Genomic DNA, 54,320 nt, shown 5'->3' on the forward strand with positions numbered 1-54,320 from the left:
GCTGGACAAATGCACCGACATCGGCGCCATCGTGCATCCGGTGCAGTTGGCGCGCATCCGCGATCTGGTCGCGCGCGGCGAGGCGGCGGGCGCGCGGCTGGTGCAGGCCGAAGCGCAACTGCCCGCCAAGGGGTGCTTTTTCGCGCCCGGCTTCCTGACCGGCGCCCAGCCCGCCAACCCCGCGATGGTCGAGGAAATCTTTGGCCCTGTCGCCACGCTGACCACCTTCCGCACACCCGATGAGGCGGTGGAACTGGCCAACAATACGCGCTACGGCCTGTCGGCTTCGATCTGGTCGGAAAACATCACGCTGGCCACCGACATCGCGGCGAAAGTGAAAGCCGGTGTCGTCTGGATCAACTGCACCAACGTCTTCGACGCGGGCGCGGGCTTTGGCGGCATGCGCGAATCAGGCTTTGGCCGCGAAGGCGGGCGCGAAGGGATCGCGGCCTATCTGCGGGCGCCCAGCCCAAAGCCGCTGGCCGAAGCCGCGCCCGCGCCGCTTGATGCTGCGCCGATGCCGGGCACGCCCGCAGGGGAAGGCATCGACCGCACCGCAAAGCTATATATCGGCGGCGCGCAAAAGCGCCCCGATGGCGGCTATTCCTACGCTGTCGCGCATCGCGGCCGTGAACTGGGCCTCGCCCCCCTTGGCAACCGCAAGGACATCCGCAACGCGGTCGAGGCTGCGCACAAAGCCGCCGCCTGGGGCAAGGCCACCGGCCACAACCGTGCGCAGGTGCTGTATTACATCGCGGAAAACCTGTCGGCCCGGCAGGCGGAATTCGAAGCCCGGCTGAAAGAGGCCGGCCACGACAAGGCCGAGGTCGCCGCCACGATCCGCCGCGCCTTCTGGTATGCCGCGCAGGCCGACAAATTCGACGGCGCGGTCCATGCCACCAAATCGCGCCATGTCACGCTGGCCATGCATGAACCATGGGGCGTGATGGGGATCGCCTGCCCGAATGCAGCGCCGCTTCTGGGCTTTGCCAGTTTGGTGCTGCCCGCCATCGCCACGGGCAACCGGGTGGTGGCGATCCCGGCACCGTCCATGCCGCTGGCCGCGACCGACCTTTATCAGGTGTTTGACACATCCGACCTGCCGGGCGGCGTGGTCAACATCGTCACCGGCGACCGGGACGATCTGGCCCGCACGCTGGCCCAGCACGACGATGTGGCGGCCCTGTGGTCCTGCGGCCCCGACCCCGCGATGATCGAGGCGGAAAGCGCGGGCAACCTGAAGGCCACCTGGGTCTTGCCGAACCGCGACTGGCACGGCCCGCAGGGGCAGGGCCGCGATTTTCTGGCCCATGCCGTTCAGGTCAAGAACATCTGGATTCCCTACGGGGAATGACCGCTAGCGCCGGAACCGATCCCGCAGCCGCGCCCAGGCGCCCTTGGCGCGCGCGCCTGCGGCATCGGCGCGGTCCTCAACCCCGTCCCAGGCCTCGCCCACATCTTCCAGCATCGGGTCGATCGACCGTTCGCGGAATTGCCGCCACATCGCCCGCAGATACAAAAGCGCCGCACCGATCAGCGTCAGGATCAAGATATTCACCCAAGGGATGATCCGCGCATCCGGCCCGGACACCACCTTGACCCCCACCGCATTGGGGAAGATCGACAGCCATTCAACGCGCCAGCCGTAATGCGTGACCGACACCCACTTGGGCGCCTCGCCCGTGGATTCCAGCGCCTTCGCCTCGGTCTGCAGGTTGGAACTGTCGAACTTGAAATAGGGCGGCCAGCCCCAGCCGGTATCCTCATTGCGGTAGACCATCGGCTTGCCATCGGGCAGAACCGTCTGAATGAAAGACACGTCGCGGTTGGTCGCGGTCGCCGATCCCACGTCGGGTGAGCCGTAGAAGATCGAATTCACGCCCAGGTCCACCCGCCGGTTCTCGGTGCCCACGATCCGCACGATGTCATGCTGCGGCAGCGTGTAGTGGAAAAACCCGAAAATCGTCAGCGCGATCAGCGCCAGCAGGGTCCATTTTGCATATTTCATTGCCGCCTCATGCATAATTGACCAGATAGACCACCAGCGCGACCACCGCGATCGGAACGATGAACACCAGCCAGATCAGTTTCTTGCGCAGGCTTCGTTCATAGGCCCGCATCCCTTGCTCGATATAGGCATCGCGCTCAAAGGTTGCAGCCCCCGGATCGGTGCCCGCATCCCAGCGCTTTTCCAGTCGTTCGCGCGTCGTCGAACGGGAATAGGCCGATACCATCACATAAATCAGGATCAGAACCAGACATCCGAAAAACGCCAGCTGGATAAGTGCGATCATCGTTTCTCTCCGCTATTGCCCCGACCTTAGCGCCTTTGTGCGCCCCGGGCCACGCCGGACTTGCCCGGCGCCGATCGCCCCGCTAGCTTTCCGCCATGGAAAACCGGATCGCCCAGGAAATCGCCGCCCGCCGCACCGATCTGATCGCGCTTGCGCAGGATCTGATCCGCATCCCGACGCTGAACCCGCCGGGGCGGAACTATCGCGAAATCTGCGATTATCTGGCCGCGCGGCTGGAACCGCAGGGCTTTGCGATCCAGATGGTGCGCGCCATCGGCGCCCCCGGGGATAGCGACAAATATCCCCGCTGGAACATCGTCGCGCGGCGCGACGGCGCGGCGTCGGGGGAATGCGTGCATTTCAACTCGCACCACGATGTGGTCGAGGTCGGCCACGGCTGGACCCGCGATCCGTTCGGCGGTGAACTGGATGACGGCAAGATCTATGGCCGCGGCGCCTGCGACATGAAGGGGGGCCTGGCCGCCAGCATCATCGCCGCCGAGGCCTTCATCGCCGCCTGCCCCGATTTCACCGGCGCGATCGAGATTTCGGCCACCGCGGACGAAGAAACCGGCGGCTATGGCGGGGTGGCCTATCTGGCCGAACGCGGTTTCTTCGCGCCCGACCGGGTGCAACACGTCATCATCCCCGAACCCTTGCACAAGGACCAGATCTGCCTTGGCCATCGCGGCGTCTGGTGGGCGGAAATCGAAACGCAGGGCCGCATCGCGCATGGGTCGATGCCGTTTCTGGGCGACAGCGCGATCCGCCACATGGGCGCGGTTCTGGCGGAAATCGAGGACACACTTTACCCCCTGCTGGCGGGCAAGCACACGGCGATGCCCGTCATCCCCGAAGGCGCGCGGCAATCGACGCTGAACATCAATTCAATCCACGGCGGCGAACCGGAACCCGAACCCGGTTTCACCGGCCTGCCCGCGCCCTGCGTGGCCGACCGCTGCCGCATCATCATCGACCGCCGCTTCCTGATCGAGGAAGACCTGGCCGAGGTAAAACGCGAGGTCACCGCCCTGCTGGACCGCGTCAAGGCCCAGCGCCCCAGCTTCAGCTATGAAATCCGCGACCTGTTCGAGGTCCAGCCGACGATGACCGACCAGAACGCCCCCATCGTGCGGTCCACCGCCGCCGCGATCGAGGCAGTGCTGGGCCGTCAGGCGCGCTATGTCGTCTCACCCGGAACCTATGACCAGAAGCACATCGACCGGATCGGGCGACTGAAGAACTGCATCGCCTACGGGCCGGGCGTTCTGGCGCTGGCGCATCAGCCCGACGAATGGGTCGGCGTCGACGACATGGCCGACAGCGCCCGCGTCATGGCGCTGGTGCTGGCGGAATTGCTGGCGCCGCCGGAACGGGCGCCGCGCTGACCGCAATCAGACCGCGATATTGTCGATCAGCCGGACATCTCCCAGCCAGACCGCCGCCAAAAGCCGGGCCGGTTCGGACAGCGACGTCAGTGGGCGCAGCCCCTCAACCGACCGCAATTCCAGATATTCCTCCTGACCGAACCCTGCCCCCGCCAGCGCGACGCGTGCCGCCTCCAGCGCCTGTTCGATCTGCGTGCCCGCGCGGATCGCTTCGGCCGCGGCCTGCATCTGCGCGTGCAGCTGCGGGGCCAGCGCGCGTTCGGCCGCCGACAGGCGCACATTGCGCGACGACATCGCCAGACCATCCGCCTCGCGGATCGTCGGGCAACCGATGATGCGCACCGGAATGTTCAGATCGGCCACCAGCCGGCGGACCACCTGCAACTGCTGCCAGTCCTTTTCGCCAAAGAAGGCGCGCCCCGCCTGGGTCATGCCGAACAGCTTGGACACCACTGTCGCCACGCCGTCGAAATGCCCTGGGCGGAAGGCGCCCTCCAAGGGTTCCGACACGCCCGTCACGGATACCGTGGTGGCAAAACCATCAGGATACACCTCATCCACGCCTGGCGCGAACAGAACATCCACCCCTTCCGCCTGCAGCAGGGCCAGGTCATGCGCCTCATCCCGGGGGTATTTCTTCAGATCCTCGGGGTTGTTGAACTGCATCGGATTGACAAAGATCGTCACGATCACCCGATCCGATTGCGCGCGCGCCGCGCGGGCCAGGCTAAGATGCCCGTCGTGCAGCGCGCCCATCGTGGGCACCACGCCCACCAACATGCCGGACCGTTTCCATCCGGCGACCTTTTCCTGCAGCTCGGCGCTGGTGCGGATCACCTGGGTCATTTCATGCCCTCATCGGCAAAGACATGTTCGGGGCCGGGAAAGCGGCGCGCGCGGACCTCATCGGCATAGGCGGCCACGGCGGCCTCGGCTGCGGCACCCAGTTCGCCAAAACGTTTCACGAATTTCGGTTTGAAATCGGTGAACAGGCCCAGCATGTCATCGACCACCAGAACCTGCCCGTCACAGCCCGCCCCCGCGCCGATGCCGATGGTCGGGATCGGCAATTCCGCCGTCACCGCATCGGCCAGCCGCGCGGGCACCTTTTCCAGCACCACCGCAAAGGCGCCCGCGTCGGCCACGGCGCGGGCATCGGCGCGCAGGCGTTCGGCATCGGCGCCCCGGCCCTGCACCTTGTAGCCGCCCAGCGTGTTCACCGATTGCGGCGTCAAGCCGACATGGCCCATCACCGGAATGCCGCGCGCCACCAGAAAGGCGATGGTGTCGGCCATGTGCCGCCCACCTTCCAGCTTGACCGCGCCCGCCCCGGTTTCCGCCATGATCCGCGCGGCATTGCGAAAGGCCTGCTCGGGGCCTTCCTCATAGCTGCCAAAGGGCATGTCCACGACGATCAGCGCCCGCGATGCGCCACGCGCCACCGCGCGGGCGTGCAGGATCATCATCTCCATCGTCACGCCAAGGGTCGAGGGCAGGCCATGCAGCACCATCCCCACCGAATCCCCTACCAGGATCAGATCGCAATGCGCATCCACCAGCCGGGCCACCGGCGTGGTATAGGCCGTCAGGCAGACAATCGGCGCGCCGCCCTTCTGCGCGGCAATATCGGCGGGCATCCGTGCGCGGGCCTGTCCGGTGACACTCATGGCGACCTCCCTCGGGTTTCCTCGGCACGGGTCTTAAAACGTTAATGCGCGGGAAGAAAGAATATTTCTTCTGCAACGCAGAACGCGCAATCTTTTCCCGATTGGTCAAAGCGGGCGCGCCAAATTGCTTGATCGGCGCCCGTGATCGGGTCAATCATGCGCCAAAAGCAGGGGCACGCAGGCCCCTGCGGGCCGCGATTATGGCCCTGCAATCAAGGGGAAGCCTGATGATCCATCGCCTGACCATCTCTGCCGCCATTGTCGCGCTATGCACGGGAACCGCCCTTGCCGCGCCGGATGCCATCACGCTGGGCATGGTGCTGGAACCGCCAAACCTTGACCCGACCGCCGGCGCCGCCGCCGCGATCGACGAAGTGGTCTATGCCAATGTCTTCGAAGGGCTTACACGATTCGGCCCCGATGGCGCGATCAAACCGGGCCTGGCCGAACGCTGGGATGTGTCCGACGACGGCACCGTTTATACCTTCCACCTGCGCCAAGGCGTGCGCTTTCACGATGGCAGCGGCTTTGACGCCGAGGACGTCCGGTTCACCCTGGACCGTGCCCGCGCCGAAGACAGCGCCAATGCGCAAAAGGCGCTGTTTGCCGGCATCGCCTCGGTCGAGGTGGTGGACCCGGCCACGGTGCGCGTGACGCTGTCGGCGCCGGACGGGGCGTTCCCCTTCAAGATGGCCTGGGGCGATGCGGTGATCGTGGCCCCCGAAACCGCCGCCGACCTGGCGACCCGGCCGGTCGGTACCGGCCCCTTCAGCTTTGGCCAATGGGTGCAGGGCGACCGTGTCACGCTGCAGGCCTTTGCTGACTATTGGGGCGAAAAACCGGCGCTGCAAAACGCCACCTTCCGCTTCATCCCCGACCCGACCGCGGCCTTTGCGGCGATGATGGCGGGCGATGTGGATGCCTTCCCGAACTTTCCCGCCCCCGAAACCCTGCCCCAGCTTGAGGCCGACCCCCGCTTCAAGGTCATCGTCGGCTCGACCGAGGGCGAGACGATCCTGGCGATGAACAACCGCAAGGCCCCGCTGGATGATGTCCGCGTGCGCCAGGCCATTTCCCATGCGATCAACCGCCAAGAGGTGATCGACGGCGCGATGTTCGGCTATGGCACCCCGATCGGCACCCATTTCGCGCCGCACAACCCCGATTATCAGGATCTGACCGGCCTGTCCGCGCATGATCCCGACAAGGCCCGCGCCCTGCTGGCCGAGGCGGGCGTGGCCGATCTGACCCTGCGCCTGGCGCTGCCGCCGCCGACCTATGCCCGCCGCGGCGGCGAGATCATCGCGGCCCAGCTGGCGGCCGTGGGGATCAAGACCCAGATCACCAATCTGGAATGGGCGCAATGGCTGGAACAGGTGTTCAAGGGCAAGGATTTCGACCTGACCATCATCAGCCATACCGAACCCGCCGACATCGATATCTACGCGCGTGAAGATTACTATTTCGGCTATGCCCGGCCGGAATTCGTGACCCTGATGGGCGAACTGGGCCGCACCGCCGACCCGGCCGAACGCAGCGGCCTGCTGAAATCCGCGCAGGAAATGATCGCGCAGGATTACGTCAATGGCTATCTGTTCCAGCTGGCCAAGACCGGGGTTGCCGATGCCCGCATCGAAGGGCTTTGGGAAAACGCCCCCACCCAGGCCAATGACCTGACGCAGGTGCGCTGGACCGACTGACCGGGCGCGGGCGGCCCGGACCGGCGCCGCCCGCCCTGTTTTCCCAAAGCCAGGCCAAGGCACCCATTGTGAAAGACCCGATGAACCTGTTTCCCCTGACGCCCGCCGCCGCCGAACCCGAGGTTACCCGCCCCGATCCCGCCCGGGTGCTGGCGGGCGATCCGGTCCACACCACCTGGAATGCCGAAGACCGCGACGGGCTTTATTGCGGCATCTGGCAATCCACCCCCGGCACCTGGCGCATTGCCTATGACGAATGGGAATATTGCCGCATCCTGGCCGGGCGCTCGGTGATCACCGGCGATGACGGCACCCGGCTGCAGGTCGGGCCCGGCGACAGCTTTGTGATCCGCCCCGGGTTTACCGGAACTTGGCAGGTGCAGGAAACCACGCGCAAGGACTATGTGATCGTGCTGCGCTGACCCCCGGGGCAGGCACCCCTAGCCCGAGGTGCCGCGCAGTTCCGCATCGCGGATGGCACGCGCCCGCGCCTCGGCCTCGGCAACGTCGGCAGGGACCACCGTGCCCGCCGCCAGCGCCGCGCGATCCGCCTCGATCGCGGCAACATCGCTGGCCGGCACCAGATAGCCCGAGGACAGTTCTACCATCGGCCCTTCCAGCGCCAGGCTTTCGGCGCGCGTGCGCACCTTGATCCGCGTGCCAAGGTCCATTTCGTCATACAGGTCGATGATGTCCTGATTGAACAGCCGGATGCACCCCGCCGAGGTCGCCTTGCCGATCGAACTTGGGTCCATCGTGCCGTGAATGCGATACATCGTGTCGCGCCCGTTGCGATACAGATAAAGCGCCCGCGCGCCCAGCGGATTATCAAGCCCCCCCGGCAGCCCAGCCGCCAGCGGGCCGTAAAGTTCGGGGTCCTGCCGGATCATGTTCTTGGTCGGCGCCCAATAGGGATATTCTTCCTTGCGCTGCACCACCGCCGACCCGGTGAACCCGCGCCCTTCCTGGCCCACGGCGATACCAAAGCGCATCGCCAGCCCGGGTTCGGTGACGTGATACAAAAGCCGCGCATGGGGATCGACGACGATCGTGCCGGGCGCCTCGGGGCCCTGATATTTGACCCAGCGGCGCTTGTTCCGCTCGGTCAGATAGGCGGGGCTGACCGCGGGGATCACCCGTTCGCCATCCTGACGCGCCTGATATTCGACGGGCACCGCGGCGCCACGGCTGCTTTGCGTGGGCGCCCCGCCGCAGGCGGCAAGCGCCACCAGAAGAAGCATGCCCAGGCCCGGGCGGATGGAACGGATGAAAATGGCTTTCACGACAGTCGGTCCCTGCAAAAAACGATTCCCGCGCGCATCGGGTCCCGCTATCAGCGCCCGCCACGCATGGCCCGTCAACCCCGCCGGGGCGCAAAGGTTCCCCCGGCGCGCGAAAAAACCTTGCCGCCCGGCCAGTTGCACATCTTGACCACGCGCGCGCGCCGGGCCAGCCTTCGCCCGAAGGGGGACCCGATGACGCGCTATCTGATCAACCGCGCCCTGTCGCTTGCGACAAGCCTGATCGTGGCCAGCCTTGTCATCTTTGCCATGATTGAGGTGATCCCGGGCGATCCGGCGTCCTACATGCTGGGCCTGAACGCAAGCCCCGATACGGTGGCGGCCCTGCGTGACACGCTGGGCCTGAACCAGTCGCTGCCCGCGCGCTACCTGTCCTGGCTGGGCGGGATGCTGCGCGGCGATTTCGGGATTTCCTATACCTACAAGGTGCCGGTGGCGGATCTGGTCGCCGACCGGCTGGCCGTGTCCCTGCCGCTTGCCGCGCTGGCGCTGGCGCTGTCGACGGCGCTTGCGCTGCCGACGGGGCTTGTGGCGGCGGCACGGCGCGGGCGGGCGACGGATGCGGCGGTAATCGGGGCCACACAGCTGGGCATCGCGGTTCCGAACTTCTGGTTCGCGATGCTTCTGGTGCTGGTCTTCGCGGTGCAATGGCGGCTGTTCCCGGCAGGCGGCTTTCCGGGCTGGGCCGATCCGCTGGCCGGCTTGCGCGCGCTGACGCTGCCCGCGGTGGCGCTGGCCCTGCCCCAGGCGGCGATCCTGGCGCGCGTTCTGCGATCGGCGCTGATCGAGACGATGGGCCAGGATTACATCCGCACCGCCCGCGCCAAGGGGCTCAGCCAGGGTCGCGCGCTGACCCGGCATGCCTTCCGCAACGCCCTGATCCCGGTGCTGACCATCCTGGGCATGCAGTTTTCCTTCCTGCTGGCGGGGGCGATCATCATTGAAAATGTGTTCTACCTGCCCGGCCTTGGGCGGCTGATCTTTCAGGCGATCACCCAGCGCGACCTGATCGTGGTGGAATCGGTGGTGATGATCCTTGTGCTGGCGGTGATCCTTGTGACCTTCCTGACCGATCTGGCCTATGCCGCGATCGACCCAAGACTAAGGCACCGCGCATGAAGCCCGCCCTGATCCTTGGCGCCGCGCTGTGCCTTGCGGCCTTGACCGCGGCCCTGCTGTCGCTGGTCTGGACCCCGCATGACGTGACCCAGATGGCCATCGCGCAACGCCTGCAGCCGCCGTCGCTGGCGCATTGGGCGGGCACCGATCATTTCGGGCGCGACATCGCCTCGATGCTGATGGCGGGGGCGCGGACCTCGCTGGCGGTGGCGCTGGTGGCGGTGGGCATCGGGATGGGCCTTGGCGTACCGCTGGGCCTGACCGCCGCCGCCCGCCGCGGCGCCTGGGCGGATGAGCTGATCATGCGCGGCAACGACCTGATCTTTGCCTTCCCCAGCCTTGTGATCGCCATCCTGATCACCGCCGTCTTCGGCCCTTCGGCCACCAACGCAATCATCGCCATCGGCATCTTCAACATCCCTGTCTTCGCCCGCGTCGCGCGGGCCGGCGCGCTCAGCCTGTGGACGCTGGATTACATCCGCGCGGCACAGGTGGCGGGCAAGGGGCGGGCACGGATTTCGGCCGAACATATCCTGCCCAATATCGCCAACCTGCTGATCGTGCAGGGCACGATCCAGTTCTCGCTGGGTATCTTGGCCGAGGCGGGGCTAAGCTATGTGGGCCTGGGTGCGCAGCCACCGATCCCCAGCTGGGGCCGAATGCTGGCCGAGGCGCAGACGATGGTGACCTTGGCCCCCCATGTGGCACTGGCGCCGGGCCTTGCGATCGTGGCCACGGTGCTGGGGCTGAACCTGCTGGGCGATGGCCTGCGCGATGCGCTTGACCCGCGGCTGCGGGGGCGGCTTGCATGACGCTGCTGTCGATTCAGGATCTGTCGGTCCGCATCGGGTCCACGCAGATCCTGTCGGAAATCTCGCTGTCCATCGCGCCCGGAGAAACGCTGAGCATCGTCGGCGAAAGCGGCTCGGGCAAGTCGATGACCGCGCTGGCCGCCATCGGCCTGCTGCCCCAGGGCGCCCGCGCCGCCGGCCGCGTCGTCCTGGAAGGCCAGGATCTTCTGTCGCTGCCCGAACGCGCCCTGTGCGGCCTGCGCGGCAACCGGATCGGGATGATCTTTCAGGAACCGATGACGGCGCTGAACCCGTTGATGACCATCGGCGATCAGGTGGCCGAAACGCTGCGGGTGCACAAGGCCATGCCCCGGGCAAAGGCGCTTGCGATCGCGCGCGACCGGCTGGACCGCGTCGGCCTGCCCGCCCCCCGCTTTCCGCTGACGCTCTATCCGCACGAACTGTCTGGCGGCCAACGCCAGCGCGTCGCCATCGCGCTGGCCATCGCCGCAGGCCCCAGGCTTCTGATCGCGGATGAACCCACGACGGCATTGGATGTGACGACCCAGGCGCAGATCCTGGATCTTCTGCGCGATCTGGCCGCCGAAGAGGACATGGCCCTGATGCTGATCACCCATGACCTGGCCGTCGTGGCGGGCATGGCCGATCGCGTTGCGGTGATGAAATCGGGCCGGATCGTGGAAACCGGCCCGACCGAGACCCTGTTCCGCACCCGCGCGCATCCCTATACCGCAGCACTGTTCGCGGCCTCTGCCCCACAAAGCCCCCCCCCCGCGCCCCCGGCCCCGCCGGCGGATCATGAGTATTTGGACCAAGAAGAAGCGGCAGGGTCTTCTTCTTGGCAAAAATACTCAAATTCCCCGGCACAGGCGGGCGCGCCACTTCTGGTCGTGGACCGCGCCCGACGCACCTATCGGCTTGCGCGCCCCACCCCCTTTGCCCCCCACCCCGACCTGCACGCGCTGGCAGATGTCAGCTTCAGCCTGCAGGCCGGGGAAAGCCTGGGCCTGGTGGGGGAATCGGGCTGTGGCAAGTCGACGTTGACGCGCGCGATCTTGGGGCTTGACCCCCTGCAGGGCGGGCAGATCCGGCTGGCCGGGCACGCTGTCGGGCCCGCGATGCCGGGGCAGCAACGCGCGCAGGTGCAGGTCGTGTTCCAGGATCCCTATGGCAGCTTCAACCCCCGCCACCGGGTTGAGCGGCTGATCGCCGAGCCCTTCCATCTGACCGGCCGCCCCGCCGACTGGCGCGACCGCGTCGCCGAAAGCCTGCGCGAGGTGGGGCTGTCGCCTGATGACGGGCGCAAATACATCCACGCCTTTTCCGGTGGCCAGCGCCAGCGCATCGCCATCGCCCGCGCGCTGATCATCCGCCCCGCGCTGATCGTTCTGGATGAGGCCGTCTCGGCGCTGGATGTTCAGGTCCGCCTGCAGGTGCTTGACCTGCTTGCCCGGCTGCGCGACAGCCACCGGCTGTCTTACCTGTTCATCTCGCATGACCTGTCGGTCGTGCGCCAGGTCACGTCACGGGTGCTGGTGATGCAGGCGGGCCGCATCGTCGAGGCCGGTCTGACGGAAACCGTCTTCACCGCGCCAAAGCACGCCTATACGCAACGGCTTCTGGCCGCGACCCCACGCATCCCCCCCGCCTGGCTGGAGCAAAGCCCATGACCCAAGACCTTCTGCGCCAAACGCTCTGGTTCGATCCCGCCGAGCTGCTGATCGGCGGGCATTGGCGCCCCTGCGATCGGCATCTGCCGGTCGAGAACCCCTCGACCGGGCAGATCATCGGCCAGATCGCCCGCGCCGATGCCGCCACTGTCGATGAGGCCGTCACCGCGGCACGAACCGCGCTTGCAGGTGACTGGGGCCGCCTTGGCGCGGCCGAGCGTGGCCGCATCCTGGCCCGCATTGGCCGGATCGTCAGCGACCGGGCCGAGGCGCTGGCGGTGCTGGAATCGCTTGATGTCGGCAAGCCGCTGGCACAGGCGCGGGCCGATGCGCTGGCGCTGGCGCGCTACATGGAATTCTATGCCGGTGCCGCCGACAAGGTGATGGGCCACACGATCCCCTATCAGCACGGCTATACCGCCTATACGCTGCACGAACCGCATGGTGTCACGGCCCATATCGTGCCCTGGAACTATCCGATGCAGATCATCGGTCGTTCCGTGGGCGCGGCGCTGGCCATGGGCAATGCGGCGGTGCTGAAACCCGCCGAAGAGGCAAGCCTGACCGCGCTGGCCTTTGCCCGCATCGCCGTTGAGGCCGGGCTGCCCGCCGGCGCGCTGAACGTGATCCCGGGCTTGGGCGAAGAAGCCGGCGCCGCGCTGGCCGCCCATCCCGGTGTCAACCACATCAGCTTTACCGGATCGGTCGGGGTGGGCATCCGGATCCAGTCCGCCGCCGCCCGCAATGTGGTTCCGGTCACGCTGGAACTGGGCGGCAAGTCGCCGCAACTGGTCTTTGCCGATGCCGATCTTGATCGTGCCCTGCCCTTCCTGGTGAACGCGGGTGTGCAGAATGCCGGCCAGACCTGTTCGGCCAGCGCGCGCATCCTGGTGGAACGCAGCCGCCATGCCGAGGTGGTCGAGCGTATGGCCGCGCGCTATTCCCGGCTGCGCGTCGGCCCCGCACTGGCCGATCTTGACCTGGGGCCGCTGATCTCGGCACGCCAGAAGGCGCTCGTGGAGGGGTACATGGCCTTGGCCGGTGACCTGAGCGTTGCCGCGACCGGCACGATCGAGGCCGATGCCCCGCCCGGCGGCCATTACGTCGCCCCCCGCCTGCTGGCCGACGTGCGCCCCGATCACCGCCTGGCGCAAGAGGAAATCTTTGGCCCCGCCCAGGTGATCATCCCCTTCGACGACGAAGACGAGGCGGTGGCCATCGCCAATGGCACCGATTATGGCCTGGTCGCTGCCGTCTGGTCGGAAAATGGCGCCCGCCAGTTGCGGCTGGCGCGCGCGCTGCGGGCGGGGCAGGTCTATCTGAACAACTACGGCGCGGGCGGCGGGGTCGAGCTGCCCTTTGGCGGCACCGGAAAATCCGGCCATGGCCGCGAAAAGGGCTTTGAGGCGCTTTACGGGTTTTCAACGCTCAAGACCATCGCCGCCTGGCACGGCTGACCCTTTCGGCTTTGTCCAAATATTCCGGGGGGAGGCCTTGGCGCGCCCCGAATGGGCGCGGCAAGGCCCCGGGGGGCAGCGCCCCCCGCCCCCGGCACCGCTTGCCTCGCGGCGAAATTCTGACACTCTGGCCGGAAACAGCGAAGGACATTGCAGATGCGGTTGAAGGACAAGACGGCAATCGTGACCGGCGGGGCTTCGGGGTTCGGGGCCGGGATCGCGCGGCGCTTTGCCGCCGAAGGCGCGCAGGTCATGGTGGCCGACATCAGCCCCGCCGCGCAAGCGCTTGCCGATGAGATCGGCGGGCTAGCCTGGACCGTGGACGTCAGCCGGGATGCGGATGTGGCCGCGATGGCCCGCGCCGCAGCCGACAGATGGGGCGGGCTGGACATTCTGGTGAACAACGCCGGCATCACGCACCTGCCGCAACCGATGGAAGACGTGACCGAGGCCGAATTCGACCGGGTGCTTGCCGTGAACGCGAAATCGGTCTTTCTGACCGCGCGCCACATCGTGCCGATGATGAAGGCCGCCGGGCGCGGCGCGATCCTGAATGTCGCCTCGACCGCCGGGGTCAGCCCGCGCCCGCGGCTTAGTTGGTACAATGCCTCGAAGGGCTGGATGATCACGGCGACGCGCACGATGGCGGTGGAACTGGCGCCCTTTGGCGTGCGCGTCAACGCCATCAATCCGGTCGCCGGCGAAACACCGCTGCTGAAATCCTTCATGGGTGAGGACACGCCGGACATGCGGGCAAAGTTCCTGTCAAGCATTCCGATCGGCCGGTTCTCGACGCCCGAAGACATGGCTGCGGCGGCGCTATACCTGTGTTCGGATGAGGCCTCGATGGTGACAGGCGTGGCGCTGGAGGTCGATGGCGGGCGCTGCATCTGAGGGCGGCGGGGGGGGCGCTGCCCCCCGGCATTGCAGCCCCCGTGACGGGGGCCGCAACGCGCCCCCCGAGGTATTTGTGGCAAGATGAAAGGACAATGGATGAAGCCCGGCAGGCGCAACCTGATCACCGATGTCGAGGGCCTTCTGGTCGGCAATGCGCAGGACGGGGATCTGCGCAGCGGGGCCACGGTGCTTGTGGGCGCCCGCCCCTTCACGGCGGCGGTTCATGTGATGGGCGGCGCGCCCGGCACGCGCGAAACCGACCTTCTGGCGCCGGACCGTCTGGTGCAAGAGGTGGACGCGCTGGTTCTGTCAGGCGGATCGGCGTTCGGGCTGGACGCGGCTTCGGGCGTTGCCGAGGGACTGCGCGCCATGGGGCGGGGCTTTGCCGTTGGGGATATGCGCGTGCCGATCGTGCCGGGGGCGATCCTGTTCGATCTGCTCAATGGCGGCGACAAGGGCTGGACGGAAAACCCCTATGGTCGGCTGGGCCGGGAGGCGCTGAACGACGCGCGCCCGGATTTTGCGATCGGGTCGGTTGGCGCGGGATGTGGCGCAATGACGGGGGATCTGAAGGGGGGACTGGGGTCCGCCTCGGCGGTTCTGGACAGCGGGGTGACGGTGGGCGCGCTGGTCGCGGTCAATGCGCTAGGGTCGGTTGTGATGGGCGAGGGGCCGCAATTCTGGGCCGCGCCCTGGGAAATGGCCAGCGAATTCGGCGGGCTTGGGCCCGGCACCGCCCCCGCGCCGGGGCATGAGCCGACGCCCGCAAAACGGATGGGCGAGGCAACAACGATCGCCATTGTCGCCACAGATGCAGCGCTGACACAGGCGCAGGCCCAGCGCATGGCGGTGGCCGCGCATGACGGCATGGCGCGCGCGATCGTGCCCAGCCACACGCCGCTGGATGGCGATCTGGTCTTTGCCGTGGCCACCGGCGCGAGGCCCCTGGCCGATCCGCTGGCGGGATCCTTCGCGCTGGGCCATGCCGCCGCCTGCTGTCTGGCCCGGGCCATCGCCCGGGCGGTTCACGCCGCCACGCCGATGCCCGGCGATCTGCAACCGGCCTGGCGGGCGCGGTTCAGCCGATGAAGGCCGACAGAAGGGGGGACGGACCCAGCAACCCCTCGATCACGTCGAAATGGTGCCGGCCGGTGTCGATTGTCAGCGGGCAGGCCCAGGCCTCTGCCAGCCAGCGCGCCTGATCCAGGAAGGCGGGACGTTCGGCACCGCCCACCCAGACATGCACCGCAGCGCCGGACCGGGGGCGCAGATGCAGCGGGCTTTCGGCCCGCGCCTCGGCCGCATCGATCCGCAGATCGGCGTTCATCGTGGTCCGCATCAGCGGCGCCAGATCCGACAGGGGCGAGATCGGCACGACACGCGCGATGCGGGCCGCGACCGCTTCGGGCAGCGGCGGATCTTCACAGGCCAGCCGCGCGACCAGATGGCCACCGGCCGAATGCCCCGCCAGATGGATCGGCCCCGCGACCTGGTCCGCCAGCACCGTCACCGCCGCGCCCAGCTGCCGCGTGATCCCGGCCAACCGCGCCTGCGGCGCCAGCGTGTAGGCCGGCATCGCCACCGCCCAGCCCGCCGCCAGCGCGCCCGCCGCCAGATGCGCGAAATCCTCGGGCGAGAAGCGCAGCCAGTAACCGCCATGCACGATCACCGCCAGCCCCCGCGCGCCACCTGCGGGTTGCCAAAGCCAGGCCCATTCGCGCGCGGCCCGGCCATAGACGATCCGCCGGGGCGGGTGGGCTGCGCAAAAGGCCCCTGCCGCCGCCCGCCAGCGCGCCGGATAGGCCCCGCCATCCGGGATATGGGCCGCATTGGCATAGGCATCATCCAGATCTGTGGTCATCGTCGTCCCCCTTCCGTCTCGCTGGCGGGATGGACTTTGCCCCCACCGCATGGTTCCTTCCTACCATACCCAGGGAGGGAGGAAATCATGCTTGATACCGCGACCGATCTACGATCGCTGCTGAAGGACCCGACATTGCTGGCCACACGCGCCTATGTTGCCGGCGAATGGATCGCGGCCGACGACGGATCGACCTTTGCCGTCACCAACCCCGCGCGCGGCGATGTGATCTGCGAAGTGCCCAACCTTGGCCGCGCCGAGACCGCCCGCGCGATCGAAGCGGCGCGGATCGCGATGAAGGACTGGGCCGCGCGCACCGGCAAGGAACGCGCCGCCGTGCTGCGCCGCTGGTTTGAGCTGATGATGGAGAACCAGGACGATCTGGGCGCAATCCTGACCGCCGAAATGGGCAAGCCGCTGGCCGAGGCCAAGGGCGAGATCGCCTATGGCGCCAGCTTCATCGAATGGTTCGGCGAAGAGGCCAAGCGCATTTACGGCGAAACCATCCCCGGCCACATGCGCGACAAGCGCATCACGGTGATCAAGCAGCCGATCGGCGTGGTAGGCTCGATCACGCCGTGGAACTTTCCCAATGCGATGATCACGCGCAAATGCGGCCCGGCGCTGGCGGTGGGTTGCGGCTTTGTCGCGCGGCCCGCTGCGGAAACGCCGCTGTCGGCGCTGGCCCTGGCGGTGCTGGGGGAACGCGCCGGCCTGCCCAAGGGGATCTTCTCGGTCATCACCTCAAAGCGGTCGTCGGACATCGGCAAGGAGTTCTGCGAAAACCCCACCGTGCGCAAGCTGACCTTCACCGGATCCACCGAGGTCGGGCGCATCCTGATGCGGCAGGCCGCCGATCAGGTGATGAAATGCTCGATGGAACTGGGCGGCAACGCGCCCTTCATCGTGTTCGACGATGCCGATCTGGATGCGGCGGTGGAAGGGGCGATGGCCTCAAAGTTCCGCAACAACGGCCAGACCTGCGTCTGCGCCAACCGCCTCTATGTGCAGGCCGGGGTCTATGACGCCTTCGCCGCGAAATTGGCCGCGGCAGTGGAGAAGCTGAAGGTCGGCGACGGGCTTAAGGACGGCGTGACCACCGGCCCGCTGGTCAACATGGCGGCCGTGGAAAAGGTCGAAGAACATATTGCCGACGCGCTGGCCAAGGGCGGGGAAATCGTGACCGGCGGCAAACGCCATGAACTGGGTGGGTCATTCTTTGAACCCACCGTCGTGGCCAATGTCACCGATGCAATGCTGGTCACGAACGAGGAAACCTTCGGCCCCCTTGCCCCCCTGTTCCGTTTCGAGACCGAGGAAGAGGTGATCGAAAAGGCCAATGCCACGATCTTCGGCCTTGCCAGCTATTTCTATGCCCGCGACATCGGCCGCATCACCCGCGTTCAGGAAGGGCTTGAATACGGCATCGTCGGGGTCAACACCGGCATCATCTCGACCGAGGTGGCGCCGTTTGGCGGGGTCAAGCAATCGGGGCTGGGGCGCGAAGGATCGCACCACGGGACCGAGGATTACCTGGAGATGAAATACATCTGCCTGTCGATCTGATGCGTCGCGCGGGGGCTCTGCCCCCGCACCCCCGGAGTATTTTCGCCAAGAAGAAGGATCGTGCCGCCTTCTTCTTAGTCAAAATACTCCGGGGGGAGTCCGCAGGACGGGGGGGCAGCGCCCCCCTTGGCGGTCACCGTCTAGCCACCGACCGAGGTGCCGCGCGCCGTTGCCGTCTTGCCAAAGCCGCCGCGGCTTGCCACATCGGCGCGGGTCATGGGCGGCTTGCCGATGGTGGCGGGGGCCTTCGTGAAGGCATTTGTGGACAGCTTGCCCGATGCCGTGTTGGAACTGATCGCGGTGCCGCCGGGGGTGGCAAAGCGGCCTTCGCCGGTCTTGACCAACGGCTGGCTCATCACCCCGCGCCCGCCGCCCAGCATTGAGCCGAGCATGTAACCCGCCAGCAAGGGCAGGAAGGAAAAGCCCCCGCCGCCCTGGGCCTGCACCGCCGGATCGCCACCGCAAGCGCCTGCGCCATGTTCGGCCTCGCACAGTTCCAGGCTTTCATAGCGCGGCGCGGTTTCCAGATGGGTGGCCTGGGCCTCGGCGAAGGCCGTGTCGCAATCGGCCTCGGAGAAGAAGAAGTCGTTCTCGCTCGCGGCGGCCTTACAGCTTTGCACATCCGGGAAGGCGCGCGCGTCTGTTTCCTGCTCCTTGCAGGCCGATAGCCCAAAGGCGGCCGCGCCCAGAAGGGCGATTGCCACGGATTTCGAACGTTTCCTCATCGCGTCCTCCTTCAGGGCAGGATGTAATGCGGCTTGAACCGCGACAGGTTCTGGGTGATGCGGCTGCGGTCTTCGCGCAGGCCGATGCCCACGCAGTTATGCCCGACGATCCACGCGCCGATCACCGGGCGAAAGCCATCCAGGACCGGCAGGGGCTGATAGGCCTGCACGATGCGGGCGCCGCCATAGGTCGTGTCACCGGCGGCTTCGACGATCTGACCGCCCGAGAGAATTTCGACCGAGGCGCCTTCGCGCGAAAAGACCGGTTTGATCACGCGATTGACGAACAGGTCGGCGTCGGCGCTGGCCAGATCGGCCTCGAACACCGCGGGCAGCAGGTTGGGGTGGCCGGGGAACATCTGCCACAGCATCGGCAGGATTGCCTTGTTCGACACCAGCGCCTTCCAGGGCGGTTCCACGAACCGACAGCCCGAGGGCACGACATGGGCGGCGAAATCGTCGCGCAGCAGGTCTTCCCAGGGGTAGAGCTTGAACAGCGATCCGATCACCCGACTTTCGGCATCGGCGAACTGGCCCTCGGTCGTCAGGCCGATCTGTTCCAGGTCGGTGTAATGGGCGCCCAGCCCGGCCTCGCGCGCGGCCCAGGCCAAGGCCTCGACCGTGGCGTAATCTTCGGGCTGGTTCACCATGGCGGCGAAATGCACCTCGGTCCCACGGGCGAAAATCTCGGCGAACCGGGCCACCAGGGCCTCATGGATACCGTTGAACTGATCGGCGCCTTCGGGCAGCACGCCCGCCGCAACCTGCTGTTCCAGCCAAAGCCACTGGAACGCGGCGCTTTCATACAGCGCGGTCGGCGTGTCGGCGTTATATTCCAACAGCTTCGCCGGACCCTGCCCATCATAGGCCAGATCCATCCGGCCATAAAGTTCGGGTTCCCCCGCGCGCCAGCTATCGGCGACCAGATCCCAATGCGCGCGCGGAATTTCCATCCGCGCCATCAGCGCCTCGGACGCGACAATCCGGTCCACCGCCTCGCGCGTCAGGGCATGCAGGTCGGTGGCGGGGTCCTCGATGTCGCGCTCGATCTGGTCCAGCGTGAATTCATAGGCCGAGGTTTCATCCCAGTAGGGTTCACCATACATGTCGGCAAAGGTGAAACCCAATTCCTTGGCCTGGTCGCGCCAGTCCGGCCGTTCGGGCAGGGCAATCCTGCGCATGTCCATCCCTTCCCGCAAGATGGCCCGGGCGCGGACACCCGGGCCAATGCCGCTTAGCGGTTGTCTTCGTCTTCGTCTTCGCCCTCGCCCTCATCGGCATCGGGCAGGTTGAAGAAGCTGTCTGCATCCGAGAAATCGCGCGGATGGGCTTCCTCTTCCTCGGGGGTGCCCAGCGTGAAGTTTTCCAGCCCCTGGATCGCGGTGGGCAGGCGCGGTTCGGTGCCCATGGCCAGGCTTTGCTCGGTCGAGACCAGCTTGCGCCGTTCATCATCGGTCATCAGCCCGCCTTCGGCGGCCTTCTTCTTGGCGGCCTTCTGCACCTCGGCATCCAGTTCGGACTGGCGGCACAGGCCCAGCGCGACCGGGTCGATCGGGGTCATGCTGGCGATGTTCCAATGCGTGCGTTCGCGGATCGTCTGGATCGTGGGCTTGGTGGTGCCCACCAGGCGGGCGATCTGCGCATCGGCCAGTTCGGGGTGAAACTTGACCAGCCACAGGATCGCGTTGGGCCGGTCCTGGCGCTTGGACAGCGGGGTGTAGCGCGGGCCGCGGCGCTTGTCCTCGCCGGCCGAGGCGGGGTTGTATTTCAAACGCAGCTTGTAGAGCGGGTCTTTCTCGCCCTTTTCAATCTCTCTCGGGTCCAGCTGGTTCGAGCCGACCGGATCGAACCCCTTCACCCCTGCCGCCACGTCGCCATCGGCGATGCCCTGCACCTCCAGTTCATGCATGCCGCAGAAATCCGCGATCTGCTTGAAGGTCAGCGTCGTATTGTCCACCAGCCAGACCGCGGTCGCCTTGGCCATCAGGGGCTTGTTCGTCATCGGAGCCATCCTTTACAAATCTCTCCCGTGCCGTGAAATCGGCTGCGACCCCGGGTGCCTCCCTCGGTCGCGGTCCATTTCGGAAGGGGAATTGGGTCGCTATATAGTGCCGAACGTGACCGGAGGGAAGAGAAAATGATCCGAGCCGCCCTTGTGGCATTGATGCTGGCCCTGCCCGCCTGGGCCGAGGGCGAACGGGCCGGCGATTTCGACTATTACCTTCTGGCGCTGTCCTGGTCGCCCGGCTGGTGCGCCACCACGGGCGATGCCCGCGACGCAGATCAGTGCCATCCGCGCCACTACCACAGCTTTGTCCTGCACGGGCTTTGGCCGCAATATGACCTTGGTTGGCCATCCTACTGCCGCACCGGGGAACGCGACCCGACGCGCGCGCAGACCGCCGCAATGGCCGATGTCATGGGATCGGCGGGGCTGGCCTGGCATCAGTGGAAGAAACACGGCCGCTGCACCGGCCTGTCGGCAGAGGGCTATTTTGCCACCGCACGCGCCGCCTATGACAGCATCGTCATCCCCGAGGTCTTTGCCCGCCTGAACCGCGATGTGAAGCTGCCCGCCAGCGTCGTCGAGGACGCCTTCATCGAGGCGAACCCGGGGCTGTCGCGCAACATGATCACCATCACCTGCGACCAGGGCCGCATCCAGGAGGCGCGGATCTGCCTGACCCGCGACCTGAGCCCCCGGCCCTGCGGCGCAGACACGATCCGCGATTGCCGGAGGCGCGATGCCCTGATGGAGGCGGTGCGCTGATCAGCGCACCCGCAAGGCGATCTTGCCAATATGGGCGTTGCTTTCCATGCGCGCATGGGCGGCAGCGGCCTGATCCAGCGGGAATTCGCTGTCATGCACCACGCGCAGCTTGCCCGCCTGGACCATAGGCCAGACATGGGCGCGCAGGTCCGCCGCGATGGCCGCCTTGGCCACATCGGATTGCGGGCGCAGCGTTGACCCGGTGATCGACAGACGGCGCAACATGACCTGGGCAAAGTTGATCTCGGCCTTGGGGCTTTCCAGGAAGGCGATGAAAACCAGCCGCCCGTCATCGGCCAGGGCCTTGATATCGCGCGAAATATAGCTGCCGCCGACCATGTCCAGGATCAGGTTAGCCCCACCCTCGGCGCGCAGAACGTCGACGAAATCGGCCTGCCGATAGTTGATCGCGGTGGCGCCAAGCGCTTCGCAGGCCGCGCATTTCTCGGCCGATCCGGCGGTGGCAAAGACCCGCGCGCCAAGCGCCGTGGCGATCTGGATCGCGGTGGTGCCGATGCCCGAAGACCCGCCATGCACCAAGAACCGTTCGCCCGCCTTCAGCCCGCCCCGCGTCACCACATTGGACCAGACGGTGAAGCAGGTTTCGGGCAGGCAGGCGGCTGATTTCAGGTCGATCCCCTCAGGAACCGGCAGCGCATGGGCGGCCGGACAGGTGGCATATTCGGCATAGCCGCCGCCCGGCAACAGCGCGCAGACCCGGTCACCCACGGCCCAGCCACTGACGCCGGGGCCAATGGCCGCGACAAGGCCCGCCGCCTCAAGCCCCGGCAGATCCGAAGCGCCGGGCGGCGCCTTGTAGGCCCCGGCGCGTTGCAGGGCATCGGGACGGTTGACGCCTGCGTAATGCACCTCGATCAGGATTTCCCCGGCACCGGGCACCGGAACCGGGCGCGCGGCGGGGCGCAACACCTCGGGTCCGCCCGCACCAGCAATTTCCACCACGCGCATCTGTTCCGGCAACGTCATGCCCGCCCCCCCGTCATCGTTCCCGGCAAATCCCTGGCTGCCGATGGCGCGCGGATGCCGCCCAGCGCGCTGGCAAGGCCGGGCAGCTTGCCCTTGATCTTTTCGAACTGCATCACATCCGCGATCCGGCGATCCAGAAAGACCCAGGTATCGGCATAGCCTTCGCTTTCATCGGCCAGCCAGAACAGAACGGTCGCGGAATAGACCGCCGACAGCGTCGCCCGCTTGGTGTACCAGTTGTAATCCTCGCTGCTGTCACCCAGCGCCCGCCAGACCGCATCCGCCGTTTCCCAGATCAAACGCGCGCCGGTCAGCGCATGATGCGGCAGCGCGAACAGGGCCGCGCCGCGCCGCACCAATTCCGGGTCCGCCGCTTCCAGCCGCAGGCGCAGCGCCGTCGCGACCCTGTCGCGAAACCGCAGGCCGCCAAGATCGGTCGCGCCAAGCGCGGCCTCCATCGCGCGATCCCCCGATCGGTGATAGGCCACCGCAAGATCCACCGCGCCGCGCGGGCAGATCACCCGCGCCAGCGCGGGATCGACACCCGCATCCCGGACGGCTGCGTCAAACGCGGGCGCGGACCAGCCATCGAACGGAACATGGGGCAAGATCGCCTGCAACAGGTCGCTGCGCGTGCGATCCACATCCAATCGGTCGTTTTTCATGGCATTTCCCTTCACGCACAGTGGTAGACAAGCGGCCGCGCCTTTGCTATATGGCCGCTTCCTGCAACCGCATGCAACTCTAACTTAGGAAGGTGGTGACACCACATGCAGGTCAGCGTTCGCGACAACAACGTCGAACAGGCGCTTCGTGCTCTGAAGAAAAAACTTCAGCGCGAGGGGGTTTTCCGTGAAATGAAGCTCAAGCAGCATTTCGAAAAGCCTTCTGTCAAGAAAGCGCGCGAAAAGGCCGAGGCCGTTCGCCGTGCCCGTAAACTGGCACGCAAGAAGGCCCAGCGCGAAGGCGCTCTTTAAGCCCTTCACCGCGCGTTTCAGGCGACTGGAACAGCTGGCGGGTTCGCCCGCATCGATCAACCCCCGTGGCCAAGCCATCGGGGGTTTTTCTATGATCGGGCTTCTTTCATGCGGCCCTGGAAGGGCGCAAGCCCAAAGCGGCCAAGCCGCATGGCAGGAATGCATCTGGCCCGGGCCAACCAAGCGTCTTAACGAACGGGTGGGGCGGCACAGGTGCCAGATTCGCCAGCACAAGCCGCCTTAGCAGGCCCCGTCGGGCCCCAGCCCGCCCATTCGCAAGCGCCCGTCGCGGTCTGCGGGCATTGGGGGTCACCCGGTCTTGCGCATCGCCTCGGCGTAGCTGGCGCCCGAATCTGCCCCGATGCGGAACAGCGACATCGCGCGGCGAAGCTCTTCGGCCATAGCGTCAAGCGTCTGGGTCGCGGCAGAGGTTTCCTCGAACATCGCGACGTTTTGCTGGGTAACGTGATCCAGCTGCTCGACCGCGCCGTTGATATCGGTGATGGCAGAGGATTGTTCCTCGGCCGAACGGGCGATTTCCGCAACCCTTCCGCTGATCTGTTCGACCGCGCTGACGATTCGGTCGAGAGAAGCGACCGTCTTGTTCACAAGCTCTACCCCGTTTCTTACCTGCGCCTCAGAGGCGCTGATCAACCCGCTGATCTCGCGCGCCGAGGCCGAGGACCGCTGCGCCAGATCCCGCACCTCCGAGGCGACGACGGCAAAGCCCCGGCCAGCCTCACCCGCGCGCGCGGCCTCGACACCGGCGTTCAGCGCCAGCAGGTTGGTCTGGAACGCGATGTCGTCGATGACCGAGGTGATCCGGGCAATCTTGCCCGAGCTTTGCTCGATCTCATCCATGGCCCGGATCGAGGCGGCGACCACCTCGGAACTTTCGCGCGCAACGCTTTCCGCCTGCCCCGCCGCAGCCGCCGCTTCGGCCGCCACCTTGGCCGCAGATTGCACCGAAACGGTCAGTTCATTGATCGCCGCCGCGGTATTTGCCAGCGTCACCGCCTGCCGTTCGCTGTGATGGGACAGGCTTTGGGTGGCACCGTTGATTTCCCCGATCTGGGCCCGGATATCGCCGGAATAGCCAAGCGCGGTTGAGATGGCTTTCGCCAACTGATCGACCGCCAGGTTGAAATCGTGCGCGAGGGTCCGGTATTCGGCATCATCGATCGCATCCATACGCACCGACAGATCCCCCTGCGACAGATCATGCAGGGCGGCCTGAAGAATCTTGACGATCCGAGCCTGCCCTGCGGCCGTCGCGGCACGTTCCGCAGCCAACCGTTGTTCGGCATCAAGGGCCGCGGCATTGGCCTGTGTCGCGGCCTGTGCCTTCTCAACAGCATCGCGTCGCAGGCTTTCGGCCTCGGCGGCGGCGCGTTCGACCGCCGCCTTTTGTTCCCGCGCCTCGCGCATCCCGGCCTCGGCCTGATGCCGCGCGGCTTCGGCGGCCTCGGAGGCAATGGCCACCTCTTGCAGCCGCGCCTGAAGTGTCGCCGTCATCTGCTGGCGGTTGCGCACCGCGAAGACCAGAACGGCGGTCTCGACCGCCACGACAAGCCCATGGAACAGCGACCGCGCGACATTGGCGACGATATCGCTACTGGGATAGATCAGTTGCGGCATGGCGACACTTAGCACCAGATGGTGCACCAGGATCATGCCGGCGCCCAGAAGGATGGCCCGCACATCGACCAGCACCACCAGAACGGCCATCAGCGCAAAAAAGACCATGTGGCTGTCAATCTGCCAGGGATGACCGCTGAGCGCTGCAGTCAGCGCCACAGCCTGACCAATCAGTCCAAGCCCGACGATCGAGGCGGCACTGTCGGCGGCGGCATAGCGCCCGCCAAAGACCGCGGCGGCGGCGAAGGTCGCGGCGGTCAGGCTGGCAACCCAAGGGGCCGTTCCCACCCAGAACGCCACGGCTGTGACCACGACAGCCAGGATGACCGCGCCGGTCGAGAGCAAACGAATTTCGGGTTTCATGCTTTCCCCTTGACCGGGGATTTGAACGCTCATGTCGTGTCTCCGCAAATCCAGGATATCTTGGCCTGGTCAAGAACAAGCCAGGCGCCGGCGGATCGCAGCCGCGCCAGGAAATCGGGGCCATCCCCGGCCGCAAGGGTGGCAAACGGCGCATCGGTGGGGCCAATCGGCCAACCGCCCGCACGGCGGATCACAGCCTCTGGCGCGCGCCAGGGCGGGATCACGACAAGGAAGGGGCCATCGCCATCCGGCCGGGCCGCGGACAGGGCCGCCGCCGGGCCGGACAGCGCCGCCAGAAGAATCATCAGGGTTTCAAGTCGCATCGCCCGGCCTCCATCGGCCAAGGCTTAGCGCGCGTTTCCTAAGATGGGCCTAACGCCCGTCAGAGCGGCAGGGCCGTCGTCTTGAACACCGTTCGCAGCGCGAACGAACTTTGCATCTGCGCGACGCCCGGCAACCGCGCCAGATGGGCGCGATGGATGCGGGCGAAATCCTCGGTATCCTCGGCCACAACCTTCAGCAGGTAATCGGCAGACCCGGCCATCAGGTGGCATTCCAGGACATCGGGGATCTTGCGCACCTCACGCTCAAAGGCATCAAGAACCTCATCCGCCTGACCTGACAGCGTTATTTCGACAAACACCGTCGTGGGCCGGTTCAGCTTGCGCGCATCCAGCAGCGCCACATAATCGCGGATGTAGCCCTCTTCCTCCAGCCGTTGCACCCGGCGGTGGCAGGCCGAGGCGGACAGGTTCACGCGGTCCGCAAGATCGGCGTTCGATATGCGCCCGGCCTTTTGCAGCACGGCAAGAATGCGGCGGTCTGTCGCGTCAAGTTGCATGGTGGCGCAATTTTCTTCAGCGTTTCGTTGAAATTCAGGTAAGTTTTAACATTCAAGGCCGTGATGAAGCCAGCGAAATGCCGGGCCTTCCCGGCCGCACGCCATCATGACGGCCAGGAACACCGAAACGAGACGGAGCGAACATGAAAATCGGCTGCCCGAAAGAGATCAAGCCACAGGAGTTCCGCGTGGGTCTGACGCCGCATGCGGTCCGCGACGCGGTGGCGCGGGGCCATGAGGTGATGGTGCAAAGCGGTGCGGGCCTTGGCGCGGGCTTTGCGGATGCCGATTACATCGCCGCCGGGGCGCGCATCCTGCCCACCGCCGAGGCGATCTTTGCCGATGCGGACCTGGTGGTGAAGGTCAAGGAACCGCAGCCGGACGAACGGCGGCTGCTGCGCGCGGGGCAGGTTCTGTTCACCTATCTGCATCTGGCGCCCGATCCGGACCAGACCCGCGATCTGCTGGCCGCGGGCGTGACCTGCATCGCCTATGAAACGGTGACCGACCGGGCCGGGGGGCTGCCGCTGCTGGCGCCGATGTCCGAGGTCGCGGGGCGGTTGGCGCCGCAGGTCGGGGCCTGGGCACTGCAAAAGGCCAATGGCGGGCGCGGCGTTCTGCTGGGCGGTGTGCCGGGGGTTTTGCCGGCGCGGGTGCTGGTGATCGGCGGCGGCGTCGTGGGCACGCATGCGGCGCGCATTGCGGCCGGGATGGGTGCCGATGTGACGGTGCTGGACCGGTCCCTGCCGCGGCTGCGCCAGCTGGATGACCTTTATGGCCGCGAATTCCGCACCGGCTTTTCCAGCGCGGGGCTTATGGCCGAGCTGCTGGCGGAATCGGATCTGGTGATCGGTGCGGTGCTGATCCCCGGGGCCGCGACGCCCAGGCTTGTGACGCGCGCGATGCTTGCGACGATGCAGCCCGGCGCGGTTCTGGTGGATGTGGCGATCGATCAGGGCGGCTGCTTTGAAACCTCGCGCCCGACCACACATCAGGACCCGATCTATGAGGTGGACGGGATCGTGCATTACTGTGTCGGCAACATGCCCGGCGCGGTGGCGCGCAGTTCAACCCTGGCGCTGGGCAATGCCACCCTGCCCTTCCTGCTGGCCATTGCCGACAAGGGCTGGCGACAGGCCTGCGCCGATGATCCGCACCTTCTGGCGGGGCTGAACGTTCACGCAGGCCACATCACCCATCCGGCCGTGGCCGAGGCGCTGGGACTGCCCCACGTCAGCGCGCAAGAGGCGCTGGCGCTGTAAAGCCAACGGGGGCCCGGCCCTACGGCCGGGCCGTGCCCTTATTTCTTCAGCGCGTCGCGGATTTCCATCAGCACGTCCAGCTCGGTCGGGCCCGCAGGCGCGGCCGCGGCCTGCTCTTCCTTCTTGATCGCGGCGTCCTTGATGCGGTTCACCATCTTCACCAGCAAAAAGACCACGAAAGCGATGATCAGGAAGTTGATCACAGCGGTGATGAAGGCGCCATAGGCAAAGACCGGGGCCCCGGCTTCGCGCGCGGCGGCAAGGCTGGTGAAGTCGCCTTCGCCAAGGTTCACGAACAGGTTGGAAAAATCCATTCCGCCGGTGACCAGGCCGATGATCGGATTGATCAGATCCGACACAAGCGAGGTGACAATCGCCGTGAAGGCCGCGCCGATGATTATGCCGACAGCCATGTCCATGACATTGCCCTTGGCGATGAAATTCTTGAATTCGTTAATCATGTCTGCCCCCGAAATATACGCCCGCGTTCGGGCGCCTGTGTGCAGCCTAACATGCGCTGCGCGCAATTGCAGCTTTCAACAGGCGGAATTTTCAGGCTTTCTGACCCCAAACCTGTCAGGAGCCGCCGATGACCGATCTCTCCGCCTTCCCGATCACCCGCCGCTGGCCGCCCGTCACGCCCGGCGCGATCCAGCTCTATTCCCTGCCGACGCCAAACGGGGTCAAGGTGTCGATCATGCTGGAGGAACTGGGCCTGCCCTATGACCCGCATCTGGTGCGGTTCGACGCCAATGACCAGATGACGCCCGAATTCCTGTCGCTGAACCCCAACAACAAGATCCCCGCGATCATCGACCCTGACGGGCCGGGCGGCAAACCGCTGCCGTTGTTCGAAAGCGGCGCGATCCTGATCTATCTGGCGGAAAAAACCGGCCGGCTTCTGCCACAGCAAAACCGTTATGAAGTGCTACAGTGGCTGATGTTCCAGATGGGCGGGGTCGGGCCGATGTTCGGCCAGCTGGGCTTTTTCCATGCCTTCGCCGGGAAAGAGATTGAAGACCCCCGCCCCAAGGACCGCTACCGCGCCGAGGTAGCCCGCCTGCTAAAGGTGCTTGATGGCGCGCTGGCCGGGCGCGACTGGATCGCCGGGGACTATTCCATCGCCGATATAGCCATCTGCCCCTGGCTGCGGACGCTTCGCGATTTCTACAAGGCGGGCGACCTGGTCGGCTGGGACGATCTGCGCCATGTGCCGGCCTGGCTTGACCGGTTCCTGGCGCGGCCCGCGGTGCAACGCGGGCTGACCATTCCCAGTCGGGCTTGACGCAAAAGGCCCCCAATCGGGGGCCTTTTCTGGTATCAGCCGCGGAGCGTGCCGCCGGTGGCCTTGGTCACCTTTTCGACGATTTTGGCGGAAACCGCCTCGATCTCGGCATCGGTCAGGGTCTTGTCGCGCGGCTGCAGCCGTACCGTCAGCGCGATCGACTTCTTGCCCGCGCCCATCTGCGCCTCGGCCTTCTCGCCGGTGAACTGGTCAAACACGCGGACCGATTCAATCAGCACCTTGTCGGCCCCGGCAGCGGCATTCACCGCCGTCAGCGCCTCGACGCCCGCATCGACGACAAAGGCAAAGTCGCGGTCCACCGCCTGCAGGTCCGACAGCGCCAGCGCGGGGCGCGTGGGCATCTTGGCCTTCGGGAAGGGCACGTTTTCGGGCCAGATCGTGAAGGCGACCGCAGGCCCCTTCACGCCCATCTCGCGCAGGACGCGCGGATGCACCTCGCCGAACACGGCCAGCGCCTTCGGCCCAAGCGCCATCACCCCCGACCGGCCCGGATGCCACCAGCCGGCGGCCTTGCGGTTGACCTGCACCTTGGCGGGCGCGCCGATCGCGGCCAGCACCGCCTCGGCATCGGCCTTGGCGTCGAACACATCCACGGGGCGACGCGAGCCGTAGGGGTCGCGCGGCGCGGCATGGCCGACCAGAAGGCCCGCAGCCTGCAGGTGCTGATCCCCCGGCTCACCGCCGGTAAAGGCGGGACCGACCTCAAACAGGGCGAAATCGGCGAAACCGCGCGCCTGATTGCGCGCCGCGGCCTGCAACAGGCCGGGCAGCAGATCGGGACGCATATGGGTCATCTCGCTGCTGATCGGGTTGTCGATGCGCGTCGCATCCTGCCCGCCACCGAACAGCGCCGCGCTGGCGCCGTCGATGAAGGAATAGGTCACGCATTCATTATACCCCAGCGCCGCCAGCGTCCGCCGCGCCGCCTTTTCGCGCATCTGCATCGGCGTCAGGATCGGCCCCGGCACGCCCACGGTTTCGCGCGCCAGCGGCTTGCCCACCAGTTTCGTCAGCGAGGCGATGCGGGCCACTTCCTCGACCAGATCGGCCTCGCCCAGAACATCGGGACGCCAGCTGGGCGGGGTGGCCATGTCGCCGTTCAGCGCAAATCCCAGCGCCGCCAGCGTCGCGCGCTGTTCGGCCTCGGGGATGTCCATGCCGACCAGGCTGATCACGCGGGCCGGGTCCAGCCGGTAGGCGCGGGTGTTCGCGGGCACCACGCCATCAACCACCACATCGGACGCCTCGCCCCCGCACAGGTCCAGCACCATCTGCGTGGCCAGTTCCAGCCCCGGCAGGGTGAATTCCGGGTCCACGCCACGTTCGAACCGGTACCGCGCGTCGGAATTGATCTTCAGCGCGCGGCCCGTAGCGGCAATCGTGATCGGGTCCCAATAGGCGCTTTCCAGGAACACATCGACCGTGGTGTCAGAACAGCCCGACAGCTCGCCCCCCATGATCCCGGCCAGCGATTCCGGCTGTTCGTCATCGGAAATCAGCATCATGCCGTCGCGCAGCGCATAGGTCTTGCCGTCCAGCGCCAGCAACTCCTCGCCGCCTTTCGCGGGATGGATACGCAGGTTGCCCTTGACCTTGGCCGCGTCAAAAACGTGCAGCGGGCGGTTCAGGTCGAAGGTGAAGAAGTTGGTGATATCCACCAGCGCCGAGATCGGGCGCAACCCGATCGCCCGCAGCCGCTGTTGCAGCCAGTCGGGGCTGGGGCCGTTGGTCACGCCGCGGATCAGGCGGCCGGCAAAAATCGGGCAGCCCTTTTCCTTCAGGGCCGGGTCGATCTGCACCTTGATCGGGCTTTCAAACCCGCCCGGCACCGGTTCAATCGCCAGCGGTTTCAGCCGCCCAAGGCCGCGCGCCGCCAGATCGCGGGCGATGCCGCGCACACCCAGCGCATCGGGGCGGTTCGGGGTGATCTTGATGTGGATCATCGGGTCCACCGCCTCGGGGCGGTTTTCGGCCAGCCAGTCCACGAATTTCTGCCCGACATGGCCCGAGGGCAGTTCAATGATGCCGTTGTGTTCGTCCGACAGCTCCAGCTCGCGTTCCGAGGCCATCATGCCGTGGCTTTCCACGCCGCGGATCTTGCCCACGCCCAGCGTCACATCGATGCCCGGCACATAGTCGCCCGGCTTGCACAGCACGACCGTGATGCCCGCCCGCGCATTGGGCGCGCCGCAGACGATCTGCTTTTCGCCCTCATCCGTTTCCACGCGGCAGACGCGCAGCTTGTCGGCGTCGGGGTGCTGTTCGGCATGAACCACGCGGGCCAGCGTGAACGGCGCCAGCTTGGCGCCCGGGTTCACGACCTCTTCGACCTCAAGGCCAAGATCGGTGAGGGCTTCGGTGATCTCATCGAGGCTCGCCTCGGTGTCGAGATGGTCTTTCAGCCAGGAGAGGGTGAATTTCATTGGGGTGCTCCAATGTGAAATTTTTCGCATTGTCCTGCCATTGCGGACAACCAGTTCGGAAGCTTTGGACAGATCCAGGAAGGGGCTAAAACTTGCGTGAACAAGAACCAAACGCCGCCGATCAAAGTGGCTCCTATAGTCACGAGGCGAGCCTTGTTAGCCCCAATTGTCGCGAGAATTCCACGCTTCCCAGCTGTCGAAACTGCGGGCTTTTCAAGCTCAGCCAGCTCTTTCTGAAGCTGAGACAAGTATCTCTCACCAGAAGCTGTGATCCGATAACTAGCGCCCAGTGAATAGGTCACGCCCCTGATATATCCTGCTTCTCGTAAATCTTTCAGAATCAGAACGTCTCGCTCGTGCAGATCGTCAACCTCTACAAATTCACCATCACCAGAAGCGATGATCTCAAGCAGAGAGAGTTCAGCTTCGATCCGAGAAACAGTCACCTGCTAAGCCCCCCGAACACCGTCGGCATATCCAGCGCGGCAAAGCCGTAATGCCGCAGCCAACGCAGGTCGCTTTCGAAGAAGGCGCGCAGGTCGGGGATGCCGTATTTCAGCATCGCCAGACGGTCGATGCCCATGCCGAAGGCAAAGCCCTGCCACTCGGTCGGGTCGACGCCCGCGGATTCCAGCACCTTGGGGTGGACCATGCCAGAGCCCAGGATTTCCATCCAGCTATCGCCTTCGCCGATCTTCAGCTGGCCACCTTCCCAGGAACAGCGGATGTCGACCTCGGCCGAGGGTTCCGTAAAGGGGAAGTGGCTGGCGCGGAAGCGCAGTTCGACGTTTTCCACCTCAAAGAAGGCGCGGCAGAATTCCTCCAGCACCCATTTCAGGTTGGCCATGGAAATGTCCTTGCCGATCGCAAGCCCCTCAACCTGGTGGAACATCGGCGCGTGGGTCTGGTCCATGTCCATGCGGTAGACGCGGCCCGGCGCGATCACGCGGATCGGCGCGCCCTGCTTTTGCATCGCGCGGATCTGCACCGGGCTGGTGTGGGTGCGCAGCACATGCGGCGGGCGCGGGTCTTCGGCGTCGCGGTGCATGAAGAAGGTGTCGTGTTCCTGCCGCGCGGGGTGTTCGGGCGCGATGTTCAGCGCGTCGAAGTTATACCAGTCGCTTTCGACCTGGGGCCCCTCGGCCACGGCAAAGCCCATGTCGGCAAAGATCGCGGTGACTTCCTCCATCACCTGGGACACGGGATGGATGGTGCCGCGCGGGCGGGGGCGGCCCGGCAGGGTCACGTCCAGCCATTCGGTCGCCAGGCGGGCATCCAGCGCGGCATCGGCCAGCGCGGTCTTGCGCGCGCGCAGGGCGGCGTCGATTTCGTCCTTCAGGCGGTTCAACGCGGCGCCGGTGGTCTGGCGTTCCTCGGGCGTCATCTGGCCCAGTTCGCGCATCTTCAGGCTGATCTCGCCCTTCTTGCCAAGGGCGGCCAGGCGGATTTCCTCAAGGCTCGCCTCATCGGCGGCGGCGGCGATCTCATCCAGATATTTGGCCTTCAGAACATCCAGCGCGTCCATCGCGATCTCTCCTGCAAAGTCGCGCCCGTGCTAGCCAGAGGAACCCCCGATTGCAAGCATGGGCCAAAGAAAAACCCCGCGACTGGGCCAAGGCGCCAGCGCGGGGTTCAAATTGCATTCCCGGTCGGGAATTACGCCGCAGCCTTCGCCTTTTCGACGATGGCGCCAAACGCCTCGGGCTCATGGATGGCCAGGTCGGCCAGAACCTTGCGGTCGACCTCAATCCCGGCCTTGTCCAGCAGGTTGATGAAGCGCGAATAGGTCATTTCGGCGTCGAACGCGCGCACAGCGGCGTTGATCCGCTGGATCCACAGCGCGCGGAAGTTCCGCTTGCGCACCTTGCGGTCGCGGGTCGCGTACTGATTGGCCTTGTCGACGGCCTGGGTTGCGGTGCGGAAGTTGCGCGAGCGGGCCGAATAGTAGCCTTTCGCCTTCTTCAGAACCTTCTTGTGGGCGGCGTGGGTGACTTTCCCGGATTTAACGCGTGCCATTGTCCAGCCTCCAGATCAGCGGTTATAGGGCATGTATTTCTTGACGATCTTGGCATCGCAATCGGCCAGGACCATCGTGCCCGCGCTGTCGCGGATGAACTTCGTCGAGCGCTTGATCATGCCGTGGCGCTTGCCGGCCGCGCCGGACTTCACCTTGCCGGTGGCGGTGAAGGAAAACCGCTTCTTGGCCGCGGATTTGGTCTTCATCTTGGGCATTTCCATCTCCTCTTTCGAGTGGGTGTTTACGCGACTCGGCATGCCTCACCGGCCGGCCGCGCAGGCTCATAGAGCGGGCCTGATAGCCGGGCGCGCGGGGATTGGCAAGGGATAATCGGCGCGGGTCAGCACCGGGGCATCACCGCCAAAGGTCCGCCAGCACACGCGCGAAGACCACCGGGATCTGGGCGGCGGCATAGCCGCCTGGCCGCGTCAGCACCGCCAGCAGGATCATGCCCCCGCCGACCATGATGGCAATGGTGGCCGCCCGGGGCGGGCGGCTGTCGGCAAAGGCGGAAATGGCGGCGGGAATTGCCAGGGCGGCAATCAGAAATCCCATCACCAGAACGTGGTCGCTTGTCATCGCGCCCCTCTCCTACCGGACTGCAGGTTCAGCCTATTCCGGATCGGTGCGGAAAATCAATCGTTCGTCACAGGGCGCCACGCGCAGGATGTTGGTGGTGCCCGGCACGTTGAAGGGCACGCCGGCGGTGACAACGATCTGGTTGGTCTCATCGGCAAAGCCGAAATCGCGCGCCGAACGGGCGGCATTGACCACGGCCATCTTGAAGCGTTCCACCTCTTCACAGCGGATGTTGTGGGTGCCCCAGGTCAGGCACAACCGACGCAGCGTGGTCAGCAAGGGCGACAGCGCGATGATCGGCACGCGGGGGCGTTCGCGCGCGACAAGGCGCACGGTGCCGCCCGATTGGGTGTAGCAGCAGATCGCGGCGATATCGGTCGCCTCGGCAATCTCACGCGCGGCGGCGACGATGCCATCGGCGACGGTCTGGCGTTTGACGGTTCGGCTGGCCTCGATCACCTCGCGGAAGGTGGGGTCCCCCTCGACCGAGATCGCGGTGGCGTTCATCGTCGCCACCGCCTCGACCGGGTAGCGCCCGGCGGCGGATTCGGCCGACAGCATCACCGCATCGGCGCCCTCATAGATCGCGGTCGCTACGTCCGAGATTTCGGCGCGCGTCGGCATCGGGCTTTCGATCATGCTTTCCAGCATCTGGGTGGCCACGATCACCGGCTTGGCCGCGGCGCGGCAGGCGCGCACCAGCCGCTTCTGGATCGGGGGCACGGAATGGACGGGCAGTTCCACCCCCAGATCGCCGCGCGCCACCATGATCCCGTCGGAAACTTTCAGGATTTCGGCAAAGGCCTTCACTGCGGCGGGCTTTTCGATCTTGGACAGGATCGCGGCACGCCCGCGCGCCAGATCGCGCGCCTCGGTCACGTCTTCGGGGCGCTGCACGAACGACAGCGCCAGCCAGTCCACGCCCAGTTCGCAGGCAAATTCCAGATCGGCGCGGTCCTTGTCGGACAGCGCGGCCAGCGGCAGAACCACATCGGGGACGTTCACGCCCTTGCGGTTGGAAATCGTGCCGCCCGTGGTGACGGTGCAATCGGCGAAATCGGGGCCACAATCATCCACCCGCAGGCGGATCTTGCCGTCATTGACCAAAAGCGTCGCGCCGGGTTCAAGGGCGGCAAAGATTTCGGGATGCGGCAGGCAGACGCGGTGGCTTTCGCCCTCGGCCGGGTTCAGGTCAAAGCGGAACTTCGCCCCTTCCTCCAGATCGGCGGCACCGGCGGCAAAGGTGCCCACGCGCAGCTTGGGCCCCTGCAGGTCGGCCAGAATCGCGATCGGGCGGCCGGTATCGGCCTCGATCTGGCGGATGATGTCGTGGCGGGCCTTCTGTTCGGCATGGGTGCCGTGGCTCATGTTCAGGCGGAACACATCGGCCCCGGCCTCGAACAGGGCGCGGATGGTGTCGTAATCAGAGGAAGCGGGGCCCAAAGTGGCCACGATCTTGACGTTGCGAAGGCGTCTCATTCTGCCTTTGTCTCCGTTCGGTTTCTGTGCGTCGTGGGCCAGGGCAAGCTATGGCGCAAAATGTCCCGCAGGGCAACTGGCACTCCTTCCGCGGCTGGCGTAAATCCTGTCTGGGACAGGGGGACGACAGGGACATGACAGATCCGGCTTACGAAATTCTTGGCGCGGGGCGGGCGGGGCGCTGGCTGGTCACCTGCGATCATGCCACCAACCGGGTGCCGGCCTGGGTCGGGGACGGCACCTTGGGGATCGACGCGCAGGACATGGCGCGCCACATCGCCTATGACGTGGGCGCGGCGGGGCTGACGCGGGCGCTGGCCGAACGGCTGGATGCCCCCGCGATCCTGAGCAATTTTTCGCGTCTGGTGATCGACCCGAACCGGGGCGAGGATGACCCGACCCTGGTGATGCGGCTTTATGACGGCACCATCATCCCCGCCAATCGCCATGCCGACGCCCCCGAGGTCGAGCGCCGTCTGGCGCGGCTGTATCGCCCCTATCACGCCGCCTATGCCGATCTGGCGGGGCGGCGCGGCGATACGGTGATCTGCGCGGTGCACAGCTTTACGCCCTGTCTGCGCGGGCGCGCGCCACGGCCCTGGCAGGTGGGTGTGCTGTATTCGCATCGCGACACGCGGCTGGCGCTGCCGCTGATCGCGGCGCTGCGCGATCTTGGCCTGTGCGTGGGCGACAATGAACCCTACAGCGGCCATCTGGACGGCGATGCCATCGACCGCCACGCGCTGACCCCGGGCCGGCCCAATGTGCTGATCGAGGTCCGCAACGACCTGATCGCCACCCCCGCCGATCAGATCGCCTGGGCCGACCGCCTGGCCCCGGTGCTGGAACAGGTGCTGGCCGCGACCGGGCTGTGACGCCCGCTTGACCGCCGCCACCGCCCGGGCCTAGCCTTGGCCAAAGCCCGCCCGACCGGAGGCCCCATGCGCAACGCCGACCACCTTGCCGCCTTCGTGCGCGATGCCCTGATCGCTGGCCGCCCCCGCCCCGAGATCGAGGCCGCGCTGCGCACCGCAGGCTGGACCCCGGCCGAGATATCCGAGGCGATGCAGGCCTGGGCCGAAGGCACCTTTCTGCCGCCGGTGCCGCGCCCGCGCCCCTATGTCTCGGCGCGCGAGGCCTTTGTCTACGGGCTGATGTTTGTGGCGCTGGCGATGACCGCCTGGCACCTGACGGCGCTGTCCTTCATGCTGATCGACCGCTGGCTGCCCGAACCGGGGCAACCCGATTGGGCGGCCTATCAGCTGGGCGGGATGCGCTGGTCGATCGCCACGCTGGCCGTCTTTGCCCCGCTGTTTTTATGGCTGAACGCGCGCATCCTGCGCGACACCCGCACCGACCCCGGCAAGCGCCGGTCAACCGTGCGCAAATGGGTGGGGCAAATCACGCTGTTCCTGGCCGCGATCGCGCTTCTGGGCGATCTGATCACGGTGATCCACGCCATGCTCAGCGGCGATCTGACCCTGCGGTTCGTGCTGAAGGCGGGGGTGGTGGGCCTGGTGGCGGGCGCGATCTTCCTGGTCTTCCGGCAGGAAACACGGGGCGATGGCGATGCGCGCTGACCAGCTGCCGCCAATCCTGATCGGCGTCGCCGTTGCGGCGGCGATCGGGCTGGGCCTGATGGTCACCGGGGGGCCGGGCACGGGGCGGATGGAAAAACGTAACGCCCGGCGCCTGGCGGATCTGGCCGCGCTTGGCGATTATGTCATCTGCCTGGCCGATGCCGCCGACCACCGCCTGCCCGAGGCCCTGACCCGTTCGGATGCCTGCCGCCAGGACACCCCGTTCGAAGACCCCTTCACCGGCGCGCCCTATCGCTATGAACGCGCCAGCGACACCAGCTTTCGCCTTTGCGCAGGGTTTGAACGGCCCGCGCTGATCCCCGATGCACAAATGAATGAGGGGCGCTTTGAACGCCCCTCGGGTTGTCTGATCTATCGCTATCCCCGGCCCTGAGACGGGCCAGACCGCCGCCCTTCAGACCGCCGCCTTGCGGCTTTCCTCCAGGTAGATCTCGCGCAGGCGGGTCGCCACCGGGCCGGGCACACCCGCGCCGATCCGGGCCCCGTCCAGTTCGACCACCGGCATCACGAAAGCCGAGGCCGAGGTGATGAAGGCCTCATCCGCCGCCTTTGCCTCGGCCACGGTAAAGGACCGTTCTTCCACCTCCATCTGCGCCTCGGCGGCATAGCGCAGCACGGCGGCGCGGGTGATCCCGTGCAGGATGTCGTTGGACAGCTGACGGGTGATGATCTTGTTGCCCGTCACGATATAGGCGTTGTTCGATGTGCCCTCGGTCACCAGCCCATCCTCGACGAACCAGGCATCATCCACCCCGGCCTTCTTCGCCATCATCTTGCCCATCGACGGATACAGCAGCTGCACCGTCTTGATGTCGCGCCGACCCCAGCGGATGTCGTCGATGCTGATCACCTTCAGCCCGGTGCGCGCCTGCGGATTGTCGGCCAAACCCGGCTTGGACTGGGTGAACAGCACCACCGTCGGCTTGGTCTTTGCCGGATCGGGGAAGGCAAAGTCGCGGTCGCCCGGATTGCCGCGGGTGACCTGCAGATAGACCAGACCGTCGGTGATGGCGTTGCGCGCCACCATCTCGCGGTGCACGGCCAGCCAGTCGGCATCGCTCAGCGGGTTCTCGATCTCCAGCTCGGACAGCGACCGGGCCAGCCGCTTCAGGTGGCCGGCAAAGTCGATCAGCTTGCCATCCAGAACCGAGGTCACCTCATAGACGCCATCGGCCATCAGGAAGCCGCGGTCAAAGACCGACACATGGGCCTCCGCCTCGGGAACATAGGCGCCATTCACATAGACAGTCCGGCTCATCACGGCCTCCTCGGGTGGGATCAGGTTGCCTCGCTTTTGATCCTCGGGCCCGTGGGCGTCAAGCCCCTCAGCCCCACAGCGCCGCCTCGGGCGGATGCACCCCTTGCGCGTCGTAATGCAGCGGATGGGCGCGATCCTCGGCCAGCAGCAACGGCCCGTCCAGATCGACGATCCCCGCCCCCTGCCCCACCAGAACCGCCGGCGCCATTGCAAGGCTAGACCCCACCATGCAGCCAACCATCACGCCATAGCCCTCAACCCGCGCCAGATCGCGCAGCGCAAGCGCCTCGGTCAGGCCGCCGGTCTTGTCCAGCTTGATGTTCACAATGTCATACTTGCCCGCCAGATGATCCAGGCTGGCGCGGTCATGACAGCTTTCATCGGCACAGACCGGCAGCGGGCGGGCGATTTCGGCCAGCATCTCATCGGCACCGGCAGACAGCGGCTGTTCCACCATCGCCACGCCCAGACGCACCAGATGCGGGGCCAGATGGGCATAGACATCGGCGGTCCAGCCCTCATTCGCATCGACGATGATGCGCGCGCGGGGGGCGCCTGCGCGCACCGCCTCCAGCCGGGGCATGTCATCGGGCGTGCCCAGCTTGATCTTCAGGATGGGACGATGCGCATGACGCGCGGCGGCGGCACGCATCCGTTCGGGCGTGTCCAGCGACAGGGTATAGGCGGTGACCAATGGTCCCGGCACAGGCAGCCCCGACAGATCCCAGACCCGCTTGCCCGCGGCCTTCGCCTCCAGATCCCACAGGGCGCAATCCACCGCATTGCGCGCCGCACCGGGCGGCAAGGCATCCTGCAGCGCGGCGCGGCTGATCCCCTCGGGCAGCCCCTCGATCTGGGCCGCCACGCTGTCCAGGCTTTCGCCATAGCGGGCATAGGGCACACATTCACCCCGCCCCTCATGCCCACCCCGCGCGACCCGCACCGTCAGCACCCGCGCCTCGGTCCGCGCCCCGCGCGAGATGGTGAACACCTCGGCCAAACGGAACACATCCGCAGTCACCGAAATCATCCGCGCCCCCTTCGGCTTTGCCCAAATATCCCCGCCGGAGGCTTCCGCACCCCCCACCGGCACAGCCTGTCAGAGGATGCCCGACAGGTCCACCGGCACCACCACTTTCTGCGCCTGCGAAAGGGTGCTTGAAACCGTTGGCGCAATAATCTATCCCACCGGCAGCAAAAACCGAAACATCCTTGCGAAAGGCCCGCCATGAGCTTCCGCGTCCAGCCCGCTGCCCCCGCCCGTCCCAACCGCTGCCAGTTGTTCGGCCCCGGTTCGCGCCCCGCGCTGTTCGAGAAGATGGCGAAATCGGCCGCCGACGTGATCAACCTCGACCTGGAAGATTCGGTGGCCCCCGACGACAAGGCACAGGCCCGCGCGAACATCATCCAGGCCAGCCATGACATCGACTGGGGCAACAAGTATCTGTCGGTCCGCATCAACGGGCTGGATACCCCCTACTGGTATCGCGATGTGGTGGACCTGCTGGAACAGGGCTCTGAACGCATTGACCAGATCATGATCCCCAAGGTCGGTTGTGCCGCCGATGTCTATGCCGTCGACGCACTGGTCACCGCGGTTGAGGCCGCCAAGGGCCGCAAGAAGCGCATCAGCCTTGAGGTGATCATCGAATCCGCCGCCGGCATCGCCCATGTCGAGGAAATCGCGGCCGCGTCCCCGCGCCTTCAGGCCATGAGCCTGGGGGCGGCGGATTTCGCCGCCTCGATGGGCATGGCCACCACCGGTATCGGCGGCACGCAGGAAAACTACTACATGCTGCGCGAAGGCGCGAAATACTGGTCGGACCCGTGGCACTGGGCGCAGGCCGCCATCGTCGCCGCCTGCCGCACGCATGGCATCCTGCCGGTCGATGGCCCGTTCGGCGACTTTTCCGATGACGAAGGCTTCCGCGCGCAGGCGCTGCGTTCGGCCACGCTGGGCATGGTCGGCAAATGGGCGATCCACCCGAAACAGGTGGCCCTGGCCAATGAGGTCTTCACCCCGTCCGAGGCCGCCGTGGCCGAGGCCCGCGAAATCCTGGCCGCGATGGAAAAAGCCAAGGCCGAGGGCCTGGGCGCCACCACTTACAAAGGCCGCCTGGTTGACATAGCGTCCATTCGTCAGGCAGAAGTGATCGTGCGACAGGCAGAGATGATCGCCGGTTAAGAAGATTGCGAATCCCGGAGCGGCAGGGAGGGGAGGCCCGGCCAGCATGAGGGAACAGGAACGCCCCGACCCGCCGGTCGGGGCGTTTCCGTTTTTGCCCCCGTCCCCACACGCGCGCCCTGTCCCGCACCCGGACACCATGCCGCATGGTCAAGGCCCGACCCGCAGACCACTTTGGCCGCGCGGCGCGGGGCGTTTCGCGCGGCGTTCATTCACACTGCTTTTTGGGTCTTGCGATGAGAACAAAGCTTCTTCCGATCGTCCTTGCCGCCTGCCTGACCGCAGGCGCGGCCGCCGCCCAGATGGCGCCGTCGAATCCCGCCGAAACCGGCCTGGCCACGCCGATCGTCGCGCTGACCGGGGTGTTGTCGAAAAACGCGGATGCCCTGGGCCTGGATGAGCCACAGCGCGCCGCGGTCAAGGACTGGGTCGCGACCATGCCCGCCAAACGCAAGGCGGTTGAGGATGAAACCGTCGCGCTGCGCACCGAATTGCGTGCCGCGATCGCAGCCGGCGCCCCGCGCGAGGAACGCCAGGCCCTGGCCGAACGGATCGGCGCCAATGAAACCCGGCTGATGATGATGCGCTCGGACTGCGCAGACAACTGGCGCACCGTCCTGTCGGCCGATCAGTTCGCCAAGCTGCTGGCGCTTGCCGGCGTCCAGTAACCGCCCCTTCCCAACCGGCGCGCGCGGCACCATCCGCGCGCCCGGAACCTGCCCAGCCACCCGGCGCTCAGTTGCAATTCCACCGCCGGGGCTTCATATAGGCCGGGTTATGCAACGGAGGGATCCGATGACCACCTATCTCGAGTTCGAAAAGCCCCTGGCCGAAATCGAAGGCAAGGCCGAAGAGCTGCGGGCGCTGGCGCGCAAGAACGAGGAGATGGACGTCGAGAAAGAGGCCGCCGCGCTGGACCGCAAGGCCGAGCAGCTGCTGGCCGACCTCTACAAGGATCTGTCGCCCTGGCGCAAATGCCAGGTGGCCCGCCACCCCGACCGGCCCCATTGCAAGGATTACATCGAGGGGCTGTTCACCGAATACACGCCGCTGGCGGGTGATCGCAACTTTGCCGATGACCATGCGGTGATGGGCGGGCTGGCCCGGTTCAACGACATGCCCGTGATGGTGATCGGGCATGAAAAGGGCCATGACACCGCCAGCCGCATCACCCGCAATTTCGGCATGGCCCGGCCCGAAGGCTATCGCAAGGCGATCCGGCTGATGGACATGGCGCACCGTTTCGGCCTGCCGGTGGTGACGCTGATCGACACGCCCGGCGCCTACCCCGGCAAGGGCGCCGAAGAACGCGGCCAGTCCGAGGCGATCGCCCGGTCCACGCAGAAATGCCTTGGCATCGGCGTGCCGCTGGTGTCGGTCATCATCGGCGAGGGCGGATCCGGCGGGGCGGTGGCCTTTGCCACGGCCGACCGGATCGCCATGCTGGAACATTCCGTCTATTCGGTGATTTCGCCCGAGGGCTGCGCCTCGATCCTGTGGAAGGATTCCGAAAAGATGCGCGAGGCCGCCGAGGCACTGCGCCTGACCGCGCAAGACCTCAAGAAGCTGGGCGTGATCGACAGCATCATCAAGGAACCCGTGGGTGGCGCGCAACGCGGGCGCGAGGCGGCAATTGCCGCCGTGGGCGCGGAAATCGCGGCGATGCTGGATGCGCTGAAAGGCAAGAAACCGGCCGAACTGATCAAGGACCGCCGCCGCAAGTTCCTGGACATGGGGTCCAAGGGCCTGGCTGCATGAGCCCTTGGGCACTGGTGCTGATCGCTGGATTTCTGGAAACCGCCTGGGCGCTGGGGCTGAAATATTCCGAAGGCTTCACCCGCCCGATCCCGTCGGCGCTGACGATTCTGGGCGCCTTGGCAAGTTTCTGGCTGCTCAGCCTGGCGATGAAATCGCTGCCGGTGGGCACGGCCTATGCGGTCTGGGTGGGCATCGGCGCGGTGGGCACCGCGCTGGCGGCGGTTATTTTGCTGGATGAACCCTTCACGCCGCTGCGCCTGGCCGGCATCGCGGCCATCGTCGGCGGCATCGTCACGCTGAAATTCGCCTGACGCGCTAGTGCGACCTAGCGGCCAAAGCCCGCCTCGGCCATCAGCCGGTCCGAGGCGGTTTCCACCGCTTCCTCCAGCCGGGTCATGAATTCCTGGGTATCGACACCGGGATGGATCGTAGGCAGGAATTCCACCACCGCCAGTCCGGGTTTGCGATACATCGACCGACGCGGCCAGAACACGCCGACATTCGTGGCCACCGGCACGCAGGGCTGGCCCAGATCGCGGTAGAGCGCCGCCGTGCCCACCTTGTAGGGCACCTTGGCGCCGGGCGCGACACGCGTGCCTTGGGAAAAGATGATCAGCTGGCCGCCCTTGTGGCGCCCGCCATTCGCCTCGGCCAGCATCGCGCGGATCGCGGCGCCGCGCTTGCCCCGGTCCACCGGGATGCAGCCGATCAACCATGCATACCAACCCACGAAGGGCGCCCAGACCAGTTCCTTCTTCATGATGAAGCGGCCCTGCGGCACGGCGCGGAAGATCAGCAGGATGTCTAGAAAGCTTTGATGCTTGGCCGCGATCAGCACATCGCCTGTGGGCGGGGTGCCGCGCACCTCGGACCGCAGGCCGATCATCCAGCGCGCGGTGAACACGACCCAGTGGCAATAGGTCTGGCAGACCCAGATCGCCCCGGCGCGGCCGCCCAGAATGGCCACCGGCAGCAGGCCCACCGCGATCACCGCCAGCATCACATACATCTGCACGATGAACAGGACCGAACGGACATATTGCAGCGCGTGGCTCATCTGATCCCCCTCAACATGCGCAGCGCGGCGGCGCGCGTCGCGGCAAAGGCCACCGCCGCGGCCATCGGCGGTATCATCATCGGCCACAGCCAGCCGGCGCCTTCGAACCCCAGCCCGGTCAGGAAGCCGCCCGCCGCATCCGCCTCGGGCAGCAGCGCCACGGCGATCATGCCCAGCACCGTGCCCAGCGCCGCACCCGACAGCCCGCGCAACGTGAATCGGCGCACGAAGGCCCGCGCGATATAGCTGTCGCGCGCGCCGACCAGCCGCAGCACGCGGATCACCTGGCCATTGGCGGCCAGCGCGGCCTGCGCGGCCAGCGTGATCATGCCCGCCGTCGCCCCACCGATCAGCACCAGCGAGATCAGGCCCAGAAACCGCAACCGTTCCGCCGCCGATACCAGTGGGCGGCGCCAGCGGGTGTGATCGTCCAGCACCGCGCCGGGCGCCTCGGCGGCAAGGCGCAGGCGCAGGCCTTCGCCGTCCACACCCTCGGCGGTTTCGGTCAGCGCGATCAGCTGCGGCAGGGGCAGCGTCTCGACCGGCAGGTCGGGGCCGAACCAGGGGTCCAGTAGGGCGCGCATCTCATCCTCGTCCAGCGCGCGGTAATCGGCAATGCCGGGCGTCGTGGCCAGCACCTCAAGCACCGCGCGGGTCTGGGTCGGCATCTGATCGACCGGGGCCGAGATGCGAATGGTGGCCGACCGCGCCAGCGCATCCGACCAGCGATCCGCCAGCCGCCCCGTCGCCAGCGCCAGCGCCAGCGCAAAAACCGCCAGAAACGCCATCGCCGCCGCCGACAGCACCGTCAGCCAGGCGGTGTGCCCGGTCGGCGGCACCACCCGGTCAACGCCGCGCCCGTCCGCGCGGATCAAGGCCAGAACCGCCCGCATCACAGATCTGCCCCCGCCAGTTGCAGCCGCCGGTTGGCGATCCGCAGCACCCGCGCGGATACCTGCTGTTTCGCGGCGCGGATCAGGTTCAGGTCATGCGTCGCGATCAGCACGGTCTTGCCCATCCGGTTCAACTCGACCAGCAGCGTCAAAAGCCGCAGCGACATGTCCCAATCCAGGTTGCCGGTCGGCTCATCCGCCAGCAGCACATCGGGCGACATGATCACCGCCCGCGCCAATGCCGCGCGCTGACGTTCGCCCCCCGACAACTGCGGCGGCAGCGCATCGGCCTGCGCCTTCAGCCCGACCCAGCCCAAAAGCTCCATCAACTCACGCGCATCCAGCGGGCGGCGCGCCACGGTCAGCGGCAGGGCCACGTTTTCCGCCACCGAAAGGTGATCCAGGAACTGGCAATCCTGATGCACCACGCCGATCCGCCCGCGCAGCGCGGCGATGTCATCGCGCCCCATCGTGCGCACATCGCGCCCCATGAAGGACACATGCCCCGCCGAGGGCATCAGTTCAGCATAGCACAGCTTGAGCAGCGTGGTCTTGCCCGCGCCCGACGGCCCGGTCAGGAAATGGAACGAACCCGGCGCAAGTTTCAACGAGATCTCGGAAAACAGATCCCCGCCGCCATAGCTCATCGCGACATTCTGCAGCTCGATCACCGGCCAATCCCTGTTCTGATCCCGCATCGCCCCCGGCAACGCCGGCACGCAAATGCTTGGATAACGCCTCGGCGCTTGCTACAACATGCGCAGGCAGATTGCCAGAAGAGCAAGAACGATCCGAGCAGGGTGAGGGCGCGATGCGGCTGACATGTCCGAACTGCCAGGCGCAGTACGAAGTGGATGACAGCGTCATCCCCGATGGCGGGCGCGATGTGCAGTGTTCGAACTGCGGGCACACCTGGTTTCAGACCGGCAAGGCCAGCGCCGCCGCACCGGCCCCGCAGGCAACACCGGCCCCCCAGGAAACGCCGCAAGACGAAGACGCGATTGCCGCCGCCGTGGCCGCCAGCCTGCGCCCCCAAGATCCCGCCCCGCAGGCGCAGGCCCCCGCCGATGACGACGCAGACGATAGCGACGTGGCCGAAGATGATGAGGCAGGGGCGGACCTGAGCCCCGCCCCCGCACCGGGGGCAACACCGCGCCGGGCGCTCGATTCCAACCTTCTGGCAATCCTGCGCGAAGAAGCCGCGCGCGAGGCCGAGGCGCGCCGCGCCGAAGGCACGGCGCTGGAAATGCAGCCCGATCTGGGCCTGGAAGACGCCCCCATCCATGCTGCCGCCCCCGCCGACCGGGACCCCGCAGGCGATGCCATCGCCCGCGCGGTGGCACAGCGGCGCGGGCAGCGCGGCGATGCCCCCGCGCCCGAAGGCGACCGCGTGGCGCAGCTGATGGGCGCCACCGAAGCCCCCGAGGACGAGGTGGGCGAAGACCCCGCCCCCGTCGCCCCCCGGCGCGAGCTTTTGCCCGATGTCGAGGAAATCAGCTCATCGCTGCGGGCGACGTCAGACCGGGTGGGGGAACCCGCGGCGATCGACGCGCCGCAGATGATCGCGCGTCAGCGGTCGGGCTTTCGGCTGGGGTTTTTCACGGCGGTGCTGATCGCGGTGGCGGCGCTGTGGGTCTATGCCTTCGCGCCCCGGATCGGCGGCGCGGTGCCGGCGCTGGCGCCCGCGCTGGACGGTTATGTCACCCAGGTGGATCGCGGGCGCATCTGGCTGGACCAGCGCCTGCGCGACATGACCGAGGCCCTGCAGGCCCAGACCGGCGGCTGACCGCCACGCGCGGTCAGAACCGGTCCAGCAGGCGGCGCAGGTAATCCAGTTCCTCGTCCGAGCGCAGCCTTTCGCCGGACCGGCGGCGGATTTCGTCCAGCAGATCGCGCGCCCGGCGATAGACATCTTCACCGCCCAGCATCGGATCATCGGTGCCGATGCGCCCGCCCTCGCCCAGCGTCCGGCCCAGCGGGTCGCGCGGCAAGTCGCGGCCCTGCCCGCTTCCCGCCTGGCCCAGTCGCTGTTCGCCCTGCTGGCCTTGTTGGCGCCCTTCTTCCTGGGCCAGCGCCTCGCCCAGGGACCGCATCCCCTCGCGCAGCGCCTCGATCGCATCGGCCTGCCGGTCAATGGCGGTGCCGTTGTCACCCCGCCGCAGCGCCTCTTCGGCCTGTTCCATCGCGCGGCCAGCATCATTCAGACGCTGGCGCGCGGCATCGCCCGCCTCATTGCCGAGGCGCGGCAAAAGCCCTTCCTGGCGGCCCAGTTCCTGGCGCAGCGCGCGCTGGCGTTCGGCCAGCGAGCGGCCCTGATCGCCCGCGCCCTCATCCGTGCCTTCGCCGCCCTGCTGGCCCGGCTGGCCCTGTTCGCCCGTCTGCCCGCCCCCCGGCTGCCTGTCCTGGGATTGGCCCTCCTGCGGGGGGCCACCTGAGTCCTGGCCCTGACCGGGCTGCGGCTGGCCCTGCTGGCCGTCCTGCTGACCCGGCCCCTGCTGCATTTCGCGGAAGGCCTCGTCGGACAGTTGTTGCTGTTCACGCAGCGTTTCGCCCAGATCGCGCATCGCCTGCCCGCCGGGCATGTCACCCTCGCCGCCCTGCCCCTGCCGGACCTGCAGATTTTCCAGCATCCGCGACAGCTGATCCAGAAGTTCCTGCGCCTCGGCCATGCGGCCTTCCTCCATCAGGCGCTGGATTTCATCCATCATCTGCTGGATCTGGTCGCCGGTGATCTGCTGGCTTTCAGGCTGGCGGCCGAATTGCGGGCCATCTTCCTGCGGGGCCTGTTCGGCCAACATGCGCAGGTAATTATCGGTCGCCTCTTTCAGTTCCTGCATCAGCTTGGCGATTTCATCGGGCGAGGCGCCATTGCGGATCGCCTCGGACAGGCGTTCCTGCGCCTGGCGCATCGCCTCCAGCGCGTCGGCCAGCCCGCCATCTTCCAGCAATTCGGCCAGCTGCCACAGCGCCTCGGCCAGTTCGTCGCGCGTGGGGTCATCCAGCGTGCCCTGATCCAGCGCCGCATCCAACCGCCGGATCGCCACCTGCAGCATCAGCCGGGCATCGTCGCGCCTGATGAACCCGTCAGGGCGGTGCGCCACGGCGCGCAGCCATTGTTCCACGCGCGGGCCATTGTCGCGCGACCACAACAGATCGCGCCGCGCCTCGATCAGCGCCGCGGCCAGCGGATCGAAGAAGCGCCGGCCCGGCAATTCCATCACCTGTTCCGTGCTTTGCCCGGTCTGGGCGCGGCCATCTTCAACCTCCAGCGTCAGCTTGACGGGCAGGTTGGCCCAGGGGTGGCGGGCGGCATCCTCGACCAAGGATTCGGTGAAATCGGCGCGGCTGCCGGTGATCGGCAGGGGCAGGTCAAAGACCAGATCCTCACGCGGCTCGGGCGGCAGGGCCAGGCCATAGCGGCGCGGCACGACGGCCAGATCCAGCGTGATGCGCGCCTGACCGCCGGTCACGCCGTAATCGTCGAGGGCGCGAAAGGGCTGTTGCAGGCGGCCATCGGCGCGCCGGGTCGCAAGCGCCGTCACCTCAACCGCGGGGGCGGCATCGGGCTGGATGGTGATCTGGAATTCGCGCCCACCCGGCCCGGTAATCGCGATCAGCCCCGATCGCACCGCCTCAAGGTCGCGGCGGCCGGGGTCGGCCTGCCCCTGCTGCGGCAACGCCGCGGGGTTCGAAACCGTTTCGCTGAAGCCAATCGTATCAAGCGGGCCGTAGAACCGGAACGACAGGCGCGTGCCTTCGGGCAGCGCCAGCGTGTCGGCGGTGATCGCGTTCAGGTATAGCCCCGGCTTGCCGGTATAGCGCGGCGGCTCGGCCCAGCCTTCCCAGGCGGCGCCCATTGCGGCCTCGGCCGGGCCGGGCGCGCCGGTGGCCACGGACATCAGGTCGCCCACCCGCGCGGGGGCGCCAAAGATCAGCGCCACCACCAGCGCGGTCAGCGCGCTGAGCCGCAGGGCAAAGGGGTCGCGGCGGGCCAGGTCGGGGGCGGGCGGCACCGGGCGGGCGGCTGCGGCGCGGGCCGCCATGCGCGCCTGATGCGCCGCCCAAAGCGCGCGGGCGGCCGGATCGGCCCCGCCCAGCGCCATCCGGTCGGTCAGCGCGGCGATGGGGCGGCCCGGCAATGTGGCATCCAGCCGCGCCACCGCCTCGGCCCGGGAAGGCCAGCGGAACCGCCACAGGCCCCAGCCCAGGCTTGCCAGACCCCCCAGCGCCAGCACCGCCGCCGCGGCCTGAACCGTGCGCGCACCCGCCAGATCCTGCGCGCCAAAGGCCAGCGCCGCCAGCGTCAGCGCCAGCAGCGACAGCGCGGGCCAGAAGGCGCGAAGGGCGCGTTCGACCACCATCCCGACCCGCGTCAGCGCGATCGGCCGGGCCAGGGGTTTCAACGCCGCGGCCGTCGGTTCGGGGTGGCGGGGGCTGTGTGCTGCCATATCTCCCTGCGGGCTATCGGGGCGGATTCCCCGTCAAAGCCATTCCGGGATGGTATCGCGTCCTAGGATTTCGTCAAAGCTTGGCCTTGCGCGGATGACGGCGAATTGATCCCCGTTCACTAGCACCTCGGGCACCAAGGGCCGGGTGTTGTATTCGGACGCCATCACCGCGCCATAGGCCCCGGCGGACCGGAACGCCACCAGATCGCCGGGCGCCAGCCGCGGCATGGCACGGCCCTTGGCAAAGGTATCGCCGGTTTCGCAGACCGGACCAACGATGTCATAGGGACGCTGTTCCGTGCCCGGCGCGGGTTCGGCAACCGGCACGATGTCATGATGCGCGCCATACATCGACGGGCGCACCAGATCATTCATCGCGGCATCCAGGATCAGGAAATCGCGCCCCTCGCCTTCCTTCAGATAGATCAGCGAGGACACCAGCAGCCCGGCATTGCCGGAAATCAGCCGGCCCGGCTCGATCTCGATTTCGCAGCCCAGATCGCCGACGGTGCGGCGGATCACCTCGCCATATTCGATCGGCAGGGGCGGCGCCTCGTTTGACCGCGTGTAGGGGATGCCAAGGCCGCCGCCCAGATCCAGCCGAATGATGTCATGGCCATCTTCGCGCAGCGCCAGCGTCAGTTCGCGCACCTTCAGGAAGGCCGCCTCGAACGGGGCAAGGTCGGTCAGTTGGCTGCCGATATGCACATCGACCCCCACGACCTTGATGCCCGGCAGGCCGGCAGCCTCGGCATAGACGGCGCGGGCCTTGGCAATCGGGATGCCGAACTTGTTTTCCGATTTGCCGGTGGCGATTTTTTCATGCGTCTTGGCGTCGACATCGGGGTTCACGCGGATCGCGATGGGCGCCTGCACCCCAAGTTCGGTCGCGATGGCGGAGATCGCCAGCAGCTCGGGTTCGGATTCGACGTTGAACTGACGGATGCCGCCTTCCAGCGCCTGCCGGATTTCCGCGGGCGTCTTGCCCACGCCGGAAAACACGATCCGCTTGCCCGGCACACCGGCGGCCTTGGCGCGCAGATATTCCCCGCCCGAAACCACATCCATCCCTGCGCCCAGCTGGCCCAGCGTCCGCAGCACCGCAATATTGCCGTTCGACTTGACGGCAAAGCAGACCAGATGGTCCATCCCGGCCAGGGCTTCTTCGAACAGCCGGTAATGGCGCGTCAGCGTCGCGGTGGAATAGACGTAGAACGGCGTGCCGACGGCGGCCGCGATCTCGGGGATCGAAACGTCTTCGGCATGCAGAACGCCGTTCTTGTAAAGGAAATGATCCATCAGCCCACCTTGCGGGTTCGAAGATACAGGTAAAGCGGCAGCCCGCAGCTGACGCCGATGCAGAAGGTTGCAGGAATTGCCACCAGCGCGACCCAATTGCGGCGCACCCGGACCTCGGCCACGATCCAGACGGTCAGCGCGGCGGCGGCGATGGTCAGATCCCAGGTCAACCCCTCGGTCGCGGCATTGACGAACCAGGCATCACGCAGCGCGATCAGCGACCAGCCGTTCGCGGCCAGATATTCCAGGAAATACCGCATCGGCAGCACCGCGCCGATCAGCGCAAGGCCAAGATAGCTCAGACGCAGGGGCGAAAGGGGCATTCGGGCGGCTCCGTTGGGGACAGGCGCGATGTAGCGCGCCGGGCGCGGTCTGAAAAGGTCAGCCGCGTGTGATGCCAAAGACGGCTGTCCCCTCGATCCGGATGCCGGGCTCGGTGCCCTCGGGGTGCTGGGGCGGGCCGTCGACGCCGCAGGCCGCCAGCGCCAGAACCCCGGCGAACAGAACCAGCCGGATCATGCCAGCGCCTCCTTCCAGCGGGCGATCTGGGCGCGCACCTGATCGGGCGCGGTTCCGCCATAGGACTGGCGCGAGGCCACGGAATTATGCACCCCCAGAACCGCAAAGACGCTGTCGTTGATCGCCGTATGCACCGACTGCATGTCGGCCAGCGTCAGGTCCGGCAGGTCGCAGCCCTTGGCCTCGGCCATGGCCACAAGCGAGCCTGTAACGTGATGGGCATCGCGGAACGGCAGCCCCGCTTCGCGCACCAGCCAGTCGGCCAGATCGGTCGCGGTGGAAAACCCGCTGGAGGCCGCCGCCAGCAGCTTGTCGCGGTTCACGGTCAGGTCGCGCAGCATGCCTTCCATCGCGGCCAGCGACAGCATCAGGTTGTCGGCGGCGTCAAACACCTGTTCCTTGTCTTCCTGCATGTCCTTGGAATAGGCCAGCGGCAGGCCCTTCATCACGGTGAACAGGGCCACGGTCGACCCAAGGATCCGGCCGATCTTGGCACGGATCAGCTCGGCCGCGTCGGGGTTGCGCTTTTGCGGCATGATCGACGACCCGGTGGACCATTTGTCCGACATCGCCACAAAGCGGAACTGGGCCGAGGACCAGATCACCAGCTCTTCGGCCAGCCGCGACAGATGCACCGCGCAGATCGCGGCGGCGGACAGGAATTCCAGCGCGAAATCGCGGTCGGACACGGCATCCAGGCTGTTGGCCATCGGCCGGTCAAAGCCCAGCGCCGCGGCGGTCGCGTGCCTGTCGATCGCAAAACCGGTCCCCGCCAGCGCCGCCGCGCCCAGCGGGCATTCGTTCATCCGCCGGCGCGCATCGACAAAGCGCGACTTGTCGCGGGCGAACATTTCCACATAGGCCATCATGTGATGGCCCCAGGTCACCGGCTGCGCGGTCTGCAGATGGGTAAAGCCCGGCATCACCCAATCGGCCCCCGCCTCGGCCTGGCCCAGACAGGCGCGGATCAGCGCCTCCAGCCCCGAAATCGCCGCATCCGCCTGATCGCGCACCCACAGCCGGAAATCAGTCGCCACCTGGTCATTGCGCGACCGCGCGGTGTGCAGCCGGCCCGCCGGTTCGCCGATGATTTCCTTCAGTCGCGCCTCGACGTTCATGTGGATGTCTTCCAGTGCGGTGCGGAAAGGGAAATTGCCGGCCTCGATCTCTGACAAGACCGTGAGCAGCCCTTCCCGGATCGCCTTTGCATCGCTATCACCAATGATGCCTTGTGCGGCCAACATCGCCGCATGGGCCCGGCTGCCGCGGATATCCTGCGCGTAAAGCCGCTGGTCAAACCCGATCGAGGCATTGATCGCCTCCATGATCGCGTCGGGTCCGGCGGCAAAGCGCCCGCCCCACATCGCGTTGGAGGCTTGGGGTTCCTTGGCGGTATCGGTCATGGTCAGGCCCTTCGTCGGAGGCAATATGCTGCGGTTTCTCGTCCTTTATACGGCCCTTGCGCTTGGTGCAAATGCTGCGGCCGCCGCCGATCTGGAACCCCTGAAGCAGGGCGACATGCGCAAGCTGGTGCTGACCGCGCCACCTGCCCCCGTGCCCGAGGTGGCCTTTCAGGATGTCGATGGCGGCACCAAAACGCTGGCCGACTGGCGCGGCAAGGTGGTGCTGGTGAATTTCTGGGCGACCTGGTGCGCGCCATGCCGGGCGGAAATGCCCGCGCTGGACCGCCTGCAGGCCGATCTGGGCGGCGATGGTTTTGCGGTGGTCACCGTCGCCACGGGCCGCAACGCCCCCGCCGCGATCGACAAGTTCTTCGATGAAGCCGGTGTGACGCGCCTGCCGAAATTTCGCGATGAACGTCAGGCACTTGCCCGCGCGATGGGGGTGGTGGGCCTGCCCGTCAGCGTGATCCTGGACGCCAATGGCCACGAGGTCGCCCGCCTGATCGGCGAGGCCGCCTGGGACGCGCCCGAGGCCAAGGCCGTGATCGCCGCGCTGATGGCCCCCTGAGGAACAGTGCCGCGCATTTGAAACAAAGTCCGAGTTTTACCGCTTCTTAGTGGGTTCGGGGCAATCTGCCCCCGACCAGGAAGGAGCGTGCCGATGCCATACACCGAATCCCCGACGGGCGACACCGCCGCAGGCGAACCGATCGAGGCGGGCATGGCCAGCCCCCTGGATTACGCGGTCGCCCAGCGCGACCGGGAAACGATGGCCATGGTCCGCCGCGCCGTCAGTCGGCGTGATGTGGTTCTGGCCTTCCAGCCCATCGTGCAAAGTGCGCGCCCCGACCGGGCCGCCTTCTACGAAGGACTGATCCGCATCCTGGACGAAACCGGCCGGGTGATTCCCGCGCGTCAATTCATCAACACCGTCGAAACCACCGAACTGGGGCGCCAGATCGACTGCCTGGCGCTGGAAATGGGGCTGATCTCGCTGTCCGAAGACCCGGGGCTGCGGCTGTCGATCAACATGTCGGCGCGCTCGATCGGCTATCCGGACTGGATGAAGACGCTCAACCGTGGCCTTGCGGTGGATGAAACCGCCGCAGAACGGCTGATTCTGGAAATCACTGAAAGCTCTGCGATGCTGATGCCCGATCTGGTCAGCGTCTTCATGCAGGATCTGCAGGCCCGCGGCGTCAGCTTTGCGCTGGATGATTTCGGCGCCGGCTACACCTCGTTCCGGTATTTGCGCGAATTCTATTTCGACATGATCAAGATCGACGGCCAGTTCATTCGCGGCATCGCGGAAAATGCCGACAATCAGGTTCTGGCCGGCGCCCTTCTGTCGGTCGCGCGGCATTTCGACATGCTGACCGTCGCCGAAGCGGTCGAGAATGGCGAAGACGCCGCCTATCTGATGGACCTGGGGATCGACTGCATGCAGGGCTTCTACTTTGGGGCGCCGACGATCCTGCCGCCGTGGAAAACCCCGTCGAACGCAAGGCGCGCCTGACCCCGGCCCGATTGCGCGCGGCGATCGGCCGCTGGTCCGCAAATGCACTTGACCTTGACCGCCCTTGGGTCATGCTGCGCAGCGGCACGGGGCACGTCGCCCCTATCCTTGAGTCCGAGGGAGTTTATCCATGACCAATGTCGTCATCGTCTCGGCAGCACGAACCGCTGTCGGCAGTTTCAACGGTGCTTTCGCAAACACCCCCGCCCATGACCTTGGCGCCGCGGTCATCGAGGCGGTCGTGGCCCGCGCAGGGATCGAAAAGGCCGAAGTGTCCGAAACCATCCTGGGCCAGGTGCTGACCGGAGGCCAGGGCCAGAACCCGGCCCGTCAGGCGCATGTAAAGGCGGGCCTGCCGATCGAAGCCGCCGCCTGGTCGATCAACCAGGTCTGCGGATCGGGCCTGCGCTCGGTCGCGCTGGCCGCGCAGCATATCCAGCTGGGCGATGCGGCCATCGTCATCGCGGGCGGGCAGGAAAACATGTCGCTGTCGCCCCATGTCGCGCATCTGCGCGCGGGGCAGAAGATGGGGGACATGAAGTTCATCGACTCGATGATCAAGGATGGCCTGTGGGATGCGTTCAACGGCTATCACATGGGGCAAACCGCCGAAAACGTAGCCCAGCAATGGCAGATCTCGCGCGAGATGCAGGACGAATTCGCCCTTGCCAGCCAGCTCAAGGCCGAGGCCGCGCAAAAGGCCGGCAAGTTCAAGGATGAAATCGCGCCCTTCATCGTCAAGACCCGCAAGGGCGACATCATCGTGGACAACGACGAATACATCCGCCACGGCGCCACGATTGAATCAATGCAGAAACTGAAACCGGCCTTCACCAAGGATGGCTCGGTCACGGCGGGCAATGCTTCGGGCATCAATGACGGTGCCGCCGCTGTCCTTTTGATGAGCGAGGAAGAGGCCACCCGCCGCGGGCTGACGCCGCTGGCGCGCATCGCATCCTACGCCACCGCAGGGATTGACCCCTCGATCATGGGCTGCGGCCCGATCCCGGCAAGCCGCAAGGCGCTGGAAAAGGCAGGGTGGTCGGCCGCCGACCTGGACCTGATCGAGGCGAATGAGGCCTTTGCGGCGCAGGCCTGCGCGGTGAACAAGGACATGGGCTGGGATCTGTCGAAGGTGAACGTGAATGGCGGCGCCATCGCGATCGGCCACCCCATCGGTGCCTCGGGCTGCCGCATCCTGAACACGCTGGTGTTTGAAATGCAGCGTTCGGGCGCGAAAAAGGGCCTTGCCACGCTGTGCATCGGCGGCGGAATGGGCGTTGC

The 54,320-nt window shown here is 66.7% G+C and carries 58 protein-coding genes (2 of these 58 only partly in view); 26 read left to right on the top strand and 32 right to left on the bottom strand.

Annotation, left to right across the window (positions count from 1 at the left end; genetic code table 11):
- On the top strand, window positions 1-1,354 hold the 3' portion of the coding sequence (locus MXB90_RS01635) for an aldehyde dehydrogenase family protein (RefSeq protein WP_250040188.1). 986 nt of this gene lie to the left of the window's left edge; 1,354 of the gene's 2,340 nt are visible here — the last part of the coding sequence; its start codon lies off the left edge, out of view; it ends in the stop codon at window positions 1,352-1,354.
- 3 nt (window positions 1,355-1,357) lie between these two features.
- On the opposite strand, the gene MXB90_RS01640 is transcribed toward MXB90_RS01635, so the two are convergent.
- Window positions 1,358-2,008: a DUF1523 family protein gene (locus MXB90_RS01640; protein ID WP_250040189.1), complete on the bottom strand. Its 651-nt coding sequence runs from the start codon at window positions 2,006-2,008 to the stop codon at window positions 1,358-1,360.
- Window positions 2,009-2,015: 7 nt separating this feature from the next.
- Window positions 2,016-2,294: a hypothetical protein gene (locus tag MXB90_RS01645; protein ID WP_250040192.1), complete on the bottom strand. Its 279-nt coding sequence runs from the start codon at window positions 2,292-2,294 to the stop codon at window positions 2,016-2,018.
- Between the two features lie 95 nt (window positions 2,295-2,389).
- On the opposite strand from MXB90_RS01645, the gene MXB90_RS01650 reads away from it, so the two are divergent.
- Window positions 2,390-3,682: an acetylornithine deacetylase/succinyl-diaminopimelate desuccinylase family protein gene (locus MXB90_RS01650; RefSeq protein ID WP_250040194.1), complete on the top strand. Its 1,293-nt coding sequence runs from the start codon at window positions 2,390-2,392 to the stop codon at window positions 3,680-3,682.
- Window positions 3,683-3,688: 6 nt separating this feature from the next.
- Here the strand turns inward: MXB90_RS01650 and panC are convergent, their stop codons facing one another.
- Both panC and panB read right to left on the bottom strand, forming a co-directional pair.
- Window positions 3,689-4,528 carry a pantoate--beta-alanine ligase gene (gene panC, locus MXB90_RS01655; protein WP_250040199.1) on the bottom strand — a complete coding sequence of 280 codons (840 nt, stop codon included), beginning with the start codon at window positions 4,526-4,528 and terminating at the stop codon, window positions 3,689-3,691.
- On the bottom strand, window positions 4,525-5,349 hold the full coding sequence (gene panB / locus MXB90_RS01660) for a 3-methyl-2-oxobutanoate hydroxymethyltransferase (protein ID WP_250040202.1): 825 nt from the start codon (window positions 5,347-5,349) through the stop codon (window positions 4,525-4,527). Before panB ends, panC begins: the two co-directional genes overlap by 4 nt.
- Window positions 5,350-5,576: 227 nt before the next feature.
- On the opposite strand from panB, the gene MXB90_RS01665 reads away from it, so the two are divergent.
- Window positions 5,577-7,049: an ABC transporter substrate-binding protein gene (locus MXB90_RS01665; RefSeq protein WP_250040205.1), complete on the top strand. Its 1,473-nt coding sequence runs from the start codon at window positions 5,577-5,579 to the stop codon at window positions 7,047-7,049.
- An 80-nt stretch (window positions 7,050-7,129) separates the two neighbouring features.
- Window positions 7,130-7,471 carry a cupin domain-containing protein gene (locus MXB90_RS01670; RefSeq protein WP_250040208.1) on the top strand — a complete coding sequence of 114 codons (342 nt, stop codon included), beginning with the start codon at window positions 7,130-7,132 and terminating at the stop codon, window positions 7,469-7,471.
- 18 nt (window positions 7,472-7,489) lie between these two features.
- Here the strand turns inward: MXB90_RS01670 and MXB90_RS01675 are convergent, their stop codons facing one another.
- Complete coding sequence (locus tag MXB90_RS01675; protein ID WP_462982188.1) at window positions 7,490-8,332, bottom strand: L,D-transpeptidase; 843 nt, start codon at window positions 8,330-8,332, stop codon at window positions 7,490-7,492.
- A 192-nt stretch (window positions 8,333-8,524) separates the two neighbouring features.
- On the opposite strand from MXB90_RS01675, the gene MXB90_RS01680 reads away from it, so the two are divergent.
- The 6 genes from MXB90_RS01680 (at window position 8,525) to MXB90_RS01705 (ending at window position 15,394) form a co-directional block, all read left to right on the top strand.
- Window positions 8,525-9,469: an ABC transporter permease gene (locus MXB90_RS01680; protein WP_250040210.1), complete on the top strand. Its 945-nt coding sequence runs from the start codon at window positions 8,525-8,527 to the stop codon at window positions 9,467-9,469.
- Window positions 9,466-10,281, top strand: a complete 816-nt coding sequence (locus MXB90_RS01685; protein ID WP_250040212.1) for an ABC transporter permease — start codon at window positions 9,466-9,468, stop codon at window positions 10,279-10,281. Before MXB90_RS01680 ends, MXB90_RS01685 begins: the two co-directional genes overlap by 4 nt.
- Window positions 10,278-11,951, top strand: coding sequence for an ABC transporter ATP-binding protein (locus MXB90_RS01690; protein WP_250040215.1), 1,674 nt, complete (start codon window positions 10,278-10,280; stop codon window positions 11,949-11,951). Before MXB90_RS01685 ends, MXB90_RS01690 begins: the two co-directional genes overlap by 4 nt.
- Complete coding sequence (locus MXB90_RS01695; RefSeq protein WP_250040217.1) at window positions 11,948-13,408, top strand: aldehyde dehydrogenase family protein; 1,461 nt, start codon at window positions 11,948-11,950, stop codon at window positions 13,406-13,408. The genes MXB90_RS01690 and MXB90_RS01695 overlap by 4 nt, the downstream gene beginning before the upstream one ends.
- Window positions 13,409-13,564: 156 nt before the next feature.
- Window positions 13,565-14,302: a glucose 1-dehydrogenase gene (locus MXB90_RS01700; RefSeq protein WP_250040219.1), complete on the top strand. Its 738-nt coding sequence runs from the start codon at window positions 13,565-13,567 to the stop codon at window positions 14,300-14,302.
- Between the two features lie 99 nt (window positions 14,303-14,401).
- Window positions 14,402-15,394, top strand: coding sequence for a P1 family peptidase (locus tag MXB90_RS01705; RefSeq protein ID WP_250040221.1), 993 nt, complete (start codon window positions 14,402-14,404; stop codon window positions 15,392-15,394).
- Here MXB90_RS01705 and MXB90_RS01710 read toward each other — a convergent pair.
- On the bottom strand, window positions 15,384-16,166 hold the full coding sequence (locus MXB90_RS01710) for an alpha/beta hydrolase (protein ID WP_250040223.1): 783 nt from the start codon (window positions 16,164-16,166) through the stop codon (window positions 15,384-15,386). The genes MXB90_RS01705 and MXB90_RS01710 overlap by 11 nt on opposite strands.
- Window positions 16,167-16,253: 87 nt before the next feature.
- Between MXB90_RS01710 and MXB90_RS01715 the strand changes: the two genes are divergently transcribed.
- On the top strand, window positions 16,254-17,732 hold the full coding sequence (locus MXB90_RS01715) for an NAD-dependent succinate-semialdehyde dehydrogenase (RefSeq protein ID WP_250040226.1): 1,479 nt from the start codon (window positions 16,254-16,256) through the stop codon (window positions 17,730-17,732).
- Between the two features lie 140 nt (window positions 17,733-17,872).
- Here the strand turns inward: MXB90_RS01715 and MXB90_RS01720 are convergent, their stop codons facing one another.
- Genes MXB90_RS01720 through MXB90_RS01730 form a run of 3 tightly spaced genes read right to left on the bottom strand, consistent with a single transcriptional unit; the run spans window position 17,873 to window position 20,459 of the window.
- Window positions 17,873-18,457: a DUF1190 domain-containing protein gene (locus MXB90_RS01720; RefSeq protein ID WP_250040227.1), complete on the bottom strand. Its 585-nt coding sequence runs from the start codon at window positions 18,455-18,457 to the stop codon at window positions 17,873-17,875.
- Between the two features lie 11 nt (window positions 18,458-18,468).
- Complete coding sequence (locus MXB90_RS01725; RefSeq protein ID WP_250040229.1) at window positions 18,469-19,638, bottom strand: glutathionylspermidine synthase family protein; 1,170 nt, start codon at window positions 19,636-19,638, stop codon at window positions 18,469-18,471.
- 53 nt (window positions 19,639-19,691) lie between these two features.
- Window positions 19,692-20,459 carry a DUF1013 domain-containing protein gene (locus tag MXB90_RS01730; protein WP_250040231.1) on the bottom strand — a complete coding sequence of 256 codons (768 nt, stop codon included), beginning with the start codon at window positions 20,457-20,459 and terminating at the stop codon, window positions 19,692-19,694.
- A gap of 135 nt (window positions 20,460-20,594) precedes the next feature.
- Here MXB90_RS01730 and MXB90_RS01735 point away from each other — a divergent pair, with 135 nt between their 5' ends.
- Window positions 20,595-21,227, top strand: a complete 633-nt coding sequence (locus MXB90_RS01735; RefSeq protein WP_250040233.1) for a ribonuclease T2 — start codon at window positions 20,595-20,597, stop codon at window positions 21,225-21,227.
- Here the strand turns inward: MXB90_RS01735 and MXB90_RS01740 are convergent, their stop codons facing one another.
- Together MXB90_RS01740 and MXB90_RS01745 are read right to left on the bottom strand one after the other, a co-directional pair.
- On the bottom strand, window positions 21,228-22,214 hold the full coding sequence (locus MXB90_RS01740) for an NAD(P)H-quinone oxidoreductase (RefSeq protein ID WP_250040236.1): 987 nt from the start codon (window positions 22,212-22,214) through the stop codon (window positions 21,228-21,230).
- Window positions 22,211-22,879: a COQ9 family protein gene (locus MXB90_RS01745; RefSeq protein WP_250040239.1), complete on the bottom strand. Its 669-nt coding sequence runs from the start codon at window positions 22,877-22,879 to the stop codon at window positions 22,211-22,213. Before MXB90_RS01745 ends, MXB90_RS01740 begins: the two co-directional genes overlap by 4 nt.
- Before the next feature lie 105 nt (window positions 22,880-22,984).
- On the opposite strand from MXB90_RS01745, the gene rpsU reads away from it, so the two are divergent.
- A complete protein-coding gene (gene rpsU, locus MXB90_RS01750; protein ID WP_011748553.1) occupies window positions 22,985-23,191 on the top strand; it encodes a 30S ribosomal protein S21 in 207 nt (68 codons plus the stop codon).
- A gap of 309 nt (window positions 23,192-23,500) precedes the next feature.
- Here the strand turns inward: rpsU and MXB90_RS01755 are convergent, their stop codons facing one another.
- From MXB90_RS01755 to MXB90_RS01765, 3 genes are read right to left on the bottom strand one after another with little or no spacing between them, the layout of a single operon-like run.
- Window positions 23,501-25,192 (bottom strand): methyl-accepting chemotaxis protein, encoded by a 1,692-nt coding sequence (locus tag MXB90_RS01755; protein ID WP_250040243.1) that lies wholly within the window; start codon window positions 25,190-25,192, stop codon window positions 23,501-23,503.
- 29 nt (window positions 25,193-25,221) lie between these two features.
- Entirely contained in the window at window positions 25,222-25,515 is a 294-nt protein-coding gene (locus MXB90_RS01760; protein ID WP_250040245.1) for a hypothetical protein, read from the bottom strand.
- A gap of 59 nt (window positions 25,516-25,574) precedes the next feature.
- Window positions 25,575-26,033 carry an Lrp/AsnC family transcriptional regulator gene (locus MXB90_RS01765; protein ID WP_250040247.1) on the bottom strand — a complete coding sequence of 153 codons (459 nt, stop codon included), beginning with the start codon at window positions 26,031-26,033 and terminating at the stop codon, window positions 25,575-25,577.
- 143 nt (window positions 26,034-26,176) lie between these two features.
- Here MXB90_RS01765 and ald point away from each other — a divergent pair, with 143 nt between their 5' ends.
- Window positions 26,177-27,295 (top strand): alanine dehydrogenase, encoded by a 1,119-nt coding sequence (gene ald / locus MXB90_RS01770; protein ID WP_250040250.1) that lies wholly within the window; start codon window positions 26,177-26,179, stop codon window positions 27,293-27,295.
- 38 nt (window positions 27,296-27,333) lie between these two features.
- On the opposite strand, the gene mscL is transcribed toward ald, so the two are convergent.
- Window positions 27,334-27,756 (bottom strand): large conductance mechanosensitive channel protein MscL, encoded by a 423-nt coding sequence (gene mscL / locus MXB90_RS01775; RefSeq protein WP_250040252.1) that lies wholly within the window; start codon window positions 27,754-27,756, stop codon window positions 27,334-27,336.
- A 128-nt stretch (window positions 27,757-27,884) separates the two neighbouring features.
- Between mscL and MXB90_RS01780 the strand changes: the two genes are divergently transcribed.
- The gene (locus MXB90_RS01780; protein ID WP_250040254.1) at window positions 27,885-28,580 is read left to right on the top strand and encodes a glutathione S-transferase N-terminal domain-containing protein; all 696 of its coding nucleotides are present in this window, start codon (window positions 27,885-27,887) and stop codon (window positions 28,578-28,580) included.
- 35 nt (window positions 28,581-28,615) lie between these two features.
- Here MXB90_RS01780 and pheT read toward each other — a convergent pair whose 3' ends face one another.
- From pheT to pyk, 7 genes are all read right to left on the bottom strand, one after another.
- Entirely contained in the window at window positions 28,616-31,024 is a 2,409-nt protein-coding gene (pheT, locus tag MXB90_RS01785; protein ID WP_250040256.1) for a phenylalanine--tRNA ligase subunit beta, read from the bottom strand.
- A complete protein-coding gene (locus MXB90_RS01790) occupies window positions 31,021-31,470 on the bottom strand; it encodes a YjcQ family protein (protein WP_250040260.1) in 450 nt (149 codons plus the stop codon). Before MXB90_RS01790 ends, pheT begins: the two co-directional genes overlap by 4 nt.
- The gene (gene pheS / locus MXB90_RS01795) at window positions 31,467-32,540 is read right to left on the bottom strand and encodes a phenylalanine--tRNA ligase subunit alpha (protein ID WP_462982196.1); all 1,074 of its coding nucleotides are present in this window, start codon (window positions 32,538-32,540) and stop codon (window positions 31,467-31,469) included. Before pheS ends, MXB90_RS01790 begins: the two co-directional genes overlap by 4 nt.
- Window positions 32,541-32,680: 140 nt before the next feature.
- On the bottom strand, window positions 32,681-33,040 hold the full coding sequence (gene rplT, locus MXB90_RS01800; protein WP_250040264.1) for a 50S ribosomal protein L20: 360 nt from the start codon (window positions 33,038-33,040) through the stop codon (window positions 32,681-32,683).
- Window positions 33,041-33,055: 15 nt separating this feature from the next.
- Window positions 33,056-33,256 (bottom strand): 50S ribosomal protein L35, encoded by a 201-nt coding sequence (gene rpmI, locus MXB90_RS01805; RefSeq protein WP_250040266.1) that lies wholly within the window; start codon window positions 33,254-33,256, stop codon window positions 33,056-33,058.
- 139 nt (window positions 33,257-33,395) lie between these two features.
- A complete protein-coding gene (locus MXB90_RS01810; RefSeq protein WP_250040268.1) occupies window positions 33,396-33,620 on the bottom strand; it encodes a hypothetical protein in 225 nt (74 codons plus the stop codon).
- A 33-nt stretch (window positions 33,621-33,653) separates the two neighbouring features.
- Window positions 33,654-35,099, bottom strand: a complete 1,446-nt coding sequence (gene pyk, locus MXB90_RS01815) for a pyruvate kinase (RefSeq protein WP_250040270.1) — start codon at window positions 35,097-35,099, stop codon at window positions 33,654-33,656.
- Between the two features lie 134 nt (window positions 35,100-35,233).
- On the opposite strand from pyk, the gene MXB90_RS01820 reads away from it, so the two are divergent.
- The 3 genes from MXB90_RS01820 to MXB90_RS01830 all read left to right on the top strand — a co-directional run bounded on the left by MXB90_RS01820 (window position 35,234) and on the right by MXB90_RS01830 (window position 37,073).
- A complete protein-coding gene (locus tag MXB90_RS01820) occupies window positions 35,234-35,974 on the top strand; it encodes an N-formylglutamate amidohydrolase (protein WP_250040272.1) in 741 nt (246 codons plus the stop codon).
- Window positions 35,975-36,040: 66 nt separating this feature from the next.
- A complete protein-coding gene (locus tag MXB90_RS01825; protein ID WP_250040274.1) occupies window positions 36,041-36,679 on the top strand; it encodes a DUF5671 domain-containing protein in 639 nt (212 codons plus the stop codon).
- A complete protein-coding gene (locus MXB90_RS01830; RefSeq protein WP_250040275.1) occupies window positions 36,669-37,073 on the top strand; it encodes a hypothetical protein in 405 nt (134 codons plus the stop codon). The genes MXB90_RS01825 and MXB90_RS01830 overlap by 11 nt, the downstream gene beginning before the upstream one ends.
- 21 nt (window positions 37,074-37,094) lie before the next feature.
- Here the strand turns inward: MXB90_RS01830 and MXB90_RS01835 are convergent, their stop codons facing one another.
- Both MXB90_RS01835 and dgcA read right to left on the bottom strand, forming a co-directional pair.
- Entirely contained in the window at window positions 37,095-37,958 is an 864-nt protein-coding gene (locus tag MXB90_RS01835; RefSeq protein ID WP_250040276.1) for a D-amino-acid transaminase, read from the bottom strand.
- A 67-nt stretch (window positions 37,959-38,025) separates the two neighbouring features.
- Window positions 38,026-38,988, bottom strand: coding sequence for an N-acetyl-D-Glu racemase DgcA (dgcA, locus tag MXB90_RS01840; RefSeq protein ID WP_250040277.1), 963 nt, complete (start codon window positions 38,986-38,988; stop codon window positions 38,026-38,028).
- Window positions 38,989-39,186: 198 nt separating this feature from the next.
- Here dgcA and MXB90_RS01845 point away from each other — a divergent pair, with 198 nt between their 5' ends.
- From MXB90_RS01845 to MXB90_RS01860, 4 genes are all read left to right on the top strand, one after another.
- Window positions 39,187-40,143: an L-malyl-CoA/beta-methylmalyl-CoA lyase gene (locus tag MXB90_RS01845; RefSeq protein ID WP_250040278.1), complete on the top strand. Its 957-nt coding sequence runs from the start codon at window positions 39,187-39,189 to the stop codon at window positions 40,141-40,143.
- Window positions 40,144-40,379: 236 nt separating this feature from the next.
- The gene (locus MXB90_RS01850) at window positions 40,380-40,811 is read left to right on the top strand and encodes a hypothetical protein (protein WP_250040279.1); all 432 of its coding nucleotides are present in this window, start codon (window positions 40,380-40,382) and stop codon (window positions 40,809-40,811) included.
- 127 nt (window positions 40,812-40,938) lie between these two features.
- Entirely contained in the window at window positions 40,939-41,901 is a 963-nt protein-coding gene (locus tag MXB90_RS01855; protein WP_250040281.1) for an acetyl-CoA carboxylase carboxyltransferase subunit alpha, read from the top strand.
- A complete protein-coding gene (locus MXB90_RS01860) occupies window positions 41,898-42,212 on the top strand; it encodes a DMT family transporter (RefSeq protein ID WP_250040284.1) in 315 nt (104 codons plus the stop codon). The genes MXB90_RS01855 and MXB90_RS01860 overlap by 4 nt, the downstream gene beginning before the upstream one ends.
- Window positions 42,213-42,226: 14 nt before the next feature.
- Here MXB90_RS01860 and MXB90_RS01865 read toward each other — a convergent pair whose 3' ends face one another.
- From MXB90_RS01865 to MXB90_RS01875, 3 genes are read right to left on the bottom strand one after another with little or no spacing between them, the layout of a single operon-like run.
- Window positions 42,227-42,958 carry a lysophospholipid acyltransferase family protein gene (locus MXB90_RS01865; RefSeq protein ID WP_250040286.1) on the bottom strand — a complete coding sequence of 244 codons (732 nt, stop codon included), beginning with the start codon at window positions 42,956-42,958 and terminating at the stop codon, window positions 42,227-42,229.
- Window positions 42,955-43,851 (bottom strand): cell division protein FtsX, encoded by an 897-nt coding sequence (locus MXB90_RS01870; RefSeq protein ID WP_250040576.1) that lies wholly within the window; start codon window positions 43,849-43,851, stop codon window positions 42,955-42,957. Before MXB90_RS01870 ends, MXB90_RS01865 begins: the two co-directional genes overlap by 4 nt.
- Window positions 43,851-44,522, bottom strand: a complete 672-nt coding sequence (locus MXB90_RS01875) for a cell division ATP-binding protein FtsE (RefSeq protein ID WP_250040288.1) — start codon at window positions 44,520-44,522, stop codon at window positions 43,851-43,853. Before MXB90_RS01875 ends, MXB90_RS01870 begins: the two co-directional genes overlap by 1 nt.
- Window positions 44,523-44,620: 98 nt before the next feature.
- On the opposite strand from MXB90_RS01875, the gene MXB90_RS01880 reads away from it, so the two are divergent.
- Complete coding sequence (locus tag MXB90_RS01880) at window positions 44,621-45,637, top strand: zinc-ribbon domain-containing protein (RefSeq protein WP_250040291.1); 1,017 nt, start codon at window positions 44,621-44,623, stop codon at window positions 45,635-45,637.
- 13 nt (window positions 45,638-45,650) lie between these two features.
- Here the strand turns inward: MXB90_RS01880 and MXB90_RS01885 are convergent, their stop codons facing one another.
- From MXB90_RS01885 to argH, 5 genes are read right to left on the bottom strand one after another with little or no spacing between them, the layout of a single operon-like run.
- Window positions 45,651-48,299: a TIGR02302 family protein gene (locus MXB90_RS01885; protein WP_250040294.1), complete on the bottom strand. Its 2,649-nt coding sequence runs from the start codon at window positions 48,297-48,299 to the stop codon at window positions 45,651-45,653.
- Window positions 48,300-48,332: 33 nt separating this feature from the next.
- Window positions 48,333-49,598: a diaminopimelate decarboxylase gene (gene lysA / locus MXB90_RS01890; RefSeq protein WP_250040296.1), complete on the bottom strand. Its 1,266-nt coding sequence runs from the start codon at window positions 49,596-49,598 to the stop codon at window positions 48,333-48,335.
- Window positions 49,598-49,921: a DUF2834 domain-containing protein gene (locus MXB90_RS01895; RefSeq protein ID WP_250040305.1), complete on the bottom strand. Its 324-nt coding sequence runs from the start codon at window positions 49,919-49,921 to the stop codon at window positions 49,598-49,600. The genes lysA and MXB90_RS01895 overlap by 1 nt, the downstream gene beginning before the upstream one ends.
- Before the next feature lie 58 nt (window positions 49,922-49,979).
- Window positions 49,980-50,117: a lipoprotein gene (locus tag MXB90_RS01900; RefSeq protein ID WP_250040308.1), complete on the bottom strand. Its 138-nt coding sequence runs from the start codon at window positions 50,115-50,117 to the stop codon at window positions 49,980-49,982.
- Complete coding sequence (gene argH / locus MXB90_RS01905; protein WP_250040310.1) at window positions 50,114-51,520, bottom strand: argininosuccinate lyase; 1,407 nt, start codon at window positions 51,518-51,520, stop codon at window positions 50,114-50,116. The genes MXB90_RS01900 and argH overlap by 4 nt, the downstream gene beginning before the upstream one ends.
- 25 nt (window positions 51,521-51,545) lie before the next feature.
- On the opposite strand from argH, the gene MXB90_RS01910 reads away from it, so the two are divergent.
- The 3 genes from MXB90_RS01910 to MXB90_RS01920 form a co-directional block, all read left to right on the top strand.
- Entirely contained in the window at window positions 51,546-52,088 is a 543-nt protein-coding gene (locus tag MXB90_RS01910; RefSeq protein WP_250040312.1) for a TlpA family protein disulfide reductase, read from the top strand.
- 93 nt (window positions 52,089-52,181) lie between these two features.
- Window positions 52,182-53,036 (top strand): EAL domain-containing protein, encoded by an 855-nt coding sequence (locus MXB90_RS01915; protein ID WP_250040314.1) that lies wholly within the window; start codon window positions 52,182-52,184, stop codon window positions 53,034-53,036.
- Between the two features lie 130 nt (window positions 53,037-53,166).
- Window positions 53,167-54,320 carry the 5' portion of an acetyl-CoA C-acetyltransferase gene (locus MXB90_RS01920; RefSeq protein WP_250040316.1) on the top strand. Its footprint extends 22 nt past the window's final position, so 1,154 of the gene's 1,176 nt are visible here — the first part of the coding sequence; the start codon lies at window positions 53,167-53,169; its stop codon lies off the right edge, out of view.

The sequence above is a fragment of the Phaeovulum molybdatiresistens genome, assembly GCF_023544865.1.
Lineage (GTDB): Bacteria > Pseudomonadota > Alphaproteobacteria > Rhodobacterales > Rhodobacteraceae > Pontitalea.

Bases quoted from the DNA above. Each gene is read 5' to 3' on its own strand.
- MXB90_RS01915 (WP_250040314.1), top strand. From the start codon at position 52,182: ATGCCATACACCGAATCCCCGACGGGCGACACCGCCGCAGGCGAACCG.
- MXB90_RS01700 (WP_250040219.1), top strand. From the start codon at position 13,565: ATGCGGTTGAAGGACAAGACGGCAATCGTGACCGGCGGGGCTTCGGGG.
- MXB90_RS01730 (WP_250040231.1), bottom strand. From the start codon at position 20,459: ATGACGAACAAGCCCCTGATGGCCAAGGCGACCGCGGTCTGGCTGGTG.
- MXB90_RS01715 (WP_250040226.1), top strand. From the start codon at position 16,254: ATGCTTGATACCGCGACCGATCTACGATCGCTGCTGAAGGACCCGACA.
- MXB90_RS01670 (WP_250040208.1), top strand. From the start codon at position 7,130: ATGAACCTGTTTCCCCTGACGCCCGCCGCCGCCGAACCCGAGGTTACC.
- rpsU (WP_011748553.1), top strand. From the start codon at position 22,985: ATGCAGGTCAGCGTTCGCGACAACAACGTCGAACAGGCGCTTCGTGCT.
- MXB90_RS01735 (WP_250040233.1), top strand. From the start codon at position 20,595: ATGATCCGAGCCGCCCTTGTGGCATTGATGCTGGCCCTGCCCGCCTGG.
- ald (WP_250040250.1), top strand. From the start codon at position 26,177: ATGAAAATCGGCTGCCCGAAAGAGATCAAGCCACAGGAGTTCCGCGTG.
- MXB90_RS01685 (WP_250040212.1), top strand. From the start codon at position 9,466: ATGAAGCCCGCCCTGATCCTTGGCGCCGCGCTGTGCCTTGCGGCCTTG.
- MXB90_RS01755 (WP_250040243.1), bottom strand. From the start codon at position 25,192: ATGAAACCCGAAATTCGTTTGCTCTCGACCGGCGCGGTCATCCTGGCT.
- MXB90_RS01705 (WP_250040221.1), top strand. From the start codon at position 14,402: ATGAAGCCCGGCAGGCGCAACCTGATCACCGATGTCGAGGGCCTTCTG.
- MXB90_RS01640 (WP_250040189.1), bottom strand. From the start codon at position 2,008: ATGAAATATGCAAAATGGACCCTGCTGGCGCTGATCGCGCTGACGATT.
- MXB90_RS01720 (WP_250040227.1), bottom strand. From the start codon at position 18,457: ATGAGGAAACGTTCGAAATCCGTGGCAATCGCCCTTCTGGGCGCGGCC.
- argH (WP_250040310.1), bottom strand. From the start codon at position 51,520: ATGACCGATACCGCCAAGGAACCCCAAGCCTCCAACGCGATGTGGGGC.
- MXB90_RS01710 (WP_250040223.1), bottom strand. From the start codon at position 16,166: ATGACCACAGATCTGGATGATGCCTATGCCAATGCGGCCCATATCCCG.
- MXB90_RS01680 (WP_250040210.1), top strand. From the start codon at position 8,525: ATGACGCGCTATCTGATCAACCGCGCCCTGTCGCTTGCGACAAGCCTG.
- MXB90_RS01910 (WP_250040312.1), top strand. From the start codon at position 51,546: ATGCTGCGGTTTCTCGTCCTTTATACGGCCCTTGCGCTTGGTGCAAAT.
- MXB90_RS01810 (WP_250040268.1), bottom strand. From the start codon at position 33,620: ATGACAAGCGACCACGTTCTGGTGATGGGATTTCTGATTGCCGCCCTG.
- MXB90_RS01835 (WP_250040276.1), bottom strand. From the start codon at position 37,958: ATGAGCCGGACTGTCTATGTGAATGGCGCCTATGTTCCCGAGGCGGAG.
- MXB90_RS01695 (WP_250040217.1), top strand. From the start codon at position 11,948: ATGACCCAAGACCTTCTGCGCCAAACGCTCTGGTTCGATCCCGCCGAG.
- MXB90_RS01645 (WP_250040192.1), bottom strand. From the start codon at position 2,294: ATGATCGCACTTATCCAGCTGGCGTTTTTCGGATGTCTGGTTCTGATC.
- MXB90_RS01745 (WP_250040239.1), bottom strand. From the start codon at position 22,879: ATGAAAAACGACCGATTGGATGTGGATCGCACGCGCAGCGACCTGTTG.
- MXB90_RS01845 (WP_250040278.1), top strand. From the start codon at position 39,187: ATGAGCTTCCGCGTCCAGCCCGCTGCCCCCGCCCGTCCCAACCGCTGC.
- MXB90_RS01760 (WP_250040245.1), bottom strand. From the start codon at position 25,515: ATGCGACTTGAAACCCTGATGATTCTTCTGGCGGCGCTGTCCGGCCCG.
- MXB90_RS01690 (WP_250040215.1), top strand. From the start codon at position 10,278: ATGACGCTGCTGTCGATTCAGGATCTGTCGGTCCGCATCGGGTCCACG.
- pheT (WP_250040256.1), bottom strand. From the start codon at position 31,024: ATGAAATTCACCCTCTCCTGGCTGAAAGACCATCTCGACACCGAGGCG.
- MXB90_RS01740 (WP_250040236.1), bottom strand. From the start codon at position 22,214: ATGACGTTGCCGGAACAGATGCGCGTGGTGGAAATTGCTGGTGCGGGC.
- MXB90_RS01725 (WP_250040229.1), bottom strand. From the start codon at position 19,638: ATGCGCAGGATTGCCCTGCCCGAACGGCCGGACTGGCGCGACCAGGCC.
- MXB90_RS01820 (WP_250040272.1), top strand. From the start codon at position 35,234: ATGACAGATCCGGCTTACGAAATTCTTGGCGCGGGGCGGGCGGGGCGC.
- dgcA (WP_250040277.1), bottom strand. From the start codon at position 38,988: ATGATTTCGGTGACTGCGGATGTGTTCCGTTTGGCCGAGGTGTTCACC.
- MXB90_RS01850 (WP_250040279.1), top strand. From the start codon at position 40,380: ATGAGAACAAAGCTTCTTCCGATCGTCCTTGCCGCCTGCCTGACCGCA.
- MXB90_RS01865 (WP_250040286.1), bottom strand. From the start codon at position 42,958: ATGAGCCACGCGCTGCAATATGTCCGTTCGGTCCTGTTCATCGTGCAG.
- lysA (WP_250040296.1), bottom strand. From the start codon at position 49,598: ATGGATCATTTCCTTTACAAGAACGGCGTTCTGCATGCCGAAGACGTT.
- MXB90_RS01665 (WP_250040205.1), top strand. From the start codon at position 5,577: ATGATCCATCGCCTGACCATCTCTGCCGCCATTGTCGCGCTATGCACG.
- MXB90_RS01765 (WP_250040247.1), bottom strand. From the start codon at position 26,033: ATGCAACTTGACGCGACAGACCGCCGCATTCTTGCCGTGCTGCAAAAG.
- MXB90_RS01900 (WP_250040308.1), bottom strand. From the start codon at position 50,117: ATGATCCGGCTGGTTCTGTTCGCCGGGGTTCTGGCGCTGGCGGCCTGC.
- MXB90_RS01895 (WP_250040305.1), bottom strand. From the start codon at position 49,921: ATGCCCCTTTCGCCCCTGCGTCTGAGCTATCTTGGCCTTGCGCTGATC.
- MXB90_RS01885 (WP_250040294.1), bottom strand. From the start codon at position 48,299: ATGGCAGCACACAGCCCCCGCCACCCCGAACCGACGGCCGCGGCGTTG.
- MXB90_RS01830 (WP_250040275.1), top strand. From the start codon at position 36,669: ATGCGCGCTGACCAGCTGCCGCCAATCCTGATCGGCGTCGCCGTTGCG.
- rpmI (WP_250040266.1), bottom strand. From the start codon at position 33,256: ATGCCCAAGATGAAGACCAAATCCGCGGCCAAGAAGCGGTTTTCCTTC.
- panB (WP_250040202.1), bottom strand. From the start codon at position 5,349: ATGAGTGTCACCGGACAGGCCCGCGCACGGATGCCCGCCGATATTGCC.
- MXB90_RS01870 (WP_250040576.1), bottom strand. From the start codon at position 43,851: ATGCGGGCGGTTCTGGCCTTGATCCGCGCGGACGGGCGCGGCGTTGAC.
- pyk (WP_250040270.1), bottom strand. From the start codon at position 35,099: ATGAGACGCCTTCGCAACGTCAAGATCGTGGCCACTTTGGGCCCCGCT.
- panC (WP_250040199.1), bottom strand. From the start codon at position 4,528: ATGACCCAGGTGATCCGCACCAGCGCCGAGCTGCAGGAAAAGGTCGCC.
- MXB90_RS01825 (WP_250040274.1), top strand. From the start codon at position 36,041: ATGCGCAACGCCGACCACCTTGCCGCCTTCGTGCGCGATGCCCTGATC.
- MXB90_RS01860 (WP_250040284.1), top strand. From the start codon at position 41,898: ATGAGCCCTTGGGCACTGGTGCTGATCGCTGGATTTCTGGAAACCGCC.
- MXB90_RS01650 (WP_250040194.1), top strand. From the start codon at position 2,390: ATGGAAAACCGGATCGCCCAGGAAATCGCCGCCCGCCGCACCGATCTG.
- mscL (WP_250040252.1), bottom strand. From the start codon at position 27,756: ATGATTAACGAATTCAAGAATTTCATCGCCAAGGGCAATGTCATGGAC.
- MXB90_RS01780 (WP_250040254.1), top strand. From the start codon at position 27,885: ATGACCGATCTCTCCGCCTTCCCGATCACCCGCCGCTGGCCGCCCGTC.
- MXB90_RS01855 (WP_250040281.1), top strand. From the start codon at position 40,939: ATGACCACCTATCTCGAGTTCGAAAAGCCCCTGGCCGAAATCGAAGGC.
- rplT (WP_250040264.1), bottom strand. From the start codon at position 33,040: ATGGCACGCGTTAAATCCGGGAAAGTCACCCACGCCGCCCACAAGAAG.